General features: G+C 37.5%; 44 protein-coding genes (1 of these 44 running past the window's edge). 28 read left to right on the plus strand and 16 right to left on the minus strand.

What is annotated here, in order from left to right; genetic code table 11:
- The first annotated feature begins 135 nt into the window (after positions 1–135).
- The 5 genes from AADJ06_RS09545 to prfB all read left to right on the plus strand — a co-directional run bounded on the left by AADJ06_RS09545 (position 136) and on the right by prfB (position 5,731).
- Entirely contained in the window at positions 136–1,119 is a 984-nt protein-coding gene (locus AADJ06_RS09545) for an NAD-dependent epimerase/dehydratase family protein (RefSeq protein WP_341226214.1), read from the plus strand.
- A gap of 241 nt (positions 1,120–1,360) precedes the next feature.
- Entirely contained in the window at positions 1,361–2,938 is a 1,578-nt protein-coding gene (gene atpA, locus AADJ06_RS09550) for a F0F1 ATP synthase subunit alpha (protein ID WP_341226215.1), read from the plus strand.
- A gap of 74 nt (positions 2,939–3,012) precedes the next feature.
- On the plus strand, positions 3,013–3,630 hold the full coding sequence (locus AADJ06_RS09555) for a methyltransferase domain-containing protein (protein ID WP_341226216.1): 618 nt from the start codon (positions 3,013–3,015) through the stop codon (positions 3,628–3,630).
- An 18-nt stretch (positions 3,631–3,648) separates the two neighbouring features.
- Positions 3,649–4,530: an ATP synthase F1 subunit gamma gene (gene atpG / locus AADJ06_RS09560; protein WP_341226217.1), complete on the plus strand. Its 882-nt coding sequence runs from the start codon at positions 3,649–3,651 to the stop codon at positions 4,528–4,530.
- Positions 4,531–4,653: 123 nt separating this feature from the next.
- Positions 4,654–5,731, plus strand: a protein-coding gene (gene prfB / locus AADJ06_RS09565; protein ID WP_341226218.1) for a peptide chain release factor 2 whose coding sequence is annotated in 2 segments (ribosomal slippage) — positions 4,654–4,704 and positions 4,706–5,731 — 1,077 coding nt in all. Because the reading frame shifts where the segments join, the coding sequence is not laid out codon by codon here.
- A gap of 44 nt (positions 5,732–5,775) precedes the next feature.
- Here the strand turns inward: prfB and AADJ06_RS09570 are convergent.
- From AADJ06_RS09570 to mnmD, 3 genes are all read right to left on the minus strand, one after another.
- Positions 5,776–6,276, minus strand: a complete 501-nt coding sequence (locus AADJ06_RS09570; RefSeq protein WP_341226219.1) for a hypothetical protein — start codon at positions 6,274–6,276, stop codon at positions 5,776–5,778.
- A 147-nt stretch (positions 6,277–6,423) separates the two neighbouring features.
- Entirely contained in the window at positions 6,424–7,215 is a 792-nt protein-coding gene (locus tag AADJ06_RS09575; RefSeq protein WP_341226220.1) for a (Fe-S)-binding protein, read from the minus strand.
- Positions 7,216–7,271: 56 nt separating this feature from the next.
- Complete coding sequence (mnmD, locus tag AADJ06_RS09580; protein ID WP_341226221.1) at positions 7,272–7,898, minus strand: tRNA (5-methylaminomethyl-2-thiouridine)(34)-methyltransferase MnmD; 627 nt, start codon at positions 7,896–7,898, stop codon at positions 7,272–7,274.
- 106 nt (positions 7,899–8,004) lie between these two features.
- Here mnmD and bshC point away from each other — a divergent pair, with 106 nt between their 5' ends.
- Positions 8,005–9,555: a bacillithiol biosynthesis cysteine-adding enzyme BshC gene (bshC, locus tag AADJ06_RS09585; protein ID WP_341226222.1), complete on the plus strand. Its 1,551-nt coding sequence runs from the start codon at positions 8,005–8,007 to the stop codon at positions 9,553–9,555.
- Positions 9,556–9,588: 33 nt separating this feature from the next.
- On the opposite strand, the gene AADJ06_RS09590 is transcribed toward bshC, so the two are convergent.
- The 3 genes from AADJ06_RS09590 to ahcY form a co-directional block, all read right to left on the minus strand.
- The gene (locus AADJ06_RS09590; protein WP_341226223.1) at positions 9,589–10,155 is read right to left on the minus strand and encodes a GNAT family N-acetyltransferase; all 567 of its coding nucleotides are present in this window, start codon (positions 10,153–10,155) and stop codon (positions 9,589–9,591) included.
- Positions 10,155–11,384 (minus strand): endo-1,4-beta-xylanase, encoded by a 1,230-nt coding sequence (locus AADJ06_RS09595; RefSeq protein ID WP_341226224.1) that lies wholly within the window; start codon positions 11,382–11,384, stop codon positions 10,155–10,157. The genes AADJ06_RS09590 and AADJ06_RS09595 overlap by 1 nt, the downstream gene beginning before the upstream one ends.
- Before the next feature lie 109 nt (positions 11,385–11,493).
- On the minus strand, positions 11,494–12,810 hold the full coding sequence (gene ahcY, locus AADJ06_RS09600; protein WP_341226225.1) for an adenosylhomocysteinase: 1,317 nt from the start codon (positions 12,808–12,810) through the stop codon (positions 11,494–11,496).
- A 248-nt stretch (positions 12,811–13,058) separates the two neighbouring features.
- Here ahcY and AADJ06_RS09605 point away from each other — a divergent pair, with 248 nt between their 5' ends.
- Complete coding sequence (locus AADJ06_RS09605) at positions 13,059–15,287, plus strand: hypothetical protein (RefSeq protein ID WP_341226226.1); 2,229 nt, start codon at positions 13,059–13,061, stop codon at positions 15,285–15,287.
- Here AADJ06_RS09605 and murF read toward each other — a convergent pair.
- Positions 15,280–16,569, minus strand: coding sequence for a UDP-N-acetylmuramoyl-tripeptide--D-alanyl-D-alanine ligase (murF, locus tag AADJ06_RS09610; protein WP_341226227.1), 1,290 nt, complete (start codon positions 16,567–16,569; stop codon positions 15,280–15,282). The genes AADJ06_RS09605 and murF overlap by 8 nt on opposite strands.
- Positions 16,570–16,634: 65 nt before the next feature.
- Here murF and AADJ06_RS09615 point away from each other — a divergent pair, with 65 nt between their 5' ends.
- From AADJ06_RS09615 to AADJ06_RS09625, 3 genes are read left to right on the plus strand one after another with little or no spacing between them, the layout of a single operon-like run.
- Positions 16,635–17,123, plus strand: a complete 489-nt coding sequence (locus AADJ06_RS09615) for a methylated-DNA--[protein]-cysteine S-methyltransferase (protein WP_341226228.1) — start codon at positions 16,635–16,637, stop codon at positions 17,121–17,123.
- 38 nt (positions 17,124–17,161) lie between these two features.
- A complete protein-coding gene (locus AADJ06_RS09620; RefSeq protein ID WP_341226229.1) occupies positions 17,162–17,413 on the plus strand; it encodes an AbrB/MazE/SpoVT family DNA-binding domain-containing protein in 252 nt (83 codons plus the stop codon).
- Positions 17,407–17,736: a type II toxin-antitoxin system PemK/MazF family toxin gene (locus tag AADJ06_RS09625; protein ID WP_341226230.1), complete on the plus strand. Its 330-nt coding sequence runs from the start codon at positions 17,407–17,409 to the stop codon at positions 17,734–17,736. The genes AADJ06_RS09620 and AADJ06_RS09625 overlap by 7 nt, the downstream gene beginning before the upstream one ends.
- On the opposite strand, the gene AADJ06_RS09630 is transcribed toward AADJ06_RS09625, so the two are convergent.
- Positions 17,733–19,190 (minus strand): leucyl aminopeptidase, encoded by a 1,458-nt coding sequence (locus AADJ06_RS09630; RefSeq protein WP_341226231.1) that lies wholly within the window; start codon positions 19,188–19,190, stop codon positions 17,733–17,735. The genes AADJ06_RS09625 and AADJ06_RS09630 overlap by 4 nt on opposite strands.
- 134 nt (positions 19,191–19,324) lie before the next feature.
- On the opposite strand from AADJ06_RS09630, the gene AADJ06_RS09635 reads away from it, so the two are divergent.
- Positions 19,325–19,942, plus strand: a complete 618-nt coding sequence (locus AADJ06_RS09635) for a hypothetical protein (RefSeq protein WP_341226232.1) — start codon at positions 19,325–19,327, stop codon at positions 19,940–19,942.
- A 139-nt stretch (positions 19,943–20,081) separates the two neighbouring features.
- Positions 20,082–20,486 carry a hypothetical protein gene (locus AADJ06_RS09640; RefSeq protein ID WP_341226233.1) on the plus strand — a complete coding sequence of 135 codons (405 nt, stop codon included), beginning with the start codon at positions 20,082–20,084 and terminating at the stop codon, positions 20,484–20,486.
- Positions 20,487–20,494: 8 nt separating this feature from the next.
- On the opposite strand, the gene AADJ06_RS09645 is transcribed toward AADJ06_RS09640, so the two are convergent.
- Positions 20,495–23,464: an FAD-linked oxidase C-terminal domain-containing protein gene (locus tag AADJ06_RS09645; protein ID WP_341226234.1), complete on the minus strand. Its 2,970-nt coding sequence runs from the start codon at positions 23,462–23,464 to the stop codon at positions 20,495–20,497.
- Between the two features lie 91 nt (positions 23,465–23,555).
- The gene (locus tag AADJ06_RS09650) at positions 23,556–24,557 is read right to left on the minus strand and encodes a LacI family DNA-binding transcriptional regulator (RefSeq protein WP_341226235.1); all 1,002 of its coding nucleotides are present in this window, start codon (positions 24,555–24,557) and stop codon (positions 23,556–23,558) included.
- A 417-nt stretch (positions 24,558–24,974) separates the two neighbouring features.
- On the opposite strand from AADJ06_RS09650, the gene AADJ06_RS09655 reads away from it, so the two are divergent.
- The 9 genes from AADJ06_RS09655 (at position 24,975) to AADJ06_RS09695 (ending at position 42,028) form a co-directional block, all read left to right on the plus strand.
- Positions 24,975–25,610 carry a hypothetical protein gene (locus AADJ06_RS09655; protein WP_341226236.1) on the plus strand — a complete coding sequence of 212 codons (636 nt, stop codon included), beginning with the start codon at positions 24,975–24,977 and terminating at the stop codon, positions 25,608–25,610.
- Complete coding sequence (locus AADJ06_RS09660) at positions 25,603–26,919, plus strand: MFS transporter (protein WP_341226237.1); 1,317 nt, start codon at positions 25,603–25,605, stop codon at positions 26,917–26,919. Before AADJ06_RS09655 ends, AADJ06_RS09660 begins: the two co-directional genes overlap by 8 nt.
- A 352-nt stretch (positions 26,920–27,271) precedes the next feature.
- On the plus strand, positions 27,272–30,280 hold the full coding sequence (locus tag AADJ06_RS09665; protein ID WP_341226238.1) for a SusC/RagA family TonB-linked outer membrane protein: 3,009 nt from the start codon (positions 27,272–27,274) through the stop codon (positions 30,278–30,280).
- 24 nt (positions 30,281–30,304) lie between these two features.
- Positions 30,305–31,798: a RagB/SusD family nutrient uptake outer membrane protein gene (locus AADJ06_RS09670; protein WP_341226239.1), complete on the plus strand. Its 1,494-nt coding sequence runs from the start codon at positions 30,305–30,307 to the stop codon at positions 31,796–31,798.
- An 83-nt stretch (positions 31,799–31,881) separates the two neighbouring features.
- A complete protein-coding gene (locus AADJ06_RS09675) occupies positions 31,882–32,451 on the plus strand; it encodes a hypothetical protein (protein ID WP_341226240.1) in 570 nt (189 codons plus the stop codon).
- Positions 32,452–32,526: 75 nt separating this feature from the next.
- On the plus strand, positions 32,527–35,721 hold the full coding sequence (locus AADJ06_RS09680; RefSeq protein ID WP_341226241.1) for a VCBS repeat-containing protein: 3,195 nt from the start codon (positions 32,527–32,529) through the stop codon (positions 35,719–35,721).
- Entirely contained in the window at positions 35,718–38,990 is a 3,273-nt protein-coding gene (locus tag AADJ06_RS09685; RefSeq protein WP_341226242.1) for a VCBS repeat-containing protein, read from the plus strand. The genes AADJ06_RS09680 and AADJ06_RS09685 overlap by 4 nt, the downstream gene beginning before the upstream one ends.
- Positions 38,991–39,058: 68 nt before the next feature.
- A complete protein-coding gene (locus tag AADJ06_RS09690) occupies positions 39,059–40,558 on the plus strand; it encodes an oligosaccharide flippase family protein (RefSeq protein WP_341226243.1) in 1,500 nt (499 codons plus the stop codon).
- Positions 40,559–40,576: 18 nt separating this feature from the next.
- Positions 40,577–42,028, plus strand: coding sequence for a UDP-N-acetylmuramoyl-L-alanyl-D-glutamate--2,6-diaminopimelate ligase (locus AADJ06_RS09695; RefSeq protein WP_341226244.1), 1,452 nt, complete (start codon positions 40,577–40,579; stop codon positions 42,026–42,028).
- Here AADJ06_RS09695 and AADJ06_RS09700 read toward each other — a convergent pair.
- A complete protein-coding gene (locus tag AADJ06_RS09700; protein WP_341226245.1) occupies positions 42,018–44,249 on the minus strand; it encodes an FUSC family membrane protein in 2,232 nt (743 codons plus the stop codon). The genes AADJ06_RS09695 and AADJ06_RS09700 overlap by 11 nt on opposite strands.
- A 9-nt stretch (positions 44,250–44,258) precedes the next feature.
- The gene (locus AADJ06_RS09705) at positions 44,259–46,031 is read right to left on the minus strand and encodes a hypothetical protein (protein WP_341226246.1); all 1,773 of its coding nucleotides are present in this window, start codon (positions 46,029–46,031) and stop codon (positions 44,259–44,261) included.
- 52 nt (positions 46,032–46,083) lie between these two features.
- Here AADJ06_RS09705 and recG point away from each other — a divergent pair, with 52 nt between their 5' ends.
- The 4 genes from recG (at position 46,084) to AADJ06_RS09725 (ending at position 50,809) form a co-directional block, all read left to right on the plus strand.
- A complete protein-coding gene (gene recG / locus AADJ06_RS09710) occupies positions 46,084–48,177 on the plus strand; it encodes an ATP-dependent DNA helicase RecG (protein ID WP_341226247.1) in 2,094 nt (697 codons plus the stop codon).
- Positions 48,178–48,365: 188 nt separating this feature from the next.
- Complete coding sequence (locus AADJ06_RS09715) at positions 48,366–50,231, plus strand: carbamoyltransferase (RefSeq protein ID WP_341226762.1); 1,866 nt, start codon at positions 48,366–48,368, stop codon at positions 50,229–50,231.
- A 43-nt stretch (positions 50,232–50,274) separates the two neighbouring features.
- Entirely contained in the window at positions 50,275–50,445 is a 171-nt protein-coding gene (locus AADJ06_RS09720; protein ID WP_341226248.1) for a DUF5989 family protein, read from the plus strand.
- 1 nt (position 50,446) lies between these two features.
- Positions 50,447–50,809, plus strand: a complete 363-nt coding sequence (locus tag AADJ06_RS09725) for an SxtJ family membrane protein (RefSeq protein WP_341226249.1) — start codon at positions 50,447–50,449, stop codon at positions 50,807–50,809.
- Positions 50,810–50,865: 56 nt separating this feature from the next.
- On the opposite strand, the gene xylA is transcribed toward AADJ06_RS09725, so the two are convergent.
- Together xylA and AADJ06_RS09735 are read right to left on the minus strand one after the other, a co-directional pair.
- Positions 50,866–52,209, minus strand: coding sequence for a xylose isomerase (gene xylA, locus AADJ06_RS09730; RefSeq protein ID WP_341226250.1), 1,344 nt, complete (start codon positions 52,207–52,209; stop codon positions 50,866–50,868).
- Between the two features lie 79 nt (positions 52,210–52,288).
- Complete coding sequence (locus AADJ06_RS09735; protein ID WP_341226251.1) at positions 52,289–53,002, minus strand: MIP/aquaporin family protein; 714 nt, start codon at positions 53,000–53,002, stop codon at positions 52,289–52,291.
- A 64-nt stretch (positions 53,003–53,066) separates the two neighbouring features.
- Here AADJ06_RS09735 and purB point away from each other — a divergent pair, with 64 nt between their 5' ends.
- Positions 53,067–54,410: an adenylosuccinate lyase gene (gene purB, locus AADJ06_RS09740; RefSeq protein WP_341226252.1), complete on the plus strand. Its 1,344-nt coding sequence runs from the start codon at positions 53,067–53,069 to the stop codon at positions 54,408–54,410.
- A gap of 219 nt (positions 54,411–54,629) precedes the next feature.
- On the opposite strand, the gene AADJ06_RS09745 is transcribed toward purB, so the two are convergent.
- Entirely contained in the window at positions 54,630–55,280 is a 651-nt protein-coding gene (locus AADJ06_RS09745; protein WP_341226253.1) for a hypothetical protein, read from the minus strand.
- A 231-nt stretch (positions 55,281–55,511) separates the two neighbouring features.
- On the opposite strand from AADJ06_RS09745, the gene fucP reads away from it, so the two are divergent.
- A complete protein-coding gene (gene fucP, locus AADJ06_RS09750; protein WP_341226254.1) occupies positions 55,512–56,780 on the plus strand; it encodes an L-fucose:H+ symporter permease in 1,269 nt (422 codons plus the stop codon).
- A gap of 156 nt (positions 56,781–56,936) precedes the next feature.
- The gene (locus AADJ06_RS09755; RefSeq protein WP_341226255.1) at positions 56,937–57,548 is read left to right on the plus strand and encodes a hypothetical protein; all 612 of its coding nucleotides are present in this window, start codon (positions 56,937–56,939) and stop codon (positions 57,546–57,548) included.
- Here AADJ06_RS09755 and purU read toward each other — a convergent pair.
- Positions 57,545–57,671 carry the 3' portion of a formyltetrahydrofolate deformylase gene (gene purU / locus AADJ06_RS09760; RefSeq protein WP_341226256.1) on the minus strand. The gene runs 713 nt beyond the window's last position, so 127 of the gene's 840 nt are visible here — the last part of the coding sequence; the start codon falls outside the window, past its right edge; its stop codon occupies positions 57,545–57,547. The genes AADJ06_RS09755 and purU overlap by 4 nt on opposite strands.

A 57,671-nucleotide genomic window follows, 5' to 3' on the forward strand; every position in this document is an offset into this window, starting at 1 on the left:
TACCAAACATTATTAACTAATTCTAACTTTTATGATTCTTCTTTAAATTGTTATACTATATCAGATTATTCCTCACACCTATAATCCATCTCAAATACGTATTTTTGCCCTTTCATTATACATATCAAGGAGTTTATGAAGGTTCTAATCACTGGGGCAACTGGATTGTTAGGGAAAGAAATTTGCAGACAACTGTCTAAAACCGACAAATATCAGTTGAGATGCCTTGTCCGAAGTATAAATAGTCAACTTTCGCCTAACATTGAACAAGTCGAAGGAGACATACTAGACTTGCCCTCTCTCAATAAAGCCCTAGATGGTATCGAACTAGTAATTCATGCTGCGGCCATGGTATCTTTCCACAAAAAAGATAAGGAAAAACTTTTTTTAACTAATGTAGAAGGCACTGCGAATATGGTAAACGCCTGTGATAACAATAAAATTAAAAAGTTTATACATGTAAGTTCGGTGGCTGCTTTGGGTAAACCAGAAAACATACTCGACCCTCTAAGAGAAACTATAATCAATGAAGAAAACAAATGGCAAGACTCCCCATTAAATTCATCTTATGGGAAAAGCAAATATTTGGCAGAACTCGAGGTTTGGAGAGCACAGGCGGAAGGACTAAAGATCGCAATAGTTAACCCTTCCGTAATCTTAGGAGAAGGGGAGTGGCAGAAAAGCAGTACACAATTATTCAATTATGTCAAAAAGGGAAACAAGTTCTATTCAAATGGTTCAATCAACTATGTTGATGTGCAAGATGTGGCAACATCGATTGTCAAACTATTGGAAAACAATATAAACGCAGAGCGATTCATTCTAAGTGCTGGCAAACTTACTTACAAAGAGTTCTTTGCCTTAATTGCAAAACATCTACAAAAGCCAGCAACAAGCATCTTATTGAAAGATAAGCTCATTGCCTTCTTATGGCGAGTAGAAGCCGTTCGTTCCTTTCTTACTGGGGCTAAGCCACTCATAACAAAAGAAACGTCAATCTCTGCTAAGAGTAATTTCCTGTATGACAATACTAAAGCAAAGAGCACGTTGGACATAAAATTCCAAAGTCCAGAGAAAACAATTGAAAGAGTTTCTCAATATCTTAGGGAGCTTAAATAATTATTATACATTATAAATATGCGAGTTATAAACTAACAAGATTTTCTAAAGGAAATGTCATAATAAATCTATCATTCCCAGAATAATGCAAGGAAAAGTATCCGTTTTATGACTTTTTATGGGAATTATGAAATTTTCTTAGTTATTTCGCAGCCTGAAATAGCCCCTCAATTTGGCCAAACGCCTTTGAAATGGCTATTTCGGGTTTTAATAAAATGCAAAAAACATATTTTAAATAAACATGGCATCAGTTAGACCAGACGAAGTTTCAGCCATTTTGCGTGAGCAACTTGCAGGGGCAAAAACCGAAGCAGAATTGGAAGAAGTAGGTACAGTATTGCAAATCGGTGACGGAGTTGCACGTATTTACGGTTTATCAAAAGTACAAGCAGGTGAATTACTTGCCTTTGAAAACGGATTAAAAGCATTAGCTCTTAACCTAGAAGAAGATAATGTAGGAGCCGTATTGCTTGGCGAATCTTCTGACATAAAAGAAGGTGCCACAGTAAAACGTACTGGCGAAATTGCTTCTGTAAAAGTTGGTGAAGGAATCATAGGCCGTGTAGTCAACACCCTTGCTGAGCCAATCGATGGCAATGGCCCTATTGTAGGAGAGACTTTTGAAATGCCACTTGAGCGTAAAGCTCCTGGTGTAATTTATAGAGAGCCTGTTACAGAACCTCTTCAAACTGGAATTAAAGCAATTGATGCTATGATTCCTATTGGTCGTGGCCAAAGAGAGTTAGTAATTGGTGACCGTCAAACCGGAAAAACGGCTGTTTGTATTGATACTATTCTGAATCAAAAAGAATTTTATGATAAAGGCGAGCCTGTATTCTGTATATATGTTGCCTGTGGTCAAAAAGCCTCTACTGTAAAAGCAGTAGAACAAACTTTAAGAAAATACGGAGCTATGGCCTATACAGTAATTGTATCGGCAGGTGCTGCGGACCCTTCGGCCATGCAATTTTTCTCGCCATTTACTGGTGCTGCCATTGGTGAGTACTTTAGAGATACCGGAAGACCTGCATTAGTAGTCTATGATGATTTATCTAAACAAGCTGTGGCATACCGTGAAGTATCATTATTGCTTCGTCGTCCTCCAGGACGTGAGGCTTACCCTGGTGATGTTTTTTACCTTCACTCAAGATTATTGGAAAGAGCTGCGAAAGTGAACTCTTCTGATGAAATTGCTCAGCAAATGAATGATCTTCCTCCTTCTTTAAAAGGAAAGGTTAAAGGTGGTGGATCACTAACAGCACTTCCAATCATTGAAACACAAGCTGGTGATGTTTCTGCATATATTCCAACTAACGTAATATCTATTACAGACGGTCAGATATTCTTGGAGCAAAACTTGTTTAACGCAGGTATTCGTCCTGCTATTAACGTTGGTATCTCGGTATCACGTGTTGGGGGTAATGCTCAGGTTAAATCAATGAAGAAAGTCTCTGGAACACTTAAGCTTGATCAAGCTCAGTTCCGTGAACTAGAAGCATTTGCCAAATTTGGCTCTGACTTAGATGCTGCAACCAAACTGGTAATTGACAGAGGTAGAAGAAACCAAGAGATTCTTAAGCAAGCTCAGTTTCAACCTGCCCCAGTAGGAGAGCAAGTTGCTATGATTTATGGTTCTATTAATGGAATCATGGATAAAGTACCTGTAGAGCGAGTTAAAGAGTTTGAAGCTGAGTTTATTTCTTTAATGAATGCTAGTAAGCCTGAGTTCCTTGCAACTTTAGCTGCTGGAAAATTAGAAAAAGAAATTACTGAGTGGATTCTTAAGGAAGGTAAAAACCTTGCTACTAAATACGCTTAAACCTAACCATTTTGTAAAACTCTATGTTATCTAGGCGAAGTAAAGAATTATTTTATACCTTTTTCAGCCCCGTTATGAGAATTAATGGGACACTATATAGGACAATAAGGGCACCCAGAAAAAATAACGATAATCTTATTAAAGTTCAGTTGGGTCCTGGCCAAAAAAACTATCTAGCTGGTTGGATAAATGTAGATTCAAATCTCTTTACGGCAAAAGTAGACGTTTGGTCTGACATACGATACACCCTTCCTTTTAAGGATGAATCGGTTGATTTCTTTTATTCTCATCATGTTATTGAGCATCTTCCAGACCTAACTTTCCATTTGAAAGATATGTATAGAGCTCTTAAAAAAGATGGGAAAATAAGAATTGGTGGACCCAATGGAGATACGGCTATTAGAAAGTACCTTGAAAACGACCATGCTTGGTTTATAAACTTTCCTGATGAGAGAGAGAGTATTGGTGGGAAGCTTGAAAACTTTTTAATCTGTAGGCAAGAGCACCTAACAATTCTCACGCCTTCATTTCTTAAAGAAAGCTTGGAAAATGTTGGTTTTAAGAATGTGAAAGTTTGTCTAGCAACCAAAGAGACTAGATTCCCTGAAATAATAGACCAAAATGTTTTAGGAAAAGAATGGGAAACTGATTTAAATTTCCCGATGACATTATTAGTAGAAGCAGAGAAATAATTAATACGATTTATACAAATGGCTTCATTAAAAGAAGTAAGGAATAGAATTACATCAGTTAACTCAACGATGCAAATCACCAAAGCCATGAAAATGGTGGCGGCGGCAAAGCTACGAAGAGCTCAAGATGCTATTACTCAGATGCGTCCTTATGCCAATAAGTTAAACCAGTTAATAGCTACGGTATCTGCTAACAGCGAAACCGGAAGCCAAAGCCCATTTACAGCAGTAAGACCTGTAGAAAAAGTCCTGATTATTTCAGTGACCTCAGATAGAGGCCTATGCGGTGCTTTTAACTCAAACATAATTAAAGCTACCAATGCTTTAATTAACGAAAAGTACTCGAGGCAACTAGCTGCCGGAAATGTTTCAGTTAAAGCACTAGGAAAAAAAGCCTTTGACGGTTTGAAGAGACTAGGCTATAGCGTAAACGGCAATCATACTGATATTTTCACTAAGCTTAGCTTTGCTGAAGCTAGAGAAGCTGCAGAAGAAGCCATGGATGCTTTTGAAGCTGGTGAGTATGACGAGGTAATACTAGTTTTTAATGAATTTAAGAACGTAGCTACCCAAATTATACGTACTGAGCAGATGCTTCCTTTGGTCAATAAAGTAGATGAATCAGCTGCTAGCAATACAGATTATATTTTTGAACCAAGTGAAGAAGAAATAATTCTAGATTTGATGCCGAAGGCTATCAAAATGCACCTTTATAAAGCGGTGTTAGAATCAAATGCTTCAGAACATGGTGCTAGAATGACCTCTATGGATAAAGCCACTGAAAACGGAGGCGACCTACTTAAAGATTTGAAAGTAGTTTATAATAGAACAAGACAAGCTGCTATTACCAAAGAGATCCTTGAGATAGTGGGTGGTGCAGAAGCGTTGAAAGATAGTTAAAACAGAAATTTATTTCTGGCAAGAACCACAGTTGCAAGCTGTGGTTTTTTGTTTGTCTGAGGCCCAGTTTAAAGCCTTTGACTTAAATTGCAACATTAAATTATTATTAACCAAAAGGAAATCATGACAACAGATGCGTTGAAAGGTTTGAGAGCCAGGGTGACGGCTTTGAGGGGGTATCTTTGACTACGATAATAGAGTAGTTAAACTAGGAGATTTAGAGAATCAACAAGCACAACCTGAGTTCTGGAATGATTCTGAGCACGCTCAGAAAGTAATGAAGGAAATTCAAACATTAAAAAACTGGACAGAAGCTTACGAAAAAATGGATACGAGTATCAGCGATTTAGAAACGCTGTATGAGTTTCATGAAATGGGTGAGGTAGATGAAGCGGAAATTGATGCAGAAGCAATAAAAACTGAAGAGATAATTGAAGAATTAGAACTTAAGAAAATGCTTTCTGGAGAAGAAGACCAGTTCTCCGCTATTATTGAAATAAACTCTGGAGCAGGTGGAACCGAAAGTCAAGACTGGGCAAGCATGTTATACCGCATGTACCTCATGTGGGCTCAGAAAAATGGCTATAAAGTAAGTCAGTTGGAATGGACTGACGGTGATGGTGCCGGAATAAAATCTGCCTCCATGCAGATAGATGGGCCACAGGCATATGGCTATTTAAAATCAGAGAATGGGGTTCATCGTTTAGTTCGGATTTCTCCATTTGATAGTAATGCCAGAAGACATACGTCTTTTGCTTCCGTGTATGCCTATCCTTTAGTGGATGATACGATTGAGGTGGAAGTAAAACCAGCCGATATTGAAATTCAAACATCTCGTTCTGGAGGAGCTGGCGGTCAAAATGTAAATAAAGTAGAAACCAAGGTTCAACTTACCCATAAACCATCAGGAATAGTAATTGTTTGTTCTGCTGAAAGAAGCCAGTTGGCTAACAAAGAACATGCAATGAACATGCTTAAATCTAAACTCTACCAGATAGAGTTGGAAAAGAGAAATGCTGCCCGAGCGGACATTGAAGCTTCAAAAAAGAATATAGAATGGGGCTCACAGATCAGAAACTATGTTTTTCACCCCTACAAAATGGTGAAAGATGCTAGAACCGCTCATGAAACTTCTGATGTTCAGAGTGTGATGGATGGAAACATCAATGATTTCATCAAGGCATATTTGATGATGGATTAACGATTAAGGCCTTCCTTATTAAAATAAGAGAGGCCTTAGTTTTTTTACGCTGCTGGTACCTTCTGAATATGTTTTGCTATAAAAGGTAACTTCTCTGCAGTAGTTTTCCAATTAGTCTTAAACTCCTGTAATGTTGGTACATTATTGTTAAAAACAGTAGTTCCTGCAGAAATTAATTCATTCTCCACTGCCGATTTAACCTTAAAAATAGGAATAGTTTTTACCTCGTTGTCTTCTAAGTAGGCAATAGACCTATCAAAGAAATCAACACCTAGCTCAGACCCAAGCTCTTTGAACCAATGTGTAGATGAGTCAATAGAACAACCACTTGCTTGTTTTTGATTTTCATCAAGAGCGACCACCACAAAACGGTTTTCAAAAACTGATGCAGAGCCCAATAAAGGAGAGCCGTGAGCCGCCCAATTTTCCACCGCGTTCTTCAAAAAATATGAAGTCATATTTTCTTCCTTTGCACTCAATTTCCGGTTCGCCTGATAAATCCAAACGCGAGATTGGATAGGCATTTTATCAAAGTCTTGATACATAAAGTTCTTATTTTACTTCCACTCAGGTAAACGCAATCACTCCTGATTTCATTCTATAAGGAAGCTAATATTTTGTAGAAGGTTGTAAACTGTGGATAAAAGCCTCGCTAGACCTTACAATCTAGCTTTTGTTATATACGAGAATCTTTAGATATGCTCCAGAAGTAATTCTGCAAGGTCAAAAACTTTGACTTCATGCTCTCTCTCCTTATTCTTAACACCATCTGACATCATGGTCATGCAAAAAGGGCAACCTACGGCAATAGTTTTAGCACCTGTCTCTAGGGCATCTTCAATACGCTCTACATTGACATCTTTCTTTCCTGTCTCTGGTTCTTTAAACATTTGACCTCCACCTGCTCCACAGCATAGGCCATTTGAACGGCAACGTTTCATCTCTACCAATTCCGCATCCAAAGCTTTTATTAACTCTCTCGGGGCTTCAAACACGTCGTTTGCCCGTCCTAAATAACAGCTATCATGGAAAGTTATTTTTTCTCCTTTAAAGCCTCCACCTTTTACTACCAACCTTCCTGTATCTAATAATTCTTGAAGGTATTCTGAATGGTGTACCACATCATAATTTCCTCCAAGTTCTGGATACTCATTCTTTAACGTATTAAAACAATGCGGACAGGCCGTTACTATTCTTTTGATTCCATAGGAATTCAAAACCTCAATGTTCTGCATAGCGAGCATTTGAAAAGAAAATTCATTCCCTGCTCTTCTGGCTGGGTCGCCAGTACAGGCCTCTTCAGTACCTAAAACGGCAAAGTCTACTCCTATTTTATTAAGAATCTTGGCAAAGGAAACTGTTACTTTCTTATATCTATCATCAAAAGAACCAGCACAGCCTACCCAAAAAAGTATTTCTGGCTCTTTTCCTGCTGCTGAAAGGTCTGCCATTGTAGGCACTTTGAAAGTTAGTTCTTCTGTCATTTCTCTTTATATAAGGTATATTCAAAATTAGTATGCTTGCATAACATTTGCAAGTCTTATTTCAGAATCGCTCGCAAAACCTCTCTTTTCCTTGGAGGGCCCTGATGTTTTTCCACTACAAAACCGGCTGAACGCAGGTTTCTTTGGACATAACTCTTAGAACAATAGGTTACCAAAACGCCACCACTATTCATAAAACCGGCAACTCTTTGAAAAATTTCTTCTGTCCATAGCTCAGGCTGCGAAGACGGGGCAAAGGCGTCATAGTAAACAAGGTTGAATTTTTTATCACTCACATATTCCTCTAAGGTGACCTTCTTCTTGGTTAAAGTAAAAAAATCATTGACTTTAATTCTCACCTCCCAGTCCATGTCATGAAGGTGTTGGACGTCAAAATTCAACCCTTTTTCCAATTCCTTTTCCATAGGAAAAGCTTCTAGTGAAGTATAATCAACCTGTCGTTTTTCTTCCTCCGCCTTTTGGCTCGTTAATAAGGCATTAAAACCGGTCCCAAAGCCCATTTCCAAAATATCCACCTCCGCAAATTTTTCTAAAGCGTAGTCTAAACCTAGTTCTATGAAAACTTTTTCAGCTTCTAGTCTAGCACCAAAAAGTGAGTGGTAATATTGATTAAAACATTCGCTATAAATAGTTGTTGTTCCGTCGGCGGTTAGCTTTATCATTTCTGGAAATTTAATACGCAAAATTACAAAGCTTATGCAACAAGCAAGGATTTCTGCGAACCCTTAACTAAATTGAATCGTTTACAATCCAATCAAAAGCTATTACGTGGAACCAGGCTGTCAAAAATTACCTTTGGAAAAAATAGGAGCGTTTTCGCAACTATTTCTAGACTATATCAATCAAGAAGAAGCTTTAAAGCCTTTTTACAATCAATATCCCTCTATTGGGAATTTTAAAAACCTCATAAAAGACAAAAGCTTTAACAGTCAAAAAAGAGAGAATTTAGTTTCTGAGTTACATAATCAATATGCAAATATTGAAAACAAGCCAAATATTGACATTTTGCTTGAGCCAAATACCTACACGGTTACCACAGGTCATCAGCTTAACATATTCACCGGCCCACTTTACATTATTTTTAAAATAATTACGGTCATTAACTTAGCCAAGAAACTTAAAGAGGCTTATCCTGATTCCAATTTTGTTCCAGTGTATTGGATGGCGACCGAAGACCATGATTTAGAAGAAATTCAGGTTTGTAGGGCTTTTGGTCAAAAAAGAAAGTGGGCTACCGCTCAAACGGGTGCTGTAGGAAGAATGACCACGGAGGGTCTTCCTGAGCTAGCTGCTCAATTAGGGAAAGGTGCTGAATTTTTCAAAGAAGCGTATCAAAACAGTGAAAAATTAGGCGATGCTGTACGTCAATACATGCATCATCTTTTTGGTGAATATGATTTAATAACACTAGATGCCGATTCTCGTGCTTTAAAGTCGCAGTTTGCATCTGTCATGAAAGATGACATTTTTAATAATACAGCCTTTGGTTTAGTTAATGAGAGAACAGCCACTATAGATGCTTTAGGCTACAAAACACAAATTAGCCCAAGAGAAATCAACTTCTTTTATTTGGAAGACAGTTTAAGAGAGCGATTAGTAAAAACGGATGCCGGTTTTGACGTATTTAATACTGATATCAAGTTTTCGAAAGAGGAGATTCTTGCGATAATAGAGAACGAACCAGAAAAGCTAAGTCCGAACGTAGTGCTGCGTCCTTTATATGAAGAGTGGATTTTGCCAAACTTGGCTTATATCGGTGGTCCTTCGGAAGTTCCTTACTGGTTACAATTAAAGCCTGTTTTTGATTTTTATAAGGAGGCGTTTCCTGCTTTGATGCCAAGAAACTTTGGTCTTTTATTGGACGAAAGGAGTGCTCAAAGCTTAGAGAAACTAAATTTTGGCTTAGAAGATATTTTCAAGACTACAGATTCGCTTAAAGCTCAGTATGTAAAAAGAGAATCTGAAAAAGAATTAAGCCTGCAAAAAGAGTTGGAAAGCCTGCAAACAATATATGCAGACGTACTCAAAAAGGCAGATGAAATAGATATTACCCTGAGTAGAACAACTAAAGCTTTTGAAACGAAAAGTGTAGACATGCTAGAAAGGCTAGAGAAAAAACTACTGAGAGCTGAAAAAAGAAACTATAGCGAAGCACTTTCAAAAATTGAAAAACTAAGAGAGCATCTATGTCCAGCTGGCGGCTTACAGGAAAGAAAGGACAACATGTTAAATTTTTACGGAGAAGGGAATGATCTTATAGAGAAACTGATAGCAAGTTTTGACCCCCTAGATTATCAGTTTAATGTGATTGAAATTTGACCTCACCCCCCGCCCTCTCCGGTGGAGAGAGTGCTATCTTTCCTTACGCCAATCCCAAACAATAATCTCCCACGGCTCGCCTGCATCAGGTTCGTCGAAGGTTTTGACTATCTCAAAGCCTGTTTTTAGATGAGCATTTAGCGAGCGAGCATTTTTGCTAGATACGTCTGTCATCGCTAAGTCATAAATACCCTTGTAGGAATCTCTGTATTGATTATACATTCTACGCATTAGGCCTTGCCCTGCATAGTTTTTATCAACGCACACTTGCCCTACTGAAACATAATTGGTGTCTCCAAATTGTTTCCCTTTATAAACCACTTCATGGAAAATAGGGAAAATACCAGCACCCTCCTTCATTAAATGATTGGTAGACCTATCCATTAAAAGAACATAGCCCACCACTTTATCACCATCTTTAGCTATGATGTGATGATTATTAGCCGGCATCACTTTTAGGAAGTCGAAGTCATACTCCAAGGTTACAAAACCCTGTGTCTCCATTTCTTCTTGACTGAGGTTTTGACGTAAGTTGGCCGCTTGAAGTGCCAAAATCCCTCTCAAATCTTCGTCCCTTTTCGCTTTTACTATTTCTATCATTAAAATTCTACTTCTACCCTTCCTTTCTCTTTACTTAAATCAACTTCTTTCTCCACGCCATCTACCACCACCTTATACTTACCATAGAAAGCAGGAACCTCTGAGACTCCCTCTTCTCCTAAAACTCCTGAGGTTGTAGTCCACCATTGTTTGAAAATCAGGTTTTGATATGCATCTACCGCAGGAGTTGGCGACCAATCCTTTCTGTACATAGAAGACGCTGGAATCCAGTTTGACCCTTCCCAGAAACCCCACTGTAATATTCCCGTAACGGAAGGATGGGCAAAACAAATTTTATAGTAGTCTACCAACTCTTGTGCTTTTACCAATTCTTGCTCAGGAGTCAATTTATCAGTTTTATTATCAACCCACTTGGAACGCTGACCAGGTACATTGAATTCCGTAATTCTAATTGGTAAACCAAACGTTGCTAATGAATCCAATGACCTTTTCAATTCTGTTCTATCAAAAGTTTCGGCGTGCAAGTGCCCTTGAACACCTATTCCTGCTATTGGTACTCCCTGACCAAGTAATTTTCTAATTTGAGCCATGTAATCATCAAGACGTTTTCCGGTCAGAATATCATAATCATTTAACCACAATTTGGCATTAGGGTCTTTCTCATGAAACCAGTCCGTCATTTTCTTGGTGATGCCATCGCCTAGCCTATCTTCATAGAAATTTCCATGAATCATTTCATTGTTCAGGTCATATTCCACAAAACGACCTTTATACCTTTCAGCAATATCATAGGCTCTATTTTTCAAAGTAGTTTCAAGCTCTTTATCGTCCATTTCTTTTAGCCAAGGCTGAACAAACTTATTAATGCCCCAATAAATATTATGACCACGAATTCTAATCTCATTAGCATCTGCCCATTCTAAAATTCCGTCTACCGTGGCATAATTTACTTTTCCTTGCTCACGTTCCATACTTAACCATTTTACAGCATTTTCGGTAACAGCAGAGTTGAAGTTTTCAAGAAACTTCTCTCTGTATTGCTTTTGATCTTCTTCAGACCAATAATCTCCGGCAAGACCATTACTTATGGCTGCACCAAACCAAAAATCATGGCTAAGTTGTTCTACAGATACTTTTGCTCCAGGTTTAGCTTTGATGATTAATTGCCCTTTTCGGTTTTCATTGATATCTTTTTCAATTCCTTGATATTGACCGAAGGCTTGACATGTAATGGTTAAAAGTAGGAGAGTAACTAATTTGAATTTCATGATCGGAATGGTTGAATTATTCTTCAAAAATAACCCAGAAGATTGTCATAAAAAAACCTCTTCCAGTTTCCTGAAAGAGGTTTTTTAAATCTATGTTATTAAGAAACTCTTAATATCTATAAGCTTCTGGCTTATAAGGTCCCTCTACAGTTACACCTATATACTCCGCTTGCTCAGAAGTTAACTTAGTAAGTGCAGCACCCACATGATTTAAGTGGAAAGCAGCTACTTTCTCATCTAAATGCTTAGGCAATACATATACTTTGTTTTCATAAGCGTCTGTATTATTCCAAAGTTCTAGCTGAGCTAAAGTTTGGTTTGAGAAAGAACAAGACATTACGAAAGATGGGTGGCCAGTAGCACATCCAAGATTCACTAAACGTCCTTCTGCTAAAACGATGATATCATTTCCGTTCAAGTTATATAAATCAACTTGAGGTTTGATTTCTACTTTAGTAGCACCAGACTCTCCATTTAACCAAGCCATGTCAATCTCATTGTCGAAATGACCAATGTTACATACAATAGACTTGTCTTTCATTGCTTTGAAGTGCTTAGGCTGGATAATGTTATAATTACCAGTAGCCGTCACAAAGATAGATGCTCGCTCACAAGCTTCTTCCATGGTAACTACTTCAAAACCTTCCATTGCCGCTTGAAGAGCACATATTGGGTCTACTTCTGTTACCAATACTCTACATCCTGCATTTCTTAAAGACTCCGCAGAACCTTTTCCTACATCACCAAAACCAGCTACTACAGCTACTTTACCAGCAAGCATTAAATCGGTAGCTCTTCTGATAGCATCTACTAATGATTCTCTACAGCCATATTTGTTGTCAAATTTAGACTTCGTAACAGAATCGTTCACGTTTATGGCTGGCATAACCAATGTCCCATTCTTTTCTCTTTCAATCAATCTGTGAACTCCCGTAGTAGTTTCTTCAGAAAGACCTTTAATACCTGCCGCTAATTCTGGGAATTCGTCAAGCACCATGTTTGTCAAGTCTCCACCATCATCTAAGATAAGGTTAAGAGGTGTTCTGTCTTCACCGAAGAAGATAGTTTGCTCAATACACCAGTTAAACTCTTCCTCGTTCATACCTTTCCAAGCATAAACCGGAATACCAGCAGCAGCTATTGCAGCGGCAGCGTGGTCTTGTGTAGAGAATATATTACATGAAGACCAAGTAACATCAGCTCCTAGCTCTACAAGTGTTTCAATTAAAACGGCAGTTTGGATAGTCATGTGAAGACATCCAGCTATTCTAGCACCCGCAAGAGGCTTAGAAGGGCCATATTCTTTTCTAATTTCCATTAGACCTGGCATTTCTGCTTCAGCTAATGTGATTTCTTTTCTACCCCAATCTGCCAAAGAAATGTCTTTGACTTTGTAAGGAACATAAGTTTTTGTTGCTACAGACATATAAAAAGTTATTTTATCTACTAAAATTGACAATCACTAAACAAATTATCTAATACAGTGCCAAAATTACGTCATATTACCTACAAAATCAAATATTATTGTTTATTTTATCTATTTAACACCAAGCTATAATAGAGCTGAAACAGAAATATTAGCGTATTTAAATAGCTAATAAACAAATGGCCTAAGCAAAGACAATTGTTTTTGAAAGCTTAGATTTACAGATACTTAACTATAATATGCCTTAATTGAAAGTCATAATTTCCATTTTTGTCTTGTTGTCTTGCTATTTCACTGTGAATGCACAGCGGCCAGATATGCACGCCAACTTTTGGCTATTTGGTAGCAATGCGGGCATGGAGTTTCCTAATGGAGATAATCCAGGGGTTTCTACACTGAATAACATGAATACCGAAAAAGCCAGCATGACCTATACTGATGCAGAAGGCAATCTGGTACTGTATTCAAATGGAAGTAGGGTTTGGAATGGAAACGGAAACACCGTGCCAGGAGCGGAAAACTTAATCACAGCTTTTGACCCAAGTTATCCGGGTTTGATAGTGCCTATACCCGAAACCGAAAATCAATTCTATGTTTTTTCTGTAGACGATTTCTCAGGGAATAATAATCCTGGCACAGTGGTATTTCCTATTTTCTACTCCTTAATTGACCTCAATGCAAATAACGGCGAAGGGCAAAAGGTTGGTGACACCAAAATGCTTTTAGGCGAATCTTCTTATGGACTCACCACAGTCAAACACTGTAATAATGTTGATTACTGGCTAGTGCTTCATTCCGGAGAAGGGAATAGGTTTTATACTTATCTTATCACTAAAGATGGCATTCAGTTCGACGAACCCGTTGAAAGTCAGGTAGGGATTCCTTTCTCAGGCTCTTCATTAGGCCTTCAGCAAGAAATAGTAGCTTCTGAAGATGGCAGTAAAATAGCTGTCACAAAACCTGTAAACCCAGAATTTGGCTTCTTAGAAATATTTAGTTTTGATAATGCCACGGGAGAAGTAATTAGAAGTATCACCACCCAAAAAGCCCTAAGTAAAATTAAAGGAGTCGCTTTCTCTCCAGACGGTAAGTTAATTTATGTAACAATATACCTAAACCAACGAAGTGTGGATGGCGGACTAGCAAATGATTATGAATTGCTCCAATTTAGAACAAGTCATGCTCCTTCCTACAGAAGACTAATTACCTCTAAGTCATACATAGGACAAAGTCAAACAGGCTTGGGCGACTTCCTGGTAGAGCCAGGCTCCTTCGGTAATCTTAAACTTGGCCCAAATGGTAAGGTATACTTAGCTCACATTGACGACGGTTTTCTCTCGGTCATTCATAATCCTAATGGGGAAGGCGATGCTTCCAATTTTTCTTACCGAAACTTTAGTTTGAATGGAAAAATAGGAAAAGCACAACTTCCAAATACTGTGTCGGCAAGTTATAAAATACCTGAAGCCGAACTGGTTTTTACGGCAGATAGCCTTGCCTGCAACCCTACATTAAAAGTAGAGGTTAACAATACAGACAACACCTCATTAAAATACCAATGGATAAAAGACGGTGTGCCTCTTGATGGCGTTAATTCAGAGACCTTAAAAATAAAAGAAACCGGCGAATATGAGGTACAGGTAATAGATGGCTGTCAAGAAGTACTAAGTAACAGCAAAAAGATACTAGTTGAGCTCCTAGTAGAAGCCCCTGCCATGGACGAGGTTTTTACATATTGTCAGGGTGCTGAGATAAGTGAATTAGAGGCCACTGGTGTAAACCTAAAATGGTACGACAATGCCTCCCTCTCCAACATAATTAGCAATAACAAAACACTCCAGCCAAATATTGATGCCAATAGAGAGGGCTTGCTATCTTTTTATGTGACTAATACCATTTCTGGCTGTGAAAGCTACCCTGCCAAGTTTGATATTAATATTCAGAAGAAAGAAAAGATTGAATTTCTCAATGAAAGCTTGAACCCCTGTTTTGACTTCAGCACGGAAGTCTCCTTGCCTTTAAAGAATGAACCTTCTACTAATATCAACTGGTTTTTCAATGAGAATTTCGTGACAAATGCCATGACTTTTTCAGCCAATTCTTATGGTACCTACATGGCCCAAATAGGCGAAGGTGCATGTTTTTCTTCTGACACTATTGAAGTGCGTGAAGGTTGTTTCAGGCTTTTCTTACCAACCGCTTTTACGCCAAATGGTGACGGCATTAATGAAACCTTAGATTTAATAGCAAACGGTGATTTTACTTTTGACTATCAAATAATTGACAGAAAAGGGACTATTATGGAGGCCCAAAGCGAACAAGAGTACCCTGGAAAGCCTATTCAGCTGTGGGATGGCTACTATAATGGAATACCCGCACCTATTGGTGTTTATCAGTATTTCTTAAACGCTAGGTTTGATGATGAAGGAGGCACTACCATCAAAAACCAAAATGGTAAGATTAACTTACTTAGATAAAGTTAAGAATGGTCTCAAGCTTCACTCCCCTACTACCTTTGATAAGGACGGCTTTGTTTTCAAATTTCTTATCATGCACCCAATTATGAACAGAGAATTTATCTGTGAAATAGTAAGCCTTTGGCAAGTGTTTCAAAGCATACTTCATGTTCTCCCCATAAAGTACCACCGTTTCAAAATTCCCCTCAGCCACTAGTTTCCCTAACGCTTCGTGTTCCGCTTCAGAATATTCTCCTAATTCAAACATATCTCCTAGAAAAACCACTTTCCCCTTGGTAGTTTCTAAGTTCATGAAGTTCTTTAAAGAAGCTTCCATACTAGATGGATTAGCGTTATAGGCATCAAGATAAACTACATTACTCCCCTTTTCCATTGTTTGAGACCGATTATTATCTGGTGCATAATCTGCCAAAGCCTGACAAGCAACATCAGCCTCTACATTAAAAAAACTTGAAATAGCATAGGCGGCCTGGATATTCTCAAAGTTATATTTTCCAGAAATTTGAGCCTTGTACGTTTTTTTAGAATCCGAACATGTCCAAGAAACCACAGGACTTTCCGACTTCATTTCTAATAAATGATTCGTTTTGCCATGATAAATGACCTGCATCATAGCCCTTTCTCTTGCCATACTACATAAGGTAGCATCATTTTCGTTTATAAAAACATAGCCATTTGATTTTTTTAGGAAATCAAGCAACTCCCCTTTTCCTTTTCTTACACCTTCTACTCCTCCAAAACCTTCTAAGTGAGATTTCCCAATATTGGTGATTAGCCCATGCGTTGGTTCTGCTATTTTAGATAAAGCCGCTATCTCTTTCTGATGATTTGCACCCATTTCAATAATCGCCATTTCGGTATCTTCTGGCATAGAAAGCAAGGTTAGCGGCACGCCAATATGATTATTCAGATTACCCAAAGTAGCGTGAACCTTATATTTAGTAGAAAGGGCCGCTTTTAGCAATTCCTTATTCGTGGTTTTTCCGTTAGAACCTGTCAAACCGATTACAGGAATGTCAAAGATTTTTCTATGGTGATTTGCTAACAACTGTAATGTTTCCAAAACATCATCCACCAAAATACATTGGTCGGAAGTATTAAAAGCTTCTTCATCAATTATGGCATAGTTAGCTCCATCAGCTATGGCTTTTTCAGCATACTCGTTACCGTTAAAATTACCTCCTTTTAAGGCAAAAAAGAGGTCGTACTTTTCAATTTTTCGGGTGTCTGTACAAACCTTGTTGGAGTTTTTAAATCGCTGATATATTTCTTCTATGCTCATGCTGCTCATCTTTGCCCCAAAGTTCGCTTAATTTTTCTAATTTGAAGATTCAATACTTTGAATAAATGTCCAAAACCTTTACTACGTATTTAGAAAGCCCTGTCGGGACATTGGAACTAAAAACCAGCGAAGATGCCGTGCTTGCAGTAATATTTGTGGAGAATACAGAAAACTCCGATACGGAATTACCAGAAATAGCCAAAGCATTAGTAAAGCAACTAAAAGGATATTTTGATGGCTCTCTTCTGAAGTTTGATTTAAAACTTGACCCACAAGGTACAGATTTCCAGAAACGCGTTTGGAAAAAATTGACGAATATTGATTTTGGCAAAAAAGCGTCTTACCAAGACATGGCTAATAAACTGGGCGACCCAAAGGTTATTAGAGCAGCTGCATCTGCCAATGGTAAAAACCCAATCTCCATTATTATTCCCTGCCACAGAGTGATAGGAAAAGATGGAAGTTTGACCGGTTATGCCGGAGGCTTGCATCGCAAAAAATGGCTCTTAGAACATGAGAATAGAATTGCAAATGGGGTTTTGGAATTGTTTTGAAAATGTTATACTTTTGTTATAACATTTTCAAAACAGAGATGATACAGCAAATAAGAAAAATAGGAAACTCAAACGGGATTATCCTCCCTAAAGCATTCCTTGATGCTCTAAATATTGACAACAACGTTCAGTTAGAATTACGGAATAACGAAATAATTATATCCCCAATAAAAATTGAACCTAGGGAAGATTGGTCGGCCAAATTTGAGAAGGCTATCGAAAATGGGGAGTTAGCAGAAAATGACTTATTTGAAAACCTTGAGAACGACTTTGATACAGAAGAATGGTAAAATCCTATAAAAGATTTGACATCTGGCTAGTTCAACTAAACCCTACAAAAGGTAGCGAAATAGCCAAGACAAGGCCATGTATCATAATTTCTCCCGATATTCAAAATCGATATCTCAATACAATTACGGTAGCTCTCCTAACACATACCAAAAAGTCATATCCCACAAGGTTAGACTGTCTTTTTAATAAAGAACCCGGTCAAATCGTAATTGACCAAATAAGGGCTGTTGACAAATTAAGACTGGTCAAAAAGCTAGGTAAATTAGACATTGCCACTTCCAAACTACTCTGCGAATTGTTGATCGAAAGTTTTAAATATTAATACCTCTCCATAAACTCTGTCAATAATCGCACACCATAGGCCGTAGCTGAACCTCCTTTTGAGAACTCGCCTTTGTGAAATGCTGTACCAGCAATATCAAGGTGAGCCCAGTTTGGATGCTCATCGGTGAAATACTCGATGAATTTACCTGCCGTAGTAGCTCCTGCATAAGGACCACCTAAGTTTTTGATATCCGCTACGTCAGAATCTAACTCTGATTTAAAATCATCCCAAAGTGGTAAACGCCAAACTTTTTCGCCCGTTGATTCGGCAGCTTTTTCCAGTTGAGTGGCTAGTTTATCATTATTGGTCATCATTCCTGATGCCACATGACCCAAGGTTCTAATACAACTGCCTGTAAGCGTAGCTAAATCTATCATAACCTCTGGTTCAAATTCCGTAGCCATATAATGAACGGCGTCTGCAAGTATCAACCTTCCTTCTGCATCTGTATTGATAATTTCTATGGTTTTTCTTGCATAAGAATTGATAACATCACCCGGTTTTATAGCTAGGGCATCCACACAGTTTTCTGTAATGGCCACTATTCCAACAAGGTTGACATCTAATTTTAATTTAGCAGCTAACTCTACCGCACCTATTACAGCAGCAGAGCCACCCATATCCATCTTCATGTCTTCCATGCCGTTCCCTGGCTTCAAAGAAACTCCTCCAGTGTCAAAAGTTACTCCTTTACCTACCAAACCTACTTTCTTAGCATCTTTAGAAGACTTGTATTCCATCACCACCATTTTGGCTGGTCTGTCTACACTTCCTCTTCCTACGGCTAGTAATGCTTGAAAGCCCATTTTCTCGCAAGCTTTTTCGTCATAAACGGTTACTTTGAAGCCATTTTTCTTGCCTGATTTTTCTATGAAATCCGCCATCATTTGTGGCGTTTTATAGTTTGATGGAGCATCCACCAATCCCATAATATTCATCTGCGTTTCGGCGGTTGCCAAGCCTCTCGCTATACTTTTCTTAATTTTATCTTCTTGGTTTGCCGTTACCCACAAACTGAACTTTGTTCCGTTATTAAAAACAGTTTTCTCTTCCTCTTCACGTGTTTTCAACATGCCTATTTCATACGAAGCAAGGCAAATTCCGTTGGCAATTAATTCTGCTAAATCAGCATTTCCTTTTAAATCAACCACAACTTCGCCGCTGAGCTTCTTCTTATTGTTTTTAAACAATAACCTGAAAGCGGTAATGACTTCTTTAGTGGTAGGGTTCTTCCCAAGACCAAAGAATATAACTTTGTTATATTTTTTACGTGGTGTAGCCACTATCAACGTTTCCTTAGCAGCCGCTGAAAAGCCATTGCCAAGCTCTTCCATTTCATAACCAATGAGCTTTGCTCGTTTTATTAATTGATCTTCTAGCTTCTCATCTTTTAAAAATGGAATGATGAGTGTTTTAGCTGATTCTAGTTTGGTGATGGTGTTTATCTTCATTTTTTGTCTTTTTCTGGAATTGGATTCCAAATTTAGACAGTTTTCTGCTAGTTAGCCTCATTTAATAATTTCAACTTGTGAGAACAAGCTCTACACTAAAAAGCATAGCTTTACATATTGAACTCACACTAAAAATGAAACACATTGTCAAAGCAGTTTTCGCTCTGCTTTCAATTGCCACCCTCAATGCACAGAAAAATTTAAGTGCAACTTATATTAATCTACCTCCGCTAATTGCCACATCTATTGAAGTCGGGCAAGAATATTCTTTTAAAAAGAATAGGGCTTTTGACATTGCCGGAGGAATAGTCATTAACAGCAATCACTTAAAGCAATATCATAAAGCAGGAACATCTTACGAAATCTCTCAGCGGTCTGGGCTTTACCTTAAAGTTTCAAAGAAGTTTATAGCACGAAAATTCGAAGATAAACTTGGTCCGTATTTCGGTGTTTTTGTCAGCAATGGATTAGGGTTTGAAAAAGGAATCTACCAGCCCTACAATCCATATCCTACACCGGGCGAGGGCGAGAAGGCAAGTAAATTATCTTATATCAGTGGTTTAGGAATAAGTCTTGGCATAAATCCTCCTCAAAACACCCCATTAGGCATTGAGCCTGGTATTCAAGCAGGAATCAGTCCATTCAATAATCAATTAGAGGGCTTCAAATATACCCCAGGTTTAGGAAGAAATTTCATGGGTTTTTATCTACAAGGCATTTTGAAATTTAGGTTTCACAGGGTGCCTGACTGAGCTTCTTTGAGTTTCAATTTGCAGGTTTTAGCTATCGGAATCATGCATTTTGAAAGTTAAAGTTTCAGATTGCAGAAACACCTACCTATCGAAACACATTAGTTTATTAGCTATATTCGAACACAAATAATACAACCAAATGCTAAAAAAAACACTTCCACTTTATCTCCTGGCTCTTTTAGTCAGTTTTTCGGCTTGTCAAAACAATGAGACAGATTCATCTGAAGAAAGTACTCTAGAAAACGATAAGCCTTCTGAAGATGAAATCATGAATGGCTTACTAGAGAAAACCGTGTATTACAGCCCAAGCGGTAATGATGAAGACGAGACCAAATGGACTTTCGTAGACCTTTCTGAGTTTCTTGATATTAGAATTATAGAAGAAAAACAAGATGAAACCTACTGGGAAGCAAAAATCGACTTCGACCTAGTGGACTATAACACAGAAATCAACTACTTCATGACGGGCATTATCCAATGCAAAAAAGAGGGCTCAAAATGGGAGGTGACCAACTTTAAGGTGCTTGAGTATGGGAAGGAGTAAAACATCTCCTACCTCAAAGCCCCCCAAAGAACCTCCACAGGATGCAAAGCTTTTCTCCCTGTTCCATCATGGATTTGGTGGCGGCAGCTGGTTCCTGGTGCTGCTATAATAACTTCTTCTGGTTGCTGACGCACCGTTGGGAATAACACCAACTCCCCTATTTTCATAGAGATATCGTAATGCTCTTTTTCATATCCGAAAGAACCCGACATACCACAGCAGCCGCTTGGTATTAACTGCACATTATAATTTGGCGGCAGCGACAGCATTTTCTTTGTCGGCACCATAGAGCTTACTGCTTTTTGTTGGCAGTGGCCATGCAGTTTGATAAGCCTTTCTTCGTCTGTAAATATGGACTTGTCTAGCTTCTTTTTATCTATTTCTCTGGCAATAAACTCGTCTATCATCAGAGCATTTTTTGCTAGTTTTTCGGCTTTTTCAGCCAGTTCCTCATTGACCAGTTCTGGATAATCATCTCTGAAAGCTAAAATACAAGATGGCTCCACACCTATTAAAGGCGTTTCCTCAGAAATAATGTCATGCAGCATTTCCACGTTTAGGTTTGCTCTTTCTTTTCCTTCGTCTAGCATCCCTTTTGACAAATACGGCCTTCCGGAGTCCACATGCTCAGGAATAATGACAGCATAACCCAATTTTGACAGGAGCTTTATGGCTGTTTGACCAATGGTCACATCATTATAATTGGTAAACTCGTCACAGAAAAGATAAACCTTGCCCTTATCCCCACTTTGAAATTGCGACGCATTTTTATCATACCATTTCTTCAGGGTAGTTTCATGAAGCAGCGGCATGGTGCGGTCTGGGTGAAAACCTACTAACTTGTTACCCAGCCTACGCAGGCTCTCCGTTTTGAAAAGGAAATTATAAGCACTAGGCATGATAGCACCCAATTTGCTCATTTTTGAGAAATTGGCTATCATTTTTGACCTAACAGGTACACCATTTTTCTTTTGGTAATGGTACATAAACTCCATTTTGAGCTTAGCCATATCTACATTACTCGGGCACTCCGATTTGCATCCTTTACACAGCAAACATAAGTCTAACACTTCCTTAGCTTCTTTACTATCAAAACGCTCTTCGCCATTTCCTAAAATAGTCTCAAAAGAAACTTCACCGTTTTCTCTGGTCAAAGCCTCACGAAGAATATTTGCTCTGGCCCTAGTGGTATCTTTTTCGTTTTTAGTGGCCATGAAACTTGGACACATGGTACCTCCGCTAATTTCTGTTTTACGGCAGTCGCCAGAGCCATTACATTGCTCCGCGTGCTGTAAAATGTCTTGGTCTTTGAACCTAAAAACGGTCTCAAACTTAGGCACTATTTGCCCTGGCTCATACCTAAGCATTTCGTTCATGGCTGGAGTGTCCACTATTTTATTGGCATTAAAAACACCTTTTGGGTCCCATGTATATTTGAGTTTGCGAAGCAACTGATAGTTTTTCTCTCCTATTTGCTCAGGAATAAACTCCGCTCTCAGTCTACCATCACCATGCTCACCAGAAAGGGAGCCCTTATGTTTTTTCACCAACGTAGAAATATCTTGAGCCACATCTCTAAACTGTTGATTTCCTTCTTTAGTTTTAAGATTGATAATCGGTCTTAAATGTAACTCCCCTGAGCCTGCATGAGCATAATGCACACAGCTAAGTCCTCTTTTTGCCAAAGTCACATTAAACTCTTCTATAAAAGCAGGCAAATCATTTACATCAACTGCCGTGTCTTCAATTACAGGTACTGCTTTTTCATCCCCCGGTAAATTAGACAAAAGTCCAAGACCTGCTTTTCTGAGGGTCCATACCTTTTTGATGTCATCACCAAACAGAATAGGAAAGTGATAGCCAAAACCTGCTGCTCGCATTTCTGCTTCCATGGCAGCGGCTTTATCATTTACTTCTTCTATGGTCTCACCAAAAAGTTCAATGCATAACAAAGCGGCAGGGTCTCCTTCTACAAAGAACCTATTAGCCATTTGTTCTTTATTGGCTTTGGTACATTCTAAAATATAATGGTCCATCAGTTCTACCGCAGACGGGTTATACTTTAATGCTATAATATTAGCTCGTAGGGAATTGTCAATAGTTTTGAAATGCCCAGCCACCACGCCTTTATGTTTTGGTGGCATTTCATTGACATGAATTTTGATTTCTGTGATAAACATTAAAGTCCCTTCAGAACCAGCTATCAGTTTGCAGAAATTGAAGTTATCTTTAGCTTCTGAATTGAAAGGCTTTGTTTCTAAAAGTTCATCAATAGCGTAGCCCGTATTTCTTCTTGGAATACTTCTTTTAGGAAACTGCTCTCTAATTTCTTCTGCAACTTCACTGTTTGAAAGCATATCAAAGACATTCAAATAAATCTTGTCTTCTAAGGATAACTTAGCCGTAGGAATAACCCTTTTCTTCTCAATTATCTCTTCAAAATCGTCTGTGGTCAAACTTTTGAATTCTACCTCTGAACCATCGCTCAAAAAACCTTTTACGGAGAGAAGATGATCTCTGGTACTGCCGTAAATCACAGAGTTTGTTCCACAAGAATTATTACCAACCATACCACCAATCATGGCTCTATTTGCCGTAGAGGTTTCTGGGCCAAAGAACAAATCAAAATCTTTTAGGTGGTGATTAAGCTCATCACGAACAACAGCGGGCTGCAACCTAACCCATGACTCCTCTTTATTAACTTCTAATATTTTTGTGAAAGTTCTGGACACATCCACCACAATACCTTTACCCACTACCTGACCGGCGAGTGAAGTTCCAGCCGTTCTTGGAATAAGTGTCACCTTCTTTTTGTTGGCGAACTTTATCAAGGTTTTGATATCCTCTTCATCCTTAGGAAAAGCTACCGCTAATGGCACTTCTCGATAAGCCGAAGCGTCTGTGGCGTATAAAGTCTTGGTTATTTTGTCGTCTAAAAATTCGCCTTTGAAGCTATTGGTAATCTGGCTGAAGTTCATGTAATAGTGTCCTTTAAATTTCCTAAAGCAAATGTATTGCTAAAAGTTTAGACACTAAATATTCTTTGAAAATTAGATAGTAAGCAAATGTTTAGTTTAAGTCTTTAACAGACTCTAGTTCAACCAAACTGCAATCTATCTTCAGTGTTTTAGTTTGACAGGTTTTATCTTTAATTCGTTCTAAAAGGAGATTCACAGCGGTTTCTCCCACCAATTTAGGCGAATGAAAATAATGTGTAATTCTGGGATGTAAAATTTTAGGCATCACCCCGTCACTAATAACTATGAGAGAAATATCTTCTGGGATTTTGTAAGAATGTCGCTGTAAACCGCTATGACATCTCATCATAAGCTCATCTGTCATTGCAAAAAGGGCAGAAACGCCTTTGTTTACATTAAGAAAATTCAATAACGTTTCATCAAAACGGTCAAGATCACTTATCATCAATATAAGAGGTTCAATATTATTTTCTTCACAAGCCTGCTTAAAGCCAGCCAAACGCGTTTCTGTAATCATTTGACTGCTGTCAGAAAATACACCACCCATTTTTCTATGCCCATTTTTTATAAGATAATTGATAGATTCTTTTGCAATACCAGCTCCATCTATACCTACGGAACTCATATCATCATTCTCTTGAATTTTATCTAAAAGCACTAATGGAGCTCCGTCTTTATTTAATTTTGAAAGTTCTTCGGAATTAATAAAGCCAGAGCTTATCGAAATCATAATACCGTCCACAGATAACTGATTACAATATTCTATCAAATCCAACTCTTTTTGATAGGAGTCGTCTGATTGAAAAACTAAGAGTGAATAACCTTTTTTACTTACCGCTTCAGAAATGCTTTTCATCATCTCAGGAATAAAGAACATGTGGTATTCTGGCAGGATTAAGCCTATAAGACCAGAGCTTTTTGTTCTAAGGTATCTCGCCCTTAAGTTTGGCGTATAATTATATAATTCGCTAGCTTCTCTAACCTTCTTTTTTGTGTCTTGGCTAATATCTGGGTGGTCAGAAAGAGCCCTGGATACTGTTGAAATAGAGAGGTTTAAAACCTTAGCTAACTCCTTTATTGTTACTCTTTTCATTCAAATTTTCTCTTAGATACGGATTATTGTAAAAAGTTTCCCACAAAGAACGTTTGCACAATCGTTTGCAATGTAATTCTTTTTTTTTGTACAAATTCAAGATATACTTTTGACATATAAATGGTTGAATAAATGAATTGTTTTCAATTACGAGGATAATTTACGTTAAAGAGTTAAAAACTGTGGCCACTAGTCACAGTTTTTTTTCATAACCAAAAGCCCAGAGAAAAATATGATATAAAAAGTAATGGATTTCTCAACAGAATAAACTTTTGGTTAGGAGTTTCTACTTTAAACGCTCATGGTAAAAGTGTTGCTACCAAAGGCTTTATCATATAAGAGATTAAATGTTTCATATAATGCACCTAACCTCCTACAGCATTGTTTTTACCCTGAAATCACCCCTAAAACATTCAAATGAAAGAGAGAATTTCCTTAAAAAAAGACTACATAGAGTTTGCTTTAAAGCTTTGCAATAAAATTAGTTCTGAATGGAAAAAAGACAAACTGGTAATAGGAATTACCGGCGAATCTGGTAGTGGAAAATCTGTCACAGGCTTAGGTTTAAAGGAAGCTTTTAAGACAAAAGGCTTAGAAGTAGCTTACCTTCAAATGGATGATTATTTTCATCTACCACCACTCACAAATCATCAAAACAGACTTAAAAGTTTCGATAATATAGGCCCGCATGAAGTTGATTTACATGAACTCGATAGACATATAACTTCATTCTTTAATGATCAGGAAACACTTGGGCGAGAATGTGTATTTTCTGAAAATCAATTTCTGGAAAAAACGATTAGCTTTAAGGATAAAAAAATCTTAATAGTAGAAGGTACATATATAGGAGAACTGGAAAAATTAGATGTATTGGTATTTATAAACAGAGATTATAAAGAAACTTTAAAAAACAGAATGGAGAGAGGTCGTGAAGCCTTTGACCCATTTATAGAAAAGGTTTTGAGCATAGAGCACAACATTATAAAAAAATATAAATCGCATGCTGACATAGTTATTGACAGCAATTATAACATTGAAAAAAAATATGCTTAAAAAGGTAAAACCCCTTCTTGGCTTTCGAGAAATCATCAATATGAATTTTGGCTTCTTTGGTTTGCAATACAGTTTCGGCTTACAGCAGGCTAACATGAGTCCTATTTACTCCTACTTGGGAGCTGAGGAGCACAATTTACCTTTTCTTTGGCTAGCTGGACCTATGACAGGCTTGATAGTCCAACCTATTATTGGTGCTATTTCTGACAAAACTGTTTCCAAATGGGGAAGACGTAGACCATATTTCTTTGTTGGTGCCATACTATGTAGCTTAATGCTTTTCATCATGCCATTTAGTAGTACTGTATGGATGGCTGCGAGTGTTTTATGGATTCTTGATGCGGCAAATAATATTACACAAGAGCCATACAGAGCTTTTGTAAGTGACAAGCTAGACAAGTCACAACATTCCATTGGTTACCTTTCTCAAAGTGCATTTACAGGATTAGGGCAAACTTTATCCTATCTAACCCCAAGTATTTTAATATTTTTCGGCATGAGTCAAGCCGCAAAAAGCGATAGCGGGATACCCACTACCACTTACATTGCATTTTTGATTGGTTCTGTAGTTTCTATTGGTAGTATCTTATGGTCATTAAAAACCACAAAGGAAATTCCATTAACAGAAGAAGAGATAAAAAAAATAAAAGCGGAGAAAGGTGGCGTAGCCAAAACATTGAGCGAAATATGGGAAGCTGTGAAAACAATGCCATTAAATATGAGACTAATGATACCAATGATGTTTTTCAGCTGGTACGCCATGTTTATCTATTGGCAATTTATTACTCTTGGTTTATCTAAAACTTTTTATGGCACCACTGACCCATCTACGGTTGGGTTTAGAAGTTCAGAAATACTCACAGGTCAAATTGGAGCTTTTTATAACTTCATTGCTTTTGCTGCAGCTTTTGGAATGGCAGCAGTAGCAAAAAGGTTTAGTCCTAAATACCTCCACCAAGTTTGCCTAATATTAGCAGGACTTAGCCTATTTTCTATCCCTTTTTTAGGGGAGCAGTGGCAAATATTTATTCCTATGCTTGGACTAGGCTTAGCGTGGGCGAGTATGATGGGAAATCCTTATATTATACTTTCAAATGCTATCACTTCTAACAAAACTGGCGTGTACATGGGAATCTTTAATCTCTTTATTGTAATACCCATGTTGATTGAAACCTTCACTTTCCCTTTTATTTATAAAAATTTACTAAAAAGTGATCCTCAATTAGCACTAATGGGAGCTGGTGCTTTTTTATTTATTGGCGGTGTTTTAGTGAGCTTAGTAAAATCAACTTCATCCATAAAAGAATAAGGCACAAACCTAAATAAACCTTCCTTTTCTATGAGGACTGTCAATTAATTTGGGCAGTCCTCTTTACTTTTTAAATACATAGAAAACTCATTAAATACCTAAAGACTCCGAAATCACAGAATTCTCAAGTAATTCCTTTGTAAAATTCAATTTTCGCAAACGTTTGCGAGAAATTGCAATCGTTTGCAAACATTATTTCTACAAAAAATACAATTTTTGCGGCTTCTATATTTGCTTGTTGACTTCTTCTTTTTGTACGTTTGTCTACGAAATTATAGGTCTCATAATTCCTCCCAAAGGATTGATGAGTTAGGTTGAATTCAAAACACATTCTAAATTAAACTAAACAAGTATGATTAATCAGCTCTACCAAAAAAGCCTGAGCACACTCCAAAAGGGTGGGATGTCAATCACAAAGCTAGTGGCTACAACACTAACGCTATGTGTTATCTCATTAACGGCGTTTGCTCAAAACATTAATGTAAGTGGAAAAGTGATTGACGCCACTGGCGAAGAAATGCCAGGTGTCAGTATTCAATTGAAAGGAAGTACCACAGGGACTTCAACAAGTGTTGACGGAAATTATACCATTAATAACGTTCCTTCAAACGGAACTTTGGTATATAGTTTTGTTGGGATGCAAGCTCAAGAAGTTGCTGTTCAAGGTCGTTCTGTTATCAACGTAACTTTAGCAAACGATGATCAACTTTTAGAAGAAGTTGTTGTAATTGGTTATGGTACTGTGAAAAAGAAAGATTTAACGGGAGCAGTTAACGCTATTGGAACAAAAGACTTCCAAAAGGGTGTGGTTACATCTCCTGAGCAATTAATGCAAGGAAGGGTAGCAGGGGTTCAAATCACGCAAAGTTCTGGTGAGCCAGGTGGTGGAATCAACGTTCGTATTAGAGGAACATCTTCTGTTTATGGTGGTAATAACCCATTATTTGTAATTGATGGTGTACCCCTTAGTGGAGATAATACATCAGGTGGAGGAGACTCCCAAGGGCTTGGTCGTCAAGCGGCAAAAAACCCATTAAACTTCCTTAACCCTGCAGACATTCAAAGTATTGATATCCTTAAAGATGCTTCTGCTACGGCTATATATGGTGCTCGTGGAGCTCAAGGTGTAGTTTTAATCACCACTAAGAAAGGTAAAGGTAAAGGAACACTAGATTACGGATACTCTTTAGGATTTAGTAATATCACTAAAAAATATGACCTTCTATCTTCTGAGGAATTTGCAGCTGCAAACCCAGCTCAAGATTTAGGTGGCTCTACAGACTGGCAAGATGAACTATTCAGAACGGGTGTTGCCCATCAGCACAACCTTTCTTATGGCGGCGGTGATGCTACAGGAAACTATAGATTTTCATTAGGTTATCTAGACCAAAATGGTATCATCGAAACTTCATCTATTAAAAGATACTCTGTAGGTTTTACTGGCGGAAAGAAATTCATCAATAATAAATTGAACATTACTTCTAATATTAACCTTGCAAACACACAGGACAAAGGAGTAGGTATTTCTGAAAACTCTGGATATACGGGTGACCTTTTAGGAGGAATCTTAAAATCAAACCCAACAATGCCTGTATATACAAATGGTGACTATACCCAGCTTGGAATTACTTTAGCCAATCCGGTAGCAATCATCAATTTAAATAAAGACAGAACGAACACTCTTAGAGCTTTAGGTAACTTAGCCGCTGAGTTAGAGATAGTAGAAGGTTTAAAATTCAAAACTGTTTTAGGGTTTGACAAGTCATTCTCTAGTAGAAAAAATGCGTTTTCTAGAGACTTAGTACTAGATGGTGTTGTTGACATTGGACGTCTTTATATTACAGATATAGAAACAGACAACAATCTTTGGGAAAACTATTTTACGTATGACAAAGATTTAGGAAACGTAACGCTTAATGCTTTATTAGGGTACTCTTACCAAAGCTTTGATGGATACTACAAAGGTTCAAACTTAGCTAACTTCAGTACTTCTGATTTAGACCTTATGGTGAATAACCTTGCTTCCGCTGATGCATCTCAGGCGGTAAATAACTTTGTGTCTAACTCTTCTTCTGAAAAAGACGAATTACAGTCATATTTTGGTCGTTTAAACTTAAATATGGGCAAATTCTTAGTAACTGGAACTTTAAGAATTGACGGTTCTACTAAATTTGGTGGAAACAACAAATATGGTTATTTCCCTTCTGGAGCATTTAAATGGAAGTTAATAGACGAAGACTTCGTTCCTAAAAACGTATTCTCAGACTTAGCTCTTAGAGTTGGTTACGGTGTGGTTGGTAATCAAAACATACCTCACAACCTATTTCAGAAAAGAGTTCGTTATGGTAACTGGTCTGCAGACCAAGGAGCTACCACTATTACAGGTGGAGGTCAATATTTTGTAGCATTCCAAAATCCAGATCTTAAATGGGAATCAACTGCCGCTCTTAATGTTGGTTTAGATTTTGCTTTTGCAAATAACAGAGTAAGTGGTAATATCGAATTCTACGATAAGCATACGAAAGACCTTTTATTCCAAGTTAACTCTGCCCAGCCAGCTCCAAACCCTTTCTCTTGGGAAAACTTAGATACCGATGTTCAAAACAGAGGTGTTGAGTTAGGCTTAAATGTAATTGCTGTTGACAATCAGAAATTTACTTGGGAAGTATTAGCAAATGGTGCATATAACAAGAACCTTATCAAAAACTTGAAAGGTGTGTATGACACAGGAGAAATAAATGGTCAAGGTTTAACAGGTGCCTTTGCTCAGCGTTTAGCTGAAGGTCAACCAATGTTTGCCTACTTCTTACGTGAGTTTGGTGGATTTGACGAAAACGGAAACTCCATATACCCTCAAGGTGACTTCCAGCAATTTGTAGGCTCTAGTCCACTTCCAACTTTAACAGCTGGATTAACTAATAATTTCACTTTTGGTAACTTTGATGCAAGTGTCTTCTTTAATGGTGTATTTGGAAACTATATATACTCAAACACAAGAAATGCATTCTTCACTAAAGGTGCTTTAAATAACGGAGGTAACGTAACAAAAGACGTTCTTGATACTAACGAAGGACCTTGGAATGCTCCAGACGTTTCTACTCGTTTCTTAGAGAAAGGTGACTTTGTAAGACTTCAGAACCTTAACCTTGGATATCGCGTACCTTTAAGTGCAGGTAATGCAATATCAAGCCTTAGATTATTCGTTACAGGTCAAAACCTAATGACCTTTACGAAGTACAGCGGTCAGGATCCTGAAGTAAGTACCAACAAATCTCTTAATGGTATTCCTTCGTTCGGTATAGATTATACAGCTTATCCTAGAGCTAGAACTTGGACGCTTGGAGCAAATATTTCATTCTAAGAAAAACTATAAATATTAGAAAAAATGAAAAATAAAGAAATAAAAAATATATTATTAGCGAGCTGCGGCATCTTCATGATGACTGCATGTACAGACCTAATAAATAACGAAAAAGATACAATTGTTGCAGTAAGTGATGGAGACGGTTTTGCAGCCGGTGACCCAACAGAACTTTTAATTTCAGCTTACAAAGATTTAGGTGCTTACACAGACCAAGGTAACATTTACGCTCTGGGTCAACACCCAACAGCTGAAATGATTCCTCCTACTAGAGGAGTTGACTGGGGTGACAACGGAGTTTGGAGAACCTTAGACCAACATACTTGGGATGCTACGCACTCAGCGGTTTTAGGAGCTTGGAATCAATTAAACGAAAGAGCTTATAAGTGTAATGAAATCATTGCCTCAAACCCATCTCCTGCCCAAAAGGCAGAAGCTCAATTTTTGAGAGCATTAAATATGTTTCATGTAATGGACTATTGGGGTAAAGTACCTTTTAGAGAAGTTACAGAGGGTGTTGATGTAGATCCGCGAGTACTAACAAGAACAGAGGCTTTTGACTTTATAGTTTCTGATTTAGAAGCAGCAGTTTCTGGCCTTGACGCAATGGGTCCACAACCTCTTCAAGCAAAAGCAAACAAAGCAGCTGCTAACTTCTTGTTAGCTAAGCTTTACTTAAACAAGGCTGTATACACTGCCGCATCTCCGGCTGGACCATATAGCTTTGACAATGGAGATATGGCAAAAGTTATTGGATATGTAGATGCTATCATTGCAGACGGGTATGCTATCAATGACGACTTTTTCTCTAACTTTACTGAAGATGAGGGCAATACAGAAACTATTCTTAACTCTGCGGAGGGAACCCCACAAAACCGATGGATGATGACATTGCATTATGATCAAAATCCTTCAGGATGGAATGGTTTTACTACTTTAGCCGACTTCTACGATACCTTTGAAGATGGAGATATAAGAAAAGGACTTCCGGCAGAAGCTGACGGAACTGACATGTCAGGTATTGGTTTTGGTTTCTTAATTGGTCAGCAGTATGACGATAATGGTGACCCAATTACCGATTCAAGATCTAAAAACCTTCTGAAGTTTACGCGTGATGTAACCTTAGCCGGTACTCCTACTGATAAAGGAATTCGAGCTATTAAGTATCACCCAGCTAGGGCAGGAAAATATATTCTAATGAGATTTGCAGAAGCTTATCTTATGAAAGCAGAAGCAATGATGCGTTCTGGTGATACATCTGGAGCACTGGCAATGATTAATGACTTAAGAGCTAAGCGTGATGCTCAGTCATTATCTAGCCTTGATGAAAATTCAATGTTTGAAGAAATTGGTCGTGAACTATACTGGGAAGGAGGAAAAAGAACAACTGAAGTAAGGTTTGGTAAGTATACCACAGGAACCGGAACTTTGATTCAGGATGACTATACTATTTTATATCCAATTCCATCATCAGCCATTGTATCTAATCCAAACTTAGAGCAAAACGAAGGATATTAATATCGCCTTTTCTTTAATATTTAAAAATGCTCGAACTAGTTTCGAGCATTTTTATTTTATTTGACTTGAATTCCAAATTAAAAATGAAAAACTACCTCCTTTTTCTTTTCTCCTTCTTTCTTTTTAGCCAATGTCAAAGCAGTTCAGAGTCAAAATGGGATACTCAAATTTTTGAGGCTTTACAAAAACTAGAGGCCGACCAGATGACTGTAAACATAAAAATTGACGAAGAAGCTTTTTATCCAACACAAGTCCCTTTTAATGGTACTATTACGCTAAACGAGCCTTCCTGCTTTATTAATCTTAGAAACTTAGATGGAGGGAATATAGTTATAAGCTTAGAAGAGAATGATTGGTATAAAGCAGGAGACAAAACCGTTTACTTTAAAGAAGGTTTAACCGAAGTAGAATCAATGCACGGCTCCTTTTTAATAGGCCGAAAAGACGAATTAAAGGGTGAGGGTTACATCATAAATGACGGTAGTTTCCAGCTTAAGCAGTTAAATAATGAAGCCTGTATTGTCACAATAAAAGGAAACGTAAAAAGTCCTTTTGATCAAAGTATCATAAAACCTATCGAAGGGTTCATTGTTTGGAAGAAGCCAGCAACGTTAAATTCTCAAGAAAGAGTAAAAACTTTCTTTTTCAATTAAATCATGCTCAGAAAACCCTACATCCTGTTAATTCTTCTTTTGAATCTTTTTTCCTGCAAAAACGAGGAAAAAAGTGTGTTTGTCCTTCTTGACAGTACAAAGACCGGGATTACATTTTCGAACGACATTTATAATACTGATAAATTTAACATCTTTAACTACCGTAACTTTTATAACGGAGGAGGTGTAGCCGCTGGCGACATTAATAACGATGGCCTCACGGATCTACTATTTACTGCCAATATGGGCTCAAATAAGTTATATCTCAATAAAGGAAACATGGTTTTTGAAGATATAACTGAAAAGGCAGGAATAGGAGAATTAGAAAAGTGGAGTACAGGTGTAGTGATGGTAGACATTAACGCCGACAATCTACTTGACATATATATTTGTAATGCTGGTTATAGAAAAGGAATAAGTTCTGAAAATGCTTTATTCATCAATAACGGCGATTTAACTTTTACAGAAAAGGCCGCAGAATATGGTCTAAACGAAAATGGCTATACCACACATACAGCATTTTTTGATTATGATAAAGATGGTGACCTTGATGCATACATTCTTAACAATAGTTTTATTCCGGTAAATACTTTAAACTATGCCAACAATCGTGAATTACGAGCTAAAGACTGGCCAGTAAAAGATTTCATGAAAGGAGGAGGAGATAAGCTCCTTAAAAATGATAATGGACAGTTTGTTGATGTTAGTGAGGCTGCAGGAATTTACGGAAGCTTAATTGGCTTTGGGCTCGGAATTACCGTTGGCGATGTCAATAATGACAACTGGCCGGATATGTATGTTTCCAATGATTTTTTCGAAAAAGACTACCTCTACATTAACCAAAAGGACGGTACATTTAAAGAAGACTTAGAAAACAGAATTGGCCATACCAGCATGGCTTCCATGGGAGCAGACATGGCAGACCTCAACCAAGATGGCAAGCCTGAAATTTTTGTTACCGATATGCTTCCAGGTAATGAAGAGCGATTAAAAACCACCGCTTCTTATGAAAGCCATTATATTCAGGCCTTGAAGAGAGAGCGAGGTTTCTATAATCAATATATGCAAAACAGCCTTCAGCTAAACGATGGAGATGGCTATTTTTCAGAAATAGGGCAGTTTTCTGGTGTGGCCAAAAGTGACTGGAGCTGGGGGGCTTTACTTTTTGACGCTGATAATGATGGCTTAAACGACATCTATGTAAGTAATGGCATCCGCCATGATGTGATTGACCAAGACTTTATTGACTTCTTCACAAATGAACTAAATCAAAAAATGGCTCTCTCTGGGCAGAAAGAAAGTATTGAAAAAATATTAGAGAAGATGCCAAGTAAACCCATTGTTAATAATTTTTTCAAAAATAAAGGAGACCTTAAATTTGAGGATAGCTCTTATGATTTCGGATTTAGAGAAGAATCTTTTTCCAATGGTGCCATGTATGTTGACCTTGACAATGACGGTGATTTAGATTTGGTGGTAAATAATATAAATCAAGAGAGTTTTGTTTATGAAAACCAAAGTGACAAAAAAAACCATTACCTAAAATTAAAATTAAAGGGAGAAGGACAAAATACTTTTGCAATAGGCTCGGAAGTTGCTGTATACGCTAAAGGCAAAAACTATAGTTCACAGCTAATTCCTTCAAGAGGTTTTCAGTCCTCTTCTGACTATACTTTGACCTTGGGTCTTGGGAAAAATTTTGAAATAGATTCCATTACTATAAATTGGCCAAATGACAATAAAACCGTTCTCGGAAACACCCCTGTTGATACTACCATTTCTATCGATATTGCTGCCTCAAAAAACGTTATCCTAAAAAAAACAAACCAGTCATCAAATCAATATTTTGATATTGTTGACAATCCATTCGACAAACATCAAGAAAACGATTATTTAGATTATTATTCCGAAAAAAACATCCCTTTTAATCTTTCAGCGGAAGGCCCCAAAGCGGTATATGGCGATATAAATAATGACGGGAAACAAGACCTTATAATTTGTGGAGCAAGTGGTCAAGCAACACAAATATATACAAGTAGTAAAAAAGGATACCAAAAAGTAAAACAACCCGACTTTGAAAGGTTCGCTAGATTTGAAGACACTACTTTAGAGCTTTTTGATGCTGACAATGATGGAGACTTAGACTTATATATTGGCTCAGGAGGAAACGAATACAAAGCAAGAAGTAAAGAACTAATGGACCGGCTATTCCTAAACGACGGCAATGGTAATTTTAAAATAAATGGCTCTGCCCTACCATTAACTAGTTTAAATACTGCAGTGGTAAAAGCTGAAGATATTGATGGAGACGGTTTCCTAGATTTATTTGTTGGTACCAGAAATACACCTCAAGAATATGGAAAGTCAACGCCTAGCTTTATATTAAAAAACAATGGTAAAGGAGAGTTTAGTGTTTCATCTGAAATAAGCGGCTTAGGCTTGGTGAATGATGCTTTATGGACCGACATCGACCTTGATGGAAAAAATGAACTAGTTATAGTGGGGGACTGGATGACTCCTAAAATTTTTAAGAATAAAAAAGGCTTAATTGAAGAATGGAAGTCAACTGGACTAGAAAAATTATCTGGGTTTTGGTCTGCTTGTAAAGCTGTTGATATTGATAATGATGGTGACCAAGATTTAATACTTGGAAACCTGGGAGAAAACTTCTCTTTGGAGATATCTCCAAACAAACCTCTTAAACTCTGGGTAGCCGATTTAGACAAAAACGGAACACTAGATAAAGTGATTTCTAAAACCATAGACGGTAAAGACAGCCCAGTTTTTCTTAAAAGAGACCTTACAGAGCAATTTCCTGCCTTAAAAAACACAAGTCTGAAACATTCTGAATATGCAAAAAAGTCGGTTCAAGACTTATTTGACATGATAGAGAACGAAGAAGTTGAACCAATGCTCTTCAACTTTAATAAAAGCATTGTAGCCATAAATGATGGGAAAGGATATTTCAGTATTAAAGAACTTCCAACCGAAGTGCAGTTTTCTTGTGTCAATGATATCGGTATCATTGATATTGATAAAGATGGTTTTCAAGATATTATTGTAGGTGGGAATAGTTCTCAAATGATTCCTCAGTTTGGTACATTAGATGCTTGTCGTGGAAAAATTTTAAAGAATATTGGTGGAGATACTTTCAAATATATTTCAGACTTAAAGCTTTCAGGGCAAGTACGCCAAATACTTCCTTTGGAAAATCGGAATATGTTAATTTTGAGAAACAATGAAACACCAAAAATGTATCATTTCAAATGAAAAGGCTTCTCCTCATATTATCTTCCCTTTGCCTTTTAATTGCCTGTAATAAGGAAAACAAATCCCCAAACTTCCGTTTACTAGAAGCGGAAAGAACAGGTTTAAATTTTGAAAATACCTTAATACCTAGCCCTGACCTAAACATATTCAGCTACCTATATTTCTACAACGGGGGAGGAGTTGGAGCTGGTGACCTTAATAATGACGGACTCATAGATCTTGTTTTCACGTCAAACCTTGGAGAAAACAAAATCTTTAAAAACACAGGAAACCTCAAATTTGAGGATATTACCAAACAGGCCAACTTCACCTCAAATGGCGGTTGGTCAAATGGGGTCTCTATTGTTGATATCAACAATGACGGTCTTTTAGATATCTATGTTTCACAAGTAGGAAATTACGACAAGCTGCAAGGAGTTAACCAACTATTTGTTTGCAAAAAAATTGAGGATGGTCATCCTGTTTATAAAGAGGCTGCGGCCGAATATGGTTTAGCTATAAAGTCTTTAGCAACCCAAGCAGCTTTTGTTGACTTTGACTTAGATGGAGATTTAGATTTTTATCTTTTAAATCATTCTGCCCACCGAAATGGAACATTCGGAGCAAGAAAAAACTTTCTAAACACTTTTCACCCAGATGCCGGCGATAGATATTTTGAAAACCAAGACGGCTTCTATATTGATAAAACTAAGGAATCTGGTATTCACAGCAATGCCCTTGGTTATGGCCTTGGAATTGCCGCAGGCGATATAAATATGGATGGCTTGCCAGATTTATACATTGGAAATGATTTTCATGAAAACGACTACCTCTACATAAATAATGGCAATGGGACTTTTAATGATGAAACAGAGAGCCAAATGCCCCATACCAGCCGTTTCAGTATGGGTGTGGATATTGCCGATATTAATAATGACCTCTTCCCTGAGATAGTTTCACTAGACATGCTTCCATATGACTATAAGCTCATAAAAATGGCGGATGGCGAAGACGTATTTTATAATTTTAATTTCAAACTAGACCAAGGTTATAATTTTCAGTTTTCAAGAAACGCACTACAGCTAAATAACAGAAATGGCTCTTTTAGTGAAATTGCCATGTTTTCTGGCGTTCATGCCACGGACTGGTCTTGGAGTTCACTTTTATTTGACTTTGACAATGACGGCCTGAAAGATTTATTCATCTCAAACGGCATAAACAAGCGAATGAATGATACGGATTACATGAATTATGTATCAAACGACGCTATTCAAGAACGTATCAATAAAAATGATTTTAATGAGTCTGACGAACTATTGACAGACCTACTACCCGAAGTGAAAATACCTAATAAATTTTTCAAAAACGGGGGTGATTTGAACTATCTAGACTTAACATCATCCATAGAAAATAATATTTCTTCATTTTCTAATGGAGCTATCTACGCCGATTTAGACAACGACGGTGATCTAGATGTAGTAACCAACAACATCAACGAAAAGGCTTTTCTTTATGAGAATTTAAACACGGCAAATCAGCATATTAAAATTAACCTTGAAGGTTCTCCTAAAAATAGAAATGCTATTGGAGCCAAAGCCCTTTTATATTTGAGTGGAAATGTTCAATACCAAGAAAAGTTTCCTGTCCGTGGTTTTCAATCAAGTTCAGAAACAAGTCTATTATTTGGAATACCTAGCGACCAAAAAATAGATTCTCTTTGTATTATTTGGCCAAATAATACCTTCCAAACGCTTTTTAGTGTACAGGACAGCCTTATCGAACTGAGTTATCAAGACGGACTGCCAAAGTTTGACTACGAAAAGCTGAAGCCTGAAGAAAGTGAAATCTCTTTTGAAGATGTGGCGGCCTCCCTTGGCTTAAAAATAACTCACAAAGAAAACCGATTTAATGAATTTGATAGAGAAGCACTCATTCCGGCAATGAATTCTACTCCTGGTCCTGCCATAGCCGTGGCAGACATCAATAATGACGGATTAGAAGACATTTTTATAGGAAGTTCTAAGTGGGAAAAAGATAAAATTTTTTTACAAAACACGTCTGGATTTTTCACTCAAATGGAGCAACAAGAACTACAAAAAGATAGTACTTACGAAGCCTCCAGTGCCCAGTGGGCTGATATAAATGGTGATAGATACCCTGACCTTTTGGTAGCCGATGGCGGTAATGAATACTCAGGAAAAACACCGTTTCTAAAACCAAGAATTTACCTGAACAACGGCAAAGGAGTTTTGACAAAAAAAGAAAACGCACTTCCTCAAATCTTTGAAACACAAGCTTGTCTTAAAACCGCAGATTTTGACCAAGATGGTGACATAGACATATTCATTGGTGGGAAAACTATTTCTTGGGGCTATGGCCAAACACCAAATTCCTATTTACTCCTTAATGATGGTAGCGGAAGCTTCATTGATAAAACACCTGAACCTCTAAAAACAATCGGCATGGTCAGAGATGCCAACTGGCTCGATATTGACCAAGATGGTGATCAAGACTTAATTCTAGCAATTCAATGGGATGGGATATACTGTTTTGAAAACGAAAAAGGAGTTTTCTCAAAAAGAGAACTAAGCGACAAAAAAGGCTGGTGGAACATGCTCTATCCTACAGATATTGATGAAGATGGTGACATAGATTTTATAGTTGGAAATCTAGGAGAAAATAGCCGAATAAAAGCAAGTGATAATGAGCCTGTAAGAATGTATGTCAATGATTATGACGATAATGGCCGGCCAGACCAAATAATCACCCATTACATGAATGGTAAAGAAGGGCTATTTGCAGATAAAAAGGAGCTTGAAAAGCAAATGCCGTTTATAAGAAAAAAATACAACCTTTCCAGAGATTTTGCCAATGCACACTTTGCTGACATTCTTGGAAAAGAAAAAATCAAGAATGCTAAAACTTTTGAAGCCAACTACTTCAGTAATGCAGTTTTGGTAAATAATGGCAATTGGAATTTTGAACTAAAAAAACTCCCAACCACTTCACAATTAGCACCCATGGCTGCCGCCAGTAAAATTGATAATAAGAACTACTTGCTAATGGGTAATTTTTATGATGCCAATATTCAACTAGGAAGGTATGATGCTGATTTTGGAGGAACTATTCATTTGAAAAATGATACTACTATCACTCACTCAAGCCTCAATAATCTCAAAATAAAGGGTCAAGTGCGTTCCATTACTCCTATTAAAGTAAAAGGCCGAACAAATTACATTGTTGCTAGAAACAATGATGAACTCATCGTTTTGAGAAAGATTAAAAGATAAATGCTAACATTGCATATTATTTCAAGGGCATAGGCTCTTCCAAGAATTCTGAACTGCAAAATCAATAAATGTCTTTCCTTAAAAAACTTGCTGGTGATACTGTTTTATATGGCTTAAGTAGCATAGTGGGCAGATTATTGAATTGGCTATTATTTATAGTTCATACCCGTGTTTTTGAACAGCCACGTTTACTTTCAGACAATGCTCAGCTTTACACTTATGTGATTGCCCTGAACGTCATCTATACCTTCGGTATGGAAACGGCTTTTTTTAGGTATGCCAGTAAAAAGGAGAATCAATCAGAGTATTTTAATATCATACTCACCTTTATAATGCTGTTGGGAGGCACGCTATCTACCCTATTTATTCTAGGAGCTACGCCACTTATTGATGCCATTGGCTACCCTGGTAAAGAACGATTAATAGTTTGGTTGTCGGTTATATTAGTAGTTGATGCCATTTCTGCCATTGCTTTTGTCAAACTCCGAGCACAAAACAAGGTTAAGCGATTTGTAGGGATAAGATTGACTAATATCTTCATCAATATAGGGCTAAATGTGTTTTACCTGATGTTTTGTAATTACATTTTACAAGACCTCTTCTTACCAGACTTAAAACCTTTTGCAGCCTATTTTTATAATCCCGCCATTGGACCAGACTATATTATTTGGGCAAATTATGTAGCCAGTGTTGTTACACTTTTATTGCTTTGGAAAGAGTTTGTTGGCTTTAAATTCACATGGGATTGGGCAAAATTAAAGACCGTTTTAAACTACGCATATCCACTGCTAATTATGGGAATGGCTGGTGCCATCAACCTTACAGCAGATAGGTTAATGTTTAGAGGCTTGCTGCCCGAAGGTTTTTATGAAGGTTTTAACACAGAAGACGCTTTCAGTATTTATGCCAATGTTTATAAATTTTCAATTTTCATGACCTTGGTGGTTCAGGCTTATCGCTATGCCGCAGACCCGTTTTTCTTTTCTAAAATGGGAGAGAAAAACTCCCCAAACATGATAGCTCTCAGCACTAAATGGTTTACCATTGCCTGCATTTTTATCTGGATAGCGGTTTCTATTAATCTTGATTGGATTGGCCTGCTCATTGGAAGCACTTATCGTTCCGGGCTTATTGTAGTGCCTATATTATTGTTCGCCAACCTCATGATTGGAGTTTACGGCAATGTCTCTATCTGGTACAAACTAACAGATAAAACCTTCTATGGTACCTGGATAACCCTTGGCGGAATGGCTCTTACGGTTATATTAAATATAATTTTGATTCCCAAATACGGGTATTTAGGCTGTGCTATCACTTTTGCTATCAGCTCACTTCTAATGGTGGTAGCCTGTTATTATTATGGTCAAAAACACTTTCCTGTCCCATATAGCCTTGTCAAAGTCTTAATCTACATTGCTGTGGCAGCAGCAATAATCATAATTGATTCGCAAATACAATACGCTGGATTGCAGTATTCTGTGCCAGTTCATTTAATTTTGTGTGCAGCTTTCTTAACCGTAGTTTATTTTATGGAAAGAAAGACCTTCTCAGAATTAAAGACAAACTAGAACACTTCATCTAAAAATATGCTTTTAAGCGATATCCTCTATAAAGTATCTCTGCTTACGGTTTCAGGTAGAACTGATATTGAGATTTCTAACTTACAGTTTGATAGCCGTAAAGTAGATACTGGCTCACTGTTTATTGCCATTCCTGGCACACAGGTTAATGGCCACGACTATATCTCTAAAGCTATAGAACTAGGAGCTAAAGCCATCTTATGTGAAATACTACCAGAAGAGCTTTCGGATGAAGTAACTTATCTTAAAGTTGAAAGCTCTGCAAATTCCATGGGCTTGGCCGCCTCAAATTTCTATGACAATCCTTCTTCAAAAATAAAGCTTGTAGGAATAACCGGGACCAACGGTAAAACCTCTGTAGCCACCTTGCTTTTTGACTTGTTTAGAAAACTTGGATATACCTGTGGTTTACTATCGACCGTACAAAATCAAATAGAAGATGAAATAATTCCCTCAACGCATACTACGCCTGACTCCGTAAAAATAAATGAGCTTCTGGCTTTAATGCATAAAAAGGGCTGCAATTATGTTTTTATGGAGGTTAGTTCTCATGCCGTAGTAATGGAACGAATTGCAGGATTGAGTTTTACTGGAGGCGTATTTACCAATATCACCCAAGACCACTTAGACTTCCACGAAACGTTCAAAAATTATATAGACGCAAAGAAGGGATTCTTTGATAGGTTACCTAAAACAGCCTTTGCCCTAACCAACTCCGATGATAAAAACGGCAAAGTAATGCTTCAAAATAGCGTAGCGGAAAAACATGCATATACCCTACGCGGTGTGGGAGCATTTAAAGGGAAGGTGCTAGACTGTGGTTTGTATGGCTTAAATATGACCATAAACGAGCAGGAAGTTTGGTTTAAGCTTATTGGCAGATTTAACGCTTACAACCTCTTGGCGGTTTATGGCACAGCCACTTTATTAGGAGAAGAGCCTGAGGCTATTTTAACAGAACTATCTCAATTACAACCTCCTCCGGGTAGGTTTGAACAAATTCACTCTACAGACCATAAGGTAGGAATTGTAGATTATGCCCATACGCCCGATGCACTGAAAAACGTCTTAGAGACTATAAAAGACCTAAAAGAAGGAAATCAACAAGTCATTTGTGTGGTTGGCTGTGGTGGCAACAGAGACAAAGGTAAAAGGCCCTTGATGGCAAAAATTGCTTGTGAATTAAGTGACAAAGTCATATTAACATCTGACAATCCAAGAAACGAGGAGCCTGAAGCTATATTGAAAGACATGCAAGAAGGCGTGAGTATCACAAAACGCAAAAAGGTACTAGCAATTTTAGACAGGAGAGAGGCCATCAAAACCGCAGTAATGTTATCTAACGAAGGTGATATAATTTTGGTAGCCGGAAAAGGGCATGAAAACTACCAAGACATCAAAGGTGTTAAAAGCCATTTTGATGATAAGGAAGAGATAATTAGAGCTTTTATGGGTTAGCAAGACCCATAACCGTCTGCTTCATACTATCAGAAATACTGTGCAACCATTTCAGGTGGTCTGTCATTAGTTTTCCTTCCTGAAGTTTGTTTCTCATTTCTTGACTCATGGGTGTAAATCCTTTTTCAAGTTCTACATCTCTCTCTTTTGAAAGTTTTACAAACTTTTCTTCCAATACACCGGTAGCCTGAAAAAGCTCATCAATATCCTCTTCATTTGTCAATTCACCACCTCCCAATGAAGTTAATGCGGCTTCTAAATTTTCTAGAATATGCCTCATGACAGTTTCATATTCTTTGGAAGCTTCCGTGGTTTCATGATCTTGAATATAAGTGCCCAATGCCGCCAAGGCTGTTAAAAATGTTTGATTAAGCACCACATTAGCATATACCTGAGCTTGATGCCCTTGCCTAGATTTTGGGTCTTCCGTTTGACGCTGAAAAGCGGCCATCAGGTTTCCACTTTCCAAAAAAGCCTTTTTTCTAGCCAAACGATAAACCGTATCTGGCTTTTCTTTCGAATGGTATATCCTGTCAATATTTTCCATATAAGCTCTTGATGCTTCTATAGCCTTCTGAATAGAATTTTTGATACTTCCCTCTTCCCAAACCGGCCAAAGTAAGTAAATAGCCAAGAATGCTATGCCGGCACCTATCAGAGTGTCTATAACCCGATACTGCACTATATTGAGAGCATTTTCAACCAAAATAGCATAAAGAAGAATCACGGCCGACGTTATGAAAGTGGCAGCGACCTTATAGTTCTTTTGCAAATTCACAAAACCTAAAAACAATGAAGGAATAGCAAAGCAGCCATAAATGGTATTGCTATCAAAAAGTAAAATAACAAGGACAGCACCCCCAGCTCCCATCAGCGTTCCGTAAATTCTATTCAAGCCCCTTTTTTTGGTTAAACCAAAATTAGGACGAAGAATCACAGCTACAGTTAATAAAACCCAATAGGCATTTTGATGCTCAAAAACCTTCCCGACAAATAAGGCCACATACATAGCTATAGTCAGCCTTAGTGCATGTTTAAAAACAGATGACTTAAAGTTCAAATTCGCTTTTAGCGTTTTGATATTATAATCTTGGGTGGTAATAAATAATTGACGGTCTTTTTTTCTTAAAGAACTATCCGAACCTTCCAGAATGTTTGCGTAAACTCTTTTCGCTGCAAATGTTTTCTCCTCCTTCCTTCGCTCATAATCAAGCAAATTCCTGAGAATAAGAGCCCCTTCTCTTGCCTCTGGCAAGCCAATTGCATCTACATAAGACTTAATACTCGACTCACAAAACTCCTGATTTTCGGTAGGCTTTTCTTCTAATGGTAGCTTCTTATCCGTTCTAATAGCTTCTGCCAAAGCATATAAGTGTACAATGGTGCTGGCAGCAAAGGATTGAAAAGTCTGTGTTTTATCAAAATGAAGCCCTAGAGCCTCTTTATACTCTGTAGGGTCAGTATCTTTTGCTAAAGCCAATTCATAAATGTCAAGCATCTCTAAAAAAATCAGTAAATGCCTGCTCGTTTTATTAGACTGGCCCTCATTAACTCTTTTCTTAAATAAAAGCTCTCTTAAAAGCTCATGCTCCTCATTAAGGTCAATTTGAAGTTTTAGGAGTTTCTGCTCTAGTTCAAGTCTGTTATCAGGGTTGTTCCAAAGCAACTGATATTTCACCTTCAAAAAATCTGCTGTTGACTCCACACATTCGGCTAGTTTCTGAGCCGTACTTTTGTTTTGAAAAATCCAATGAGAGAAACTAGCCCACAGCAAATACCAGATACCTCCACTGAAAATAAGACCAAGCTTTAATCCTATGGTCAAATCTGTTTTTAGCAGAGCAAAACTCATTATCATGGCAAAATGACCAGAAAAAGCCACCATAGAAGCTCTAAAGCCATAAACTGAAAGCATACTGACCCAAAATATACAAACACCAAAAAATATATAAAACAGCCATTCAGAGGCCATTCGAGTAAAATGGCAAAGCAGGGTAATTAATATACTCAGCAAAAGGGCAAAAACTATCCCCAGCATTCTATGTCTATTGCTGCCATCAGTATTAGGAAGAAAAGTAAAAAAGACGCCCATGGCAAAAGCCAAACCATAACCCATTTGGTCAAAACGAATACCTAAATAAAGCGGAAGCACTAAAGCAATGGTCAAGACCGCTCCCTTAAGAAAATCGAATTGATATATTTGATTTATTAGCTTTTGCACTTTTTCCAATTAAACATCTAAACCAACACTTCTAAGTAATTCCGAAGCATTAAAGCTTTCACAAATCCCAGGCTTCAATTTATAATCAAAGGTGAGCTCACCATCTTTAGCATCATATTCAAAAAAGTAATTCTTACTTTTCTCTGGATATTTATCAGCTATTTCTGTCATTCTTAAATCATGTGTAGCCACTAAAGCATAAGAATCAGATTTAATAACTCTTTCTAAAAATGCAATAGAACCTTTCAGTTTATCTTCAGAATTAGTTCCTCTTAACATTTCATCCACTAATAACAGTGCCTTTGATTCCAAGCTCATAGCTTCGAGCAAAATTTTAATACGGTCAATCTCCGCCTTGAAAGTAGAAGAGTTCTGCTCTAAAGAATCTTTAATTCGCATATAAGCGAAAAGCTTAATTCCTGAGTTTAACACAAAACGCTCGGCAAAAATAGGTGCACCCGCATAAGCAAGTAAAATATTGGAACCCAAGGTTCTCAAAAAGGTACTCTTCCCAGACATGTTAGAACCAGTAATAAGGCTCAACCTATTCTGAGGACTTAAAATATAACTGTTACTTACCGATTCTGGCATTAAAGGATGCCCTATTTCCGAAGCAGAGACACTTACTTGGTCATCATCTTTAAGCTCTGGAAAAGTCCAGTTTGGTCTATTAAAAGCTAAAGTAGCCACACTAGCAAATTGCTCAAAAGTGCCTAAGCACTCAAAGATTTCTTCAAAGAAACTAGGGTTCTTTTTAACCCATGCTCTAAGTTTTACCAACTGTACCAAATCGAATGGAGAAAAAGCATAAAGAAAGAATGAAGCAAACTGATTGTTCTTCATATCAATCTTAGTTGATATCAGCTGAAACTCTTCAATTGGGTTTTTACCATCAACAGGCAATAGAACTTGAGCATTTTTCAATAACTCCGTCTCCCAGTTTTCCTCCAAAACAAGTTGAGTAGCAGTTTTATACTTTGCCATGTCTCGGCTCAGACCCTTTATTTTATTAAAATATGGCTCCGTAACTTTTTTATTTATCCCTACCAAAGAATAGTTAAGAGCCAGTAATCCAACCAAAGCAATCATCCCGTTGGTGACTCCATAAAAATAGAAAACGGCTACCACGCCACCCACAAAAATCCATTTAAGGAAAGCATAGTACTTAATTAATCCTTCTAACTTAATGGCAGGAGGCTCTCCTAAAATACTCAACTCGGTAACCGACGAACCACTTAACTCAAACAAAGAAGCCTGAAAGCTCTGACGCCAAACGGTTTTACCTAAAAGCTCTTTTGAAGCTGCTTGCCTTTTTTGAATAATTTCAGAATTATGCGTTTCTAAAAAAGCATTTGCCAATTTCAGTTGACCAAGCCTAGTCTTGGCTCTATTTATTAAATGAAAGAGAGAAAAATTACCGAAAACATCCAAGTCGGCAGTATAGTCATGTTTCTCATCATAGAAATCCGCTCCTTCGGCATATTTATTTTTGCCACCTGAACATACTTCTAACTCATTTCTTAAAACATCAATCAGAACTTTCTTTAACTCTACCTTCTCCTGAACACTTTCATGATATCTCACCAAAAAGTAAAATCCAGCTAATATTCCTAAAATGGTTCCAAAAGCAATAATTGCTGAAGTTTTAAAAAGGAAATAAAGTAATACCGCTCCTGCTATAATGGCAAACAAGCGAATGTTGGACGTTGTGCTACTTTTTTTCTCAAGCTCCACTAAGCTAGCTCCTTCTTCTTCTAAGCGTTCTTTGTAATATTTTGTCATGCTCTTTTTCATATTCTACGTGAAATTACCAAAGCCTTTCTATTTTTGTTCTATGCACTCCGTTTTAGACAAAAAAATTGACTTCCTCCCAGGTGTTGGTACCACAAGAGCCAGCCTTCTAAATACGGAGTTGGGAATATTCACATATACGGAACTTATAGAGCATTATCCTTTCCGATATGAAGACAGAAGTAAGTTCTATCAAATTTCTTCGCTTTCTGAAGACCTTGATAATATTCAATTAAAAGGAAAAATCACAAGTGTAAATAAAGCAGGAACTGGTCGTAAAGAGCGTTTAGTAGCCAAATTTACCGACGGAACTGGGTCTGTAGATCTTATTTGGTTTCAAGGCATTAAATGGGTGGAGAAAAAATTAATCACCGGGGCTGACTATATACTTTATGGGAAACCCACCATTTTTGGCCATTCTTTCAATTTTAGTCATCCCGAAATAACTGCCCTAACACCTGCCTTAGAAAAACCTACAGGCTTAAAACCTGTTTATTCTTTGACCGAAAAACTTCGGAAAAAATTTATTGACAGCAGGGTTATTGGTCAAATTACACAAAACGCACTTAGAGACATTGGAACCAACATCCCAGAGAACTTACCAGAAAGCCTATTGGTGAAGTATAAGATGATACCGCGTTTTCAGGCATATCAACTGATTCATCATCCGAAAAACTATAGTCATGTAAAACATGCACTACGTAGGCTAAAATTTGAAGAGCTTTTCTATAATCAGCTCTCACTAATAAATCAAAAGCTACTGCGTAAAAACGAATTTGAAGGACACCTTTTTACCAAAACCGAACTACTAACTAACTTTTACGAAAACCACCTTCCTTTTGAATTAACAAATGCTCAAAAGAAAGTCATCAAAGAAATATTCTTCGACTTTAAATCTCAAATGCAAATGAACCGCCTTCTTCAAGGTGATGTGGGTTCTGGTAAAACCATTGTAAGCTTTATTTGCATGCTTATGGCTATTGATGGTAATGCTCAATGTTGCCTAATGGCTCCCACAGAAATTCTAGCTATCCAACATTTTCATGGGCTGAAAATTTTTGCGGAAGAAATTGGGCTCAAAATAGCTTTATTAACAGGTTCTACTAAGAAAAAAGAAAGAACAGTCATTCATGAAGAGCTCTTAAACGGTACTATAAATATCATTATAGGAACGCACGCTCTTATTGAGGATAAGGTTCAGTTCCAGAACCTAGGATTATGTGTGATTGACGAGCAGCATCGTTTTGGTGTTGCCCAAAGGGCCAAACTTTGGAATAAAAACAAGCGAATTCACCCACATATTTTGGTCATGACGGCTACGCCAATTCCTAGGACATTAGCTATGACACTTTATGGAGATTTGGATGTATCGGTAATTGACGAATTACCAGCAGGAAGAAAGCCAATCAAAACAGTGCATCGCTATGACTCAAAAAGGCTAGAAGTATTCCAATTTATAAGAGAAGAAATCTTAAAAGGTAGACAAGTTTATATAGTTTATCCGCTTATTGAGGAATCAGAACAGATGGATTTCAAAAATCTTATGGATGGTTATGAAAGCATTTCTCGGGCTTTTCCTGACAGTCCTTTAAGTATAGTCCATGGTAAAATGAAGGCCAAAGACAAGGATTATGAAATGCAGCGTTTTGTCAAAGGCGAAACAGAAATCATGGTAGCCACTACGGTAATAGAGGTTGGTGTCAATGTTCCAAATGCCAGCTTAATGATTATTGAGAACTCAGAAAGGTTTGGTCTAGCACAGCTTCATCAATTAAGAGGAAGAGTAGGCCGTGGAGCTGAACAATCTTACTGCATTTTGATGTCAGACTTTAAACTTTCCAAAGAATCTAGAAAGCGAATAGAAACCATGGTAGAAACCAATGATGGTTTTAAAATATCCGAAGTTGACCTAGAATTAAGAGGCCCAGGAGACATGTCTGGCACACAACAAAGTGGATTAGTTGACTTAAAAATTGCCAATTTAGCCACCGATGGAACAATCCTAAAGTTCGCCAGAGAATCAGCTTTAGAAATTCTAGACCAAGACCCAGAACTGGCACAAGAGCAGCACGCTATGATTAAGGCTTTCGTCGATAAAAGAAAAACTCCTAGACTTAACTGGAGTAGAATTGGTTAAAAATTCCATTATCTTCGCTATTTGAATTCTGAAATTTAGAGTAAAAACGTTTTCTTACCAGCTTTATAATGAAACTAAAAGCCAGTAAATAAAAAACTTAACCTTTAATTAAAAAGGCATAACAATTTAATACTCTTATTTCTCTTTATTTGCCAATCAATTAATCGACTAATTAACTTTAGCCAATGTTGAAAATTTTAGGAATTTCTGCTTATTACCATGATTCCGCAGCAGCTTTATTAGAAAACGGTGAAATTATAGCCGCCGCACAAGAAGAAAGATTTACCCGCAAAAAGCAGGACTCCAGCTTCCCAGAAAATGCTATTAAGCATTGCCTTGAATATGGTGGTCTTGAACTTAAAGACTTGGATGCAATCGTCTTTTATGATAAACCATTGCTTAAAATGGAGCGTCTTCTAGAAACATACTATGCGTTTTCTCCAAGTGGTCTTCGCTCCTTTTTAACGGCCATTCCTGTTTGGTTAAAAGAAAAAATGTTTTTAAAAAGGACATTGAAAAAGGGCCTTCAAAAAATAGGCGAATACGACTCAAAGAAAGTGAAATTCCTTTTTCCAGAACATCACTTATCTCATGCCGCCAGTGCATTTTACCCTTCACCATATCAGGATGCCGCCATAATGACTTTAGACGGTGTTGGAGAATGGGCTACCGCTTCCATTGGGCATGGTAAGGGAAAAGAAATTGAAATTCTAAAAGAGCTAAAATTTCCACATTCCTTGGGTCTACTCTATTCCGCTTTCACCTACTTTTTAGGTTTTAAAGTAAATTCCGGAGAGTATAAACTTATGGGTTTAGCTCCTTATGGTCGTTCAAACTCTGAAGAAGTAAAACGTTATAAGAAAACCATAGCATCAGAATTAATAGAAATTTATGAAGATGGCTCTATCTGGCTAAATCAAAAATACTTCAACTATGCCACGGGTCTCCGAATGGTTTATGATGACAAATGGGAAACTCTTTTTGGCTTTCCAAAAAGACCTGCGGAATCAAACCTAGAACAACATCACTGTGACTTGGCCAAAGCTATCCAGGAAGTAACTGAAGAGATAGTCATATTAATGGCGAAAGAAGCTCAGCTGCTTACAGGTAGTAAAAACTTGGTATTAGCCGGAGGAGTGGCTTTAAACTGCGTAGTTAATGGTAAACTTCAAAATGCAGAGATTTTTGAGAATGTATATATCCAACCTGCTGCTGGCGATGCCGGCGGAGCATTAGGGGCGGCCTTGGCAGCTCATCATTTATATTTTGGTCAGGAAAGAGTAGTGGACAGTTCTAAAATGGATGCCATGAAAGGATCTTATTTAGGGCCCGAATACTCTGGATTGGATATAGAATTAATGGCCAAAAAGTTTAAAGCCAAATTTGAGTTTTCAGAAAGCTTTGATGAATTATCGGGAAAGGTTGCCAAGCTTATCTCAGACGGAAATATTATAGGGTGGTTCCAAGGGAAAATGGAATTTGGGCCCAGGGCTCTTGGTGGCAGAAGTATTCTGGCAGACCCAAGAAATCCTGAAATGCAGAAAAAACTCAATCTAAAAATAAAGTATAGAGAGGGCTTTAGGCCATTTGCTCCATCTGTTTTAGCTGAGGATGTAGAAGAATATTTTGAATGTAAAACCTCTTCTCCTTACATGCTATTGGTTCATGGTGTAAAAGAAAGCAGAAGAAACCAAGTTCCTGCCAACTATGAAGATTTAGATCTCATGGATAAATTGTACTTCCTTAGGTCTGACCTTCCGTCCATAACACACATTGATTATTCCGCCAGAATTCAAACGGTTCATACAGAGACTAACCCTAGATACCATAAGTTAATCTCCGATTTTAAAAAGGAAACGGGTGTAGGTGTTCTGGTAAATACTAGTTTCAATGTACGTGGAGAGCCTATAGTATGCACGCCATTAGATGCATATAAATGCCTAATGAGAACAGAAATGGATTATCTTGTGATAGGAAATTATCTTTTCAGCAAAGCAGAGCAACCTGAATGGTTAGAAAAGGATGATTGGCAAAAAGAATTTACATTAGATTAAAATTTATACCCACCTCAAATGGGCAATAACAAAACCTTCTTTTTTGAGGAAAGAAGAAACAACCATGGAGTTTTTAAAGGATTTACTCAATTTTCTAAAAGAAAGGAAGAAGTGGTGGCTAGCACCAGTAATATTGGTATTGCTGCTGATAGGCGTACTTATAGTAATTGGCGGGGGCTCTTCTTTGGCACCATTTATCTATACCCTCTTCTAATATGGAAAAACAAAATAACGCTGAAATTATCCTATCAATAGTAATAGGTTTTCTAGCTCTACATTTCATTTTTGATATTCAGGGCTTCTTATATGCGGCAGGAGTTATAGGGCTTTTAGGTTTGTTGTTCTCTGCATTTGCAGGTTTGGTGAGTAAAGTTTGGTTAAAGTTCGCGGAGGTTTTGGGCAGGATAAATGGCTCTATCCTGCTTTCTATTATTTTCTTTCTGGTTTTAACACCGATAGCTTTTTTAATGAGAATTTTTAGTGGAGAAAGTGCTTTAAACCTCAAAAAGCCTGAGAAAACAACCTTTGCCGAAAGGAATCATAAGTACACGGCAGATGATTTAAAAAACATTTGGTAAGAAAAACGCCCGAACTCTATTGAGTTCGGGCGTTTTAATTCTTATTAAAGTCAGACTTAAATATACTGATTGATAATCATCTCAAATAATTCTTGCTTACCACTAATTTGAGCTGGCTCCCCTACTTCGTGAGCTATTTTAGCTAAGTCTTCAAGACTTAACTCTCCTTTCTCAAATTTAGCACCATTTCCAGAATCAAACGAAGCATATCTGTCTGCTCTCATTTTCTTGTAAGGAGATTTGGTCAAAATATTATCAGCAATCAAAAGAGCTCTAGCAAAAACATCCATTCCGCCAATGTGAGCAATAAAGATATCTTCTAGGTCCGTAGAGTTTCTTCTCGTTTTTGCATCAAAGTTTACACCACCTGTAGTGAATCCTTCAGTTTCAAGAATTACTAACATAGCTTCAGTTACCTCAAATAAGTCAACAGGGAATTGGTCTGTATCCCATCCATTTTGATAATCTCCACGGTTGGCATCAATAGAACCCAACATACCAGCATCAGCTGCCATTTGTAATTCATGAGCGAAAGTGTGACCAGCTAATGTAGCGTGATTCACCTCTGCATTGATAGCGAAATCTTTATCTAAACCTTGGTCTCTTAAGAAACCAATTACCGTTTGAGAATCAAAATCATATTGATGTTTAGATGGCTCAGCTGGTTTTGGCTCAATGTAATATTTACCTGTGAAACCTTGCTTTCTTCCGTACTCAGAGGCTGTTCTTAAAAACTGACCTAGGTGGTCTAATTCTCTCTTAGTGTTGGTATTTAATAAAGACATATAACCTTCTCTACCTCCCCAGAAAGTGTATCCAGTTCCACCAAGTTCTATAGTAGCGTCAATACACGTTTTAACCTGTAAACCAGAATGAGCCACAACCTCAAAGTTTGGGTTGGTAGAAGCACCATTCATGTATCTTGGGTTAGAAAACAAGTTAGCCGTTCCCCATAGTAACTTCACACCAGAAGCAGCTTGCTTCTTCTTGGCGTACTCTACTATAGTAGCCATGTTGCTCTCGTATTCTTTTAAAGAATTACCCTCTGGAGACATATCCACATCATGAAAACACCACCAGCCAGCACCTAGCTTTGTGAAGAATTCAAAAGCTGCATCCATTTTATCATGAGCAGCTGTCATTGCATTTGCATTGCTATCCCAAGGAAAAGCTTTCGTTCCTGGACCAAATGGGTCACCACCAGTTCCACAGAAAGTATGCCAGTAAGCGACTGCAAATTTCAAGTGGTCACGCATGGTTTTACCTGCTACCACTCTGTTTTCATCGTAAAATTTAAAGGCCATCGGATTATCCGATTCCTTTCCTTCAAATTTGATAGGCTCCTTTATAAAAGGAAAAAATTCTTTGTCCCCTAAGGTCAGGTTCAAATGGCTGCTCATTGCAAATGATTTTTTATGTTATGAAATAATAAGTGTCAAATATACAATTAATAATTTATTCTATAATATTATCAAATAATTATATGCCAAAAGCACATAAAAAGTAGGCCGCAATAATACAGCCGATGATAGGTCCAACCACAGGAATCCAGGCATAAGACCAGTTATTTCCACCTTTCCCTGCAATAGGAAGTATAGCATGAGCTATTCTAGGGCCTAAATCTCTGGCAGGGTTTATAGCATATCCAGTAGTTCCTCCTAAAGAAAGTCCTATTCCCCAAACTAAAACACCTACCAAAAGAGGTTTTAAGCCAGAATCAGCGTCAGCGTAAATAGACATCACACCAATAATTAAAACAAAGGTGCCGATTACCTCACTCAGTACGTTTCCTAAAGTATGAGGTACCGCAGGCCCAGTACAGAAAATTCCAAGTTTTGCTCCTTGGTCTTCGGTTTCTTTCCAATGTGGCAAATACATAAGCCAAACCATGCAAGCCCCTAAAAAGGCTCCAATAAACTGAGCTATTATAAAAGAAGCCACATTAGCATATTCACCGGAATGCACCGCCAAACCAATAGTCACCGCGGGGTTTAAATGAGCCCCCTGACTTCCAAATTTTTGGGCGACAAAAACACCAAGTGCCACGGCAAAGCCCCAACCTGTAGCTGTCACAATCCAGCCAGAATTATTTCCATAAGTTTTTGCTAAAGAAGTATTAGCATTTACGCCTCCACCAAAAAGTATAAGCATAAATGTCCCGACGAGCTCGCCGATAAAGTTTGTTGTCTCCATTTCAATAGGTTTTTAGGGTTGTTATTCTTGCAATTTAGTAATTTCGCGACTTAATAATAATAGCATGCAATTAAATTCCCTTACGGCCATTTCTCCTGTAGACGGTCGATATAGACGTCATACTGAGAGCCTAGCTCCTTTCTTTTCAGAATTTGGCTTGATACACTACCGTGTCAAAGTTGAAATAGAGTACTTCATAGCACTTTGTGAAAAGCCTTTGCCACAGCTGGCAGAGTTTAACAAAGCCCTTTTCCCTGCTCTAAGAGCTATATATGAAAACTTCAGCGAAGCTGACGCCATAGAAATTAAAGAGACTGAAAAAGTAACCAATCACGACGTAAAAGCCGTAGAATACTTTATCAAAGCGAGGTTCGAAAAAATGGAAATTGCTCAGTTTTCTGAGTTCATTCACTTTGGCCTAACTTCTCAAGATATTAATAATACCTCCATTCCTTGGACATTAAAGGATGCTTCTGAGCAAGTGCTATTCCCAGCAATAGCAGGTGTAATTGAAAATTTAACCGCATTGGCAGAAGAATGGAAAGATATTTCTATGCTTGCTAAAACACATGGTCAGCCAGCCTCTCCTACTCGTTTAGGAAAAGAAATGGCGGTTTTTGTAGAACGCCTTTCCGTTCAGTTTGACCAATTAAAAGCTATTCCGTTCTCTGCTAAGTTTGGCGGAGCCACGGGTAATTTCAATGCTCATCACGTAGCTTATGGCGAACATGACTGGGTGGAATTTGGAAATAACTTTGTCAATAATATTCTTGGTTTAAACAGAAGCCAGAAAACTACGCAAATAGAGCATTACGATAATTTTGCAGCATATTCCGATGCTCTAAAACGAATCAATAACATATTGATAGATTTCTCAAGAGACATCTGGACTTATGTGATGATGGAGTATTTCAAACAGAAAATCAAAGCTGGAGAAATTGGTTCATCGGCCATGCCGCATAAGGTAAACCCTATTGATTTTGAAAATGCAGAAGGAAACTTAGGCGTAGCAAATGCCTTATTAGAGCACTTTGCTGCTAAGCTGCCAATATCAAGACTACAAAGAGACTTAACAGACTCTACAGTACTTAGAAATGTAGGTGTACCAATTGGCCATGCCGTAATAGCACTTAAATCTTTAGAAAAAGGAATTGGCAAATTACAGTTGAACAAAGATGCCATTGATAGAGATTTGGAAAACAACTGGGCAGTAGTGGCCGAGGCCATTCAAACTGTTTTAAGAAGAGAAGGTTTCCCAAAACCTTACGAAGCATTGAAAGACTTAACGCGTAAAAACGAAAAGATTACAGAAAAGTCAATCAAAGAATTTATAGAGTCGCTAGATATTTCTGATAAAGTAAAATATGAGCTAAAAGCCATTACGCCTTTTACTTTTACTGGGGTGTAGTAGAATCTTAAATCTTTATATCAAGCCGAAGCCGTAAGGGTTTCGGCTTTTTTATGGCTCCATTTTCTAATAAAGCCACTTCATCAGCAAGACCTTCGAAGTTTTGACGGTGGGTCCTCCTTTTTGAACCACTTTAATAAACCTAATAACTTGCTATTTCCCTCTATCTCTTAATACATGAGTATCGATATTTCCTTCCGCACAGCGAAAAAACGAATCTCATTTTACTTTTTTAGTCCTATTCTTTCGTTTATTCCAATAGTAATTTAAGCCGATACTTGTCCAATAATTTTTTCTACTTATCGACGGATTATCAATGTGCAGAACACTAAATACATTAATAGCATTCTCTATTTTAAGGGCAATAGTATTACTTCTACGAGGAAGAGAAAGTAAAAGCCCCATTGAAGAATTTACAAATCGATATTTTTCAAATTCAGATACCTTATTTAAGGCTTTTTGATTTATCAAAAAGTTAATATTTAACAAGATATTGGAAATAAACCTTTCCCTCTTAATTAAGTTATAATTCAAGTTTATTGAAGGGTTCAAAAGCCATCCTGAATTTCCTCTTTCATTAATCGACTTATTGTTGAAACCGCCAAATCGACCAATATTTAATCCATAATTTAAATTAAGTTCACGATTTTTTAGATTCACTGTTGTCGCAGTGAAGTAAGTGTCAATTGATAAAATAAAGTCCTCCCGATAATAAAGTCTTTTAGATTTTACTCCTGAGACACTATTAATGGTATACTTCTTTACAAAATTAATTGATGAGGAAAAAGGTGCAGTGTTCTGAGCAGTGACATGCGAATTAATCAGTAAATGACTCATTACTACTATACAACTGAGTGCTTTTAGTTTCATTTGAAACAAAAATAATTCTGACCATTAAAATACATTTCTTTATCCTCCCTTTTTAAGGAAAGTGACAATACTCTATTAGGGGTTAAAGAAAAACAATTTAGACCCAAAGCCAAAAAGCCACTTCCTCTATTACTCCTTTTACATTTCCTGATGCTAATTGAGCAGATTCTTAAAAGATGAGCTTTCTAATCAAATAGAATTTCTATTTTAGCATTAACAACCCTAATTAAAATGCTAAAGAAAACTCCTATCATTCCGTTTATTCTCACCACAAGCCTTTTCGCTCTGTGGGGATTTGCCAATGACATTACCAATCCTTTGGTAAAAGCCTTCGGTACTATTTTTAATCAAAGTCAAACCATAAGCACTTTTGTACAAGTAGCATTTTATGGTGGATACTGCTTAATGGCTATTCCTGCCGCTATTTTTATAAAGAAATACTCTTACAAAAAAGGGCTTTTAATAGGTCTTGCTCTTTACGGTTTAGGCTGTTTAGCATTTATTCCTGCTGCCCAGTTAGGTGTTTTCCAGGTTTTCTTAGTCGCCTATTTTATCATGACTTGTGGTTTGAGTTTCTTAGAAACTAGTGCTAACCCATATATTTTGGCCATGGGCGAAGAAGAGACAAGCACACAAAGGCTAAACTTAGCACAAGCTTTTAATCCTATTGGCTCTATTACGGGTGCATACATAGCTACTAATTTTATTTTGGGCAAAATGAATAAAATGGGTACACAAGAGCGTAGCGAACTATCTGCTACAGACTTTGACGCAGTAAAAATGGCCGACTTAGAAATAGTTAAAGGTCCTTACGTGATTATAGGTTTAGTTCTGATAATCATGTTTGTATTGTTCTTGATCTATAAAATGCCAGAATACAAAGAAGCGGACACCTCTAAAGGGCTAGATATCAAAGGCACTTTTCAGCGATTAATGAAAAATGGCAGATATAAAGAAGGCGTAATAGCACAAGCTTTTTATGTAGGTGCACAAATAGCTATGTGGACTTTTATAGTGCAATATGGAACGGAGGTTTATATGAACCTTGGCATGATTGAAGCCGAAGCAGTAGAAAAGTCCAGTGGTATCCAGATATACGCTTTAGTCCTATTTGCAGCAAGTCGATTTGTTTTTACGTTCCTAATGAAATTTATGCAGCCCGGTTTCTTACTAATGCTTTTAGCCACATTGGCCATTGCCTTATTGCTTCCCGTAATATTTATAGGTGGAGAAATAGGCATGTATTGCATTGTTGGGGTTTCTGGCTGTATGTCTTTAATGTTCCCTACCATTTACGGTATTGCATTAAAAGGAGTAGGAGACGACGCCAAGTTAGGTGCAGCAGGTTTAGTAGCAGCTATTGGCGGTGGTGCACTATTACCATTAGTTCAAGCTTCTATTATTGACAATTCTTCTGTGAATTTATCTTTCACTGTTCCTTTAGTTTGCTTCATTGTAGTAGTGTTTTACGGAAGAAGAGCCTATACCAAATATGCTTAAGCAGAAAATATCAGATACTTGAAGAACTTAAAAGTTTTAACAGAAGGCTTATTTGCTGAAATGAGCCTTTTGCTTTGCTCCTAAACTAGATTCAGTGTTAAAAAATCAATAACTCATTAAGATTTTGCGTTATTAGCAACAGAATAACCATTATTAATGCAAAGATCACTTATAACCATATTCGCATTCCTTATAGGCTTTCAAGTTTTTTCTCAAGAAATGCCACAGCCCGAGGAAGATAAGCCTATTTATTTTGAGCAACCAAAATCAAATTTCAAAGAAAACTTGCACTATGGAGGTAATCTTTGGTTAGGTTTTTTTGGCTCTTTTTACGCAGATCTTTCACCAATGGCGGGTTATGAACTAAACGAATCGGGAACCATTGGAGGTTTAGGTGCTACATTTATTTATCAAGGAAGATACTATGTAGATGGAACAGGTGTAGCCATGGCTGGACCAAGGTTATTTATTCGTCAGCCTATTTGGCGAAGCATATTTGCTCATGCAGAATATGAAATTATAAATGCTCCAGAAAGTCAGTTTTATTCATTTGACAGAAATAATCCTCCTACCACTATCCAAAGAAAATGGGAAGGTTCCCCTTTAGTTGGCTTAGGTTTTTATCAAGGAGGAAATAGACAACAAGCCGGAAGTTTTATCTCCGTAATGTATAACATTGGTCACTCCTATGGCAAAGGGTTTGTTTCTCCCCAAGGTTTAGGCGGCAGTGATTCTCCTTTAGTTCTACGCTTAGGATTCTTCTTTTAAAGGATAATTGTCTTATTCCCGAAAATAAAGACACGGTCATTAAAGACTAGTTTTAGTGCTTTGGTGAGTACCATTTTCTCCACGTCCTTACCTTCTCTTGACATGTCTTTTGAGCTAAACCTA

This window comes from uncultured Arcticibacterium sp., assembly GCF_964021845.1.
Taxonomy (GTDB): Bacteria; Bacteroidota; Bacteroidia; order Cytophagales; family Spirosomataceae; genus Arcticibacterium.

Bases quoted from the DNA above. Each gene is read 5' to 3' on its own strand.
- AADJ06_RS09570 (WP_341226219.1), bottom strand. From the start codon at position 6,276: ATGTATCAAGACTTTGATAAAATGCCTATCCAATCTCGCGTTTGGATT.
- AADJ06_RS09625 (WP_341226230.1), top strand. From the start codon at position 17,407: ATGGTAAAATCCTATAAAAGATTTGACATCTGGCTAGTTCAACTAAAC.
- AADJ06_RS09675 (WP_341226240.1), top strand. From the start codon at position 31,882: ATGAAAAACTACCTCCTTTTTCTTTTCTCCTTCTTTCTTTTTAGCCAA.
- AADJ06_RS09650 (WP_341226235.1), bottom strand. From the start codon at position 24,557: ATGAAAAGAGTAACAATAAAGGAGTTAGCTAAGGTTTTAAACCTCTCT.
- AADJ06_RS09575 (WP_341226220.1), bottom strand. From the start codon at position 7,215: ATGACAGAAGAACTAACTTTCAAAGTGCCTACAATGGCAGACCTTTCA.
- atpA (WP_341226215.1), top strand. From the start codon at position 1,361: ATGGCATCAGTTAGACCAGACGAAGTTTCAGCCATTTTGCGTGAGCAA.
- AADJ06_RS09690 (WP_341226243.1), top strand. From the start codon at position 39,059: ATGTCTTTCCTTAAAAAACTTGCTGGTGATACTGTTTTATATGGCTTA.
- AADJ06_RS09695 (WP_341226244.1), top strand. From the start codon at position 40,577: ATGCTTTTAAGCGATATCCTCTATAAAGTATCTCTGCTTACGGTTTCA.
- AADJ06_RS09665 (WP_341226238.1), top strand. From the start codon at position 27,272: ATGATTAATCAGCTCTACCAAAAAAGCCTGAGCACACTCCAAAAGGGT.
- AADJ06_RS09635 (WP_341226232.1), top strand. From the start codon at position 19,325: ATGAAACACATTGTCAAAGCAGTTTTCGCTCTGCTTTCAATTGCCACC.
- AADJ06_RS09705 (WP_341226246.1), bottom strand. From the start codon at position 46,031: ATGACAAAATATTACAAAGAACGCTTAGAAGAAGAAGGAGCTAGCTTA.
- AADJ06_RS09755 (WP_341226255.1), top strand. From the start codon at position 56,937: ATGCAAAGATCACTTATAACCATATTCGCATTCCTTATAGGCTTTCAA.
- mnmD (WP_341226221.1), bottom strand. From the start codon at position 7,898: ATGATAAAGCTAACCGCCGACGGAACAACAACTATTTATAGCGAATGT.
- AADJ06_RS09640 (WP_341226233.1), top strand. From the start codon at position 20,082: ATGCTAAAAAAAACACTTCCACTTTATCTCCTGGCTCTTTTAGTCAGT.
- purB (WP_341226252.1), top strand. From the start codon at position 53,067: ATGCAATTAAATTCCCTTACGGCCATTTCTCCTGTAGACGGTCGATAT.
- AADJ06_RS09555 (WP_341226216.1), top strand. From the start codon at position 3,013: ATGAGAATTAATGGGACACTATATAGGACAATAAGGGCACCCAGAAAA.
- murF (WP_341226227.1), bottom strand. From the start codon at position 16,569: ATGAGCATAGAAGAAATATATCAGCGATTTAAAAACTCCAACAAGGTT.
- AADJ06_RS09745 (WP_341226253.1), bottom strand. From the start codon at position 55,280: ATGAAACTAAAAGCACTCAGTTGTATAGTAGTAATGAGTCATTTACTG.
- atpG (WP_341226217.1), top strand. From the start codon at position 3,649: ATGGCTTCATTAAAAGAAGTAAGGAATAGAATTACATCAGTTAACTCA.
- AADJ06_RS09725 (WP_341226249.1), top strand. From the start codon at position 50,447: ATGGAAAAACAAAATAACGCTGAAATTATCCTATCAATAGTAATAGGT.
- AADJ06_RS09670 (WP_341226239.1), top strand. From the start codon at position 30,305: ATGAAAAATAAAGAAATAAAAAATATATTATTAGCGAGCTGCGGCATC.
- AADJ06_RS09660 (WP_341226237.1), top strand. From the start codon at position 25,603: ATGCTTAAAAAGGTAAAACCCCTTCTTGGCTTTCGAGAAATCATCAAT.
- fucP (WP_341226254.1), top strand. From the start codon at position 55,512: ATGCTAAAGAAAACTCCTATCATTCCGTTTATTCTCACCACAAGCCTT.
- ahcY (WP_341226225.1), bottom strand. From the start codon at position 12,810: ATGTCTGTAGCAACAAAAACTTATGTTCCTTACAAAGTCAAAGACATT.
- AADJ06_RS09645 (WP_341226234.1), bottom strand. From the start codon at position 23,464: ATGAACTTCAGCCAGATTACCAATAGCTTCAAAGGCGAATTTTTAGAC.
- AADJ06_RS09735 (WP_341226251.1), bottom strand. From the start codon at position 53,002: ATGGAGACAACAAACTTTATCGGCGAGCTCGTCGGGACATTTATGCTT.
- AADJ06_RS09545 (WP_341226214.1), top strand. From the start codon at position 136: ATGAAGGTTCTAATCACTGGGGCAACTGGATTGTTAGGGAAAGAAATT.
- AADJ06_RS09655 (WP_341226236.1), top strand. From the start codon at position 24,975: ATGAAAGAGAGAATTTCCTTAAAAAAAGACTACATAGAGTTTGCTTTA.
- AADJ06_RS09620 (WP_341226229.1), top strand. From the start codon at position 17,162: ATGATACAGCAAATAAGAAAAATAGGAAACTCAAACGGGATTATCCTC.
- AADJ06_RS09590 (WP_341226223.1), bottom strand. From the start codon at position 10,155: ATGATAGAAATAGTAAAAGCGAAAAGGGACGAAGATTTGAGAGGGATT.
- AADJ06_RS09615 (WP_341226228.1), top strand. From the start codon at position 16,635: ATGTCCAAAACCTTTACTACGTATTTAGAAAGCCCTGTCGGGACATTG.
- recG (WP_341226247.1), top strand. From the start codon at position 46,084: ATGCACTCCGTTTTAGACAAAAAAATTGACTTCCTCCCAGGTGTTGGT.
- AADJ06_RS09595 (WP_341226224.1), bottom strand. From the start codon at position 11,384: ATGAAATTCAAATTAGTTACTCTCCTACTTTTAACCATTACATGTCAA.
- AADJ06_RS09630 (WP_341226231.1), bottom strand. From the start codon at position 19,190: ATGAAGATAAACACCATCACCAAACTAGAATCAGCTAAAACACTCATC.
- AADJ06_RS09685 (WP_341226242.1), top strand. From the start codon at position 35,718: ATGAAAAGGCTTCTCCTCATATTATCTTCCCTTTGCCTTTTAATTGCC.
- xylA (WP_341226250.1), bottom strand. From the start codon at position 52,209: ATGAGCAGCCATTTGAACCTGACCTTAGGGGACAAAGAATTTTTTCCT.